This window comes from Sphingobium lactosutens (assembly GCF_013393185.1).
Classification (GTDB): Bacteria; Pseudomonadota; Alphaproteobacteria; order Sphingomonadales; family Sphingomonadaceae; genus Sphingobium; species Sphingobium lactosutens_A.
Window position 1 is genome coordinate 1 of record NZ_QJQX01000078.1, and the last position, 56319, is coordinate 56319.

General features: G+C 60.3%; 60 protein-coding genes (1 of these 60 only partly in view). 30 read left to right on the forward strand and 30 right to left on the reverse strand.

The window, feature by feature from the left end:
• The 5 genes from DM806_RS21925 to DM806_RS21945 all read right to left on the reverse strand — a co-directional run.
• On the reverse strand, nt 1-1633 hold a 1633-nt coding region (locus DM806_RS21925; protein ID WP_179045395.1), incomplete at its 3' end, for an electron transfer flavoprotein-ubiquinone oxidoreductase.
• Nucleotides 1634-1940: 307 nt separating this feature from the next.
• The gene (locus DM806_RS21930; RefSeq protein WP_218647609.1) at nt 1941-2696 is read right to left on the reverse strand and encodes a ThuA domain-containing protein; all 756 of its coding nucleotides are present in this window, start codon (nt 2694-2696) and stop codon (nt 1941-1943) included.
• Between the two features lie 171 nt (nt 2697-2867).
• On the reverse strand, nt 2868-4304 hold the full coding sequence (locus tag DM806_RS21935; RefSeq protein ID WP_179045286.1) for an aromatic ring-hydroxylating oxygenase subunit alpha: 1437 nt from the start codon (nt 4302-4304) through the stop codon (nt 2868-2870).
• Between the two features lie 24 nt (nt 4305-4328).
• Complete coding sequence (locus DM806_RS21940; RefSeq protein WP_179045287.1) at nt 4329-5078, reverse strand: SDR family NAD(P)-dependent oxidoreductase; 750 nt, start codon at nt 5076-5078, stop codon at nt 4329-4331.
• A gap of 37 nt (nt 5079-5115) precedes the next feature.
• A complete protein-coding gene (locus DM806_RS21945) occupies nt 5116-5922 on the reverse strand; it encodes an enoyl-CoA hydratase/isomerase family protein (RefSeq protein WP_179045288.1) in 807 nt (268 codons plus the stop codon).
• 199 nt (nt 5923-6121) lie between these two features.
• Here DM806_RS21945 and DM806_RS21950 point away from each other — a divergent pair, with 199 nt between their 5' ends.
• The 5 genes from DM806_RS21950 to DM806_RS21970 all read left to right on the forward strand — a co-directional run bounded on the left by DM806_RS21950 (nt 6122) and on the right by DM806_RS21970 (nt 11203).
• Nucleotides 6122-6865, forward strand: coding sequence for an SDR family NAD(P)-dependent oxidoreductase (locus DM806_RS21950; RefSeq protein ID WP_179045289.1), 744 nt, complete (start codon nt 6122-6124; stop codon nt 6863-6865).
• A gap of 16 nt (nt 6866-6881) precedes the next feature.
• Entirely contained in the window at nt 6882-7952 is a 1071-nt protein-coding gene (locus DM806_RS21955) for a phosphotransferase family protein (RefSeq protein WP_179045290.1), read from the forward strand.
• A gap of 128 nt (nt 7953-8080) precedes the next feature.
• Nucleotides 8081-8488: an AMP-binding protein gene (locus tag DM806_RS21960; protein ID WP_179045291.1), complete on the forward strand. Its 408-nt coding sequence runs from the start codon at nt 8081-8083 to the stop codon at nt 8486-8488.
• Complete coding sequence (locus tag DM806_RS21965; RefSeq protein ID WP_179045292.1) at nt 8488-9642, forward strand: AMP-binding protein; 1155 nt, start codon at nt 8488-8490, stop codon at nt 9640-9642. The genes DM806_RS21960 and DM806_RS21965 overlap by 1 nt, the downstream gene beginning before the upstream one ends.
• On the forward strand, nt 9626-11203 hold the full coding sequence (locus DM806_RS21970; protein ID WP_179045293.1) for a long-chain-fatty-acid--CoA ligase: 1578 nt from the start codon (nt 9626-9628) through the stop codon (nt 11201-11203). Before DM806_RS21965 ends, DM806_RS21970 begins: the two co-directional genes overlap by 17 nt.
• 45 nt (nt 11204-11248) lie before the next feature.
• Here the strand turns inward: DM806_RS21970 and DM806_RS21975 are convergent, their stop codons facing one another.
• A complete protein-coding gene (locus DM806_RS21975; RefSeq protein WP_179045294.1) occupies nt 11249-12037 on the reverse strand; it encodes an SDR family NAD(P)-dependent oxidoreductase in 789 nt (262 codons plus the stop codon).
• A gap of 102 nt (nt 12038-12139) precedes the next feature.
• Between DM806_RS21975 and DM806_RS21980 the strand changes: the two genes are divergently transcribed.
• Together DM806_RS21980 and DM806_RS21985 are read left to right on the forward strand one after the other, a co-directional pair.
• Entirely contained in the window at nt 12140-12934 is a 795-nt protein-coding gene (locus tag DM806_RS21980) for an SDR family oxidoreductase (RefSeq protein WP_179045295.1), read from the forward strand.
• A 101-nt stretch (nt 12935-13035) separates the two neighbouring features.
• Entirely contained in the window at nt 13036-13548 is a 513-nt protein-coding gene (locus DM806_RS21985; protein WP_179045296.1) for a MarR family winged helix-turn-helix transcriptional regulator, read from the forward strand.
• Between the two features lie 141 nt (nt 13549-13689).
• Here the strand turns inward: DM806_RS21985 and DM806_RS21990 are convergent, their stop codons facing one another.
• A complete protein-coding gene (locus DM806_RS21990) occupies nt 13690-14226 on the reverse strand; it encodes a VOC family protein (protein WP_218647610.1) in 537 nt (178 codons plus the stop codon).
• A 117-nt stretch (nt 14227-14343) separates the two neighbouring features.
• Here DM806_RS21990 and DM806_RS21995 point away from each other — a divergent pair, with 117 nt between their 5' ends.
• Nucleotides 14344-15600, forward strand: coding sequence for an MFS transporter (locus DM806_RS21995; protein WP_179045297.1), 1257 nt, complete (start codon nt 14344-14346; stop codon nt 15598-15600).
• Here the strand turns inward: DM806_RS21995 and DM806_RS22000 are convergent.
• Nucleotides 15572-16021 (reverse strand): nuclear transport factor 2 family protein, encoded by a 450-nt coding sequence (locus DM806_RS22000; RefSeq protein WP_179045298.1) that lies wholly within the window; start codon nt 16019-16021, stop codon nt 15572-15574. The genes DM806_RS21995 and DM806_RS22000 overlap by 29 nt on opposite strands.
• Nucleotides 16022-16110: 89 nt before the next feature.
• On the opposite strand from DM806_RS22000, the gene DM806_RS22005 reads away from it, so the two are divergent.
• From DM806_RS22005 to DM806_RS22025, 5 genes are all read left to right on the forward strand, one after another.
• A complete protein-coding gene (locus DM806_RS22005) occupies nt 16111-17343 on the forward strand; it encodes a cytochrome P450 (protein ID WP_179045299.1) in 1233 nt (410 codons plus the stop codon).
• Between the two features lie 45 nt (nt 17344-17388).
• Nucleotides 17389-18186 (forward strand): enoyl-CoA hydratase-related protein, encoded by a 798-nt coding sequence (locus DM806_RS22010; RefSeq protein WP_179045300.1) that lies wholly within the window; start codon nt 17389-17391, stop codon nt 18184-18186.
• Nucleotides 18187-18287: 101 nt separating this feature from the next.
• Nucleotides 18288-18890 (forward strand): nuclear transport factor 2 family protein, encoded by a 603-nt coding sequence (locus DM806_RS22015; protein ID WP_179045301.1) that lies wholly within the window; start codon nt 18288-18290, stop codon nt 18888-18890.
• Nucleotides 18891-18917: 27 nt separating this feature from the next.
• Nucleotides 18918-20351 carry an FAD-dependent oxidoreductase gene (locus tag DM806_RS22020; RefSeq protein WP_179045302.1) on the forward strand — a complete coding sequence of 478 codons (1434 nt, stop codon included), beginning with the start codon at nt 18918-18920 and terminating at the stop codon, nt 20349-20351.
• A gap of 4 nt (nt 20352-20355) precedes the next feature.
• The gene (locus DM806_RS22025) at nt 20356-20889 is read left to right on the forward strand and encodes a nuclear transport factor 2 family protein (protein ID WP_179045303.1); all 534 of its coding nucleotides are present in this window, start codon (nt 20356-20358) and stop codon (nt 20887-20889) included.
• A gap of 60 nt (nt 20890-20949) precedes the next feature.
• On the opposite strand, the gene DM806_RS22030 is transcribed toward DM806_RS22025, so the two are convergent.
• Nucleotides 20950-21849, reverse strand: a complete 900-nt coding sequence (locus DM806_RS22030; RefSeq protein ID WP_179045304.1) for an acyl-CoA thioesterase — start codon at nt 21847-21849, stop codon at nt 20950-20952.
• Nucleotides 21850-21938: 89 nt separating this feature from the next.
• On the opposite strand from DM806_RS22030, the gene DM806_RS22035 reads away from it, so the two are divergent.
• Nucleotides 21939-23141: an acyl-CoA dehydrogenase family protein gene (locus tag DM806_RS22035; RefSeq protein WP_179045305.1), complete on the forward strand. Its 1203-nt coding sequence runs from the start codon at nt 21939-21941 to the stop codon at nt 23139-23141.
• 4 nt (nt 23142-23145) lie between these two features.
• Complete coding sequence (locus DM806_RS22040; protein ID WP_179045306.1) at nt 23146-24246, forward strand: acyl-CoA dehydrogenase family protein; 1101 nt, start codon at nt 23146-23148, stop codon at nt 24244-24246.
• Between the two features lie 61 nt (nt 24247-24307).
• Here DM806_RS22040 and DM806_RS22045 read toward each other — a convergent pair whose 3' ends face one another.
• Nucleotides 24308-25075: an SDR family NAD(P)-dependent oxidoreductase gene (locus tag DM806_RS22045; RefSeq protein ID WP_179045307.1), complete on the reverse strand. Its 768-nt coding sequence runs from the start codon at nt 25073-25075 to the stop codon at nt 24308-24310.
• 175 nt (nt 25076-25250) lie between these two features.
• Here DM806_RS22045 and DM806_RS22050 point away from each other — a divergent pair, with 175 nt between their 5' ends.
• Nucleotides 25251-26405, forward strand: a complete 1155-nt coding sequence (locus DM806_RS22050) for an aminoglycoside phosphotransferase family protein (RefSeq protein WP_179045308.1) — start codon at nt 25251-25253, stop codon at nt 26403-26405.
• 62 nt (nt 26406-26467) lie between these two features.
• Here DM806_RS22050 and DM806_RS22055 read toward each other — a convergent pair whose 3' ends face one another.
• Together DM806_RS22055 and DM806_RS22060 are read right to left on the reverse strand one after the other, a co-directional pair.
• Nucleotides 26468-27709 carry a cytochrome P450 gene (locus DM806_RS22055; RefSeq protein WP_179045309.1) on the reverse strand — a complete coding sequence of 414 codons (1242 nt, stop codon included), beginning with the start codon at nt 27707-27709 and terminating at the stop codon, nt 26468-26470.
• A 15-nt stretch (nt 27710-27724) separates the two neighbouring features.
• Nucleotides 27725-28411: a TetR/AcrR family transcriptional regulator gene (locus DM806_RS22060; protein ID WP_179045310.1), complete on the reverse strand. Its 687-nt coding sequence runs from the start codon at nt 28409-28411 to the stop codon at nt 27725-27727.
• A 249-nt stretch (nt 28412-28660) separates the two neighbouring features.
• Here DM806_RS22060 and DM806_RS22065 point away from each other — a divergent pair, with 249 nt between their 5' ends.
• The 5 genes from DM806_RS22065 to DM806_RS22085 all read left to right on the forward strand — a co-directional run bounded on the left by DM806_RS22065 (nt 28661) and on the right by DM806_RS22085 (nt 32631).
• Nucleotides 28661-28891: a biotin/lipoyl-containing protein gene (locus DM806_RS22065; protein WP_179045311.1), complete on the forward strand. Its 231-nt coding sequence runs from the start codon at nt 28661-28663 to the stop codon at nt 28889-28891.
• 68 nt (nt 28892-28959) lie between these two features.
• Complete coding sequence (locus DM806_RS22070; RefSeq protein WP_179045312.1) at nt 28960-29892, forward strand: 3-keto-5-aminohexanoate cleavage protein; 933 nt, start codon at nt 28960-28962, stop codon at nt 29890-29892.
• Complete coding sequence (locus DM806_RS22075; protein ID WP_179045313.1) at nt 29879-31492, forward strand: class I adenylate-forming enzyme family protein; 1614 nt, start codon at nt 29879-29881, stop codon at nt 31490-31492. The genes DM806_RS22070 and DM806_RS22075 overlap by 14 nt, the downstream gene beginning before the upstream one ends.
• A 22-nt stretch (nt 31493-31514) precedes the next feature.
• Nucleotides 31515-31826: an NIPSNAP family protein gene (locus DM806_RS22080; RefSeq protein WP_179045314.1), complete on the forward strand. Its 312-nt coding sequence runs from the start codon at nt 31515-31517 to the stop codon at nt 31824-31826.
• Nucleotides 31827-31845: 19 nt separating this feature from the next.
• Complete coding sequence (locus DM806_RS22085; protein WP_179045315.1) at nt 31846-32631, forward strand: glucose 1-dehydrogenase; 786 nt, start codon at nt 31846-31848, stop codon at nt 32629-32631.
• 89 nt (nt 32632-32720) lie between these two features.
• Here DM806_RS22085 and DM806_RS22090 read toward each other — a convergent pair whose 3' ends face one another.
• Genes DM806_RS22090 through DM806_RS22100 form a run of 3 tightly spaced genes read right to left on the reverse strand, consistent with a single transcriptional unit; the run spans nt 32721 to nt 35043 of the window.
• Complete coding sequence (locus DM806_RS22090) at nt 32721-33503, reverse strand: tyrosine-protein phosphatase (protein ID WP_179045316.1); 783 nt, start codon at nt 33501-33503, stop codon at nt 32721-32723.
• A 44-nt stretch (nt 33504-33547) separates the two neighbouring features.
• The gene (locus tag DM806_RS22095; protein WP_179045317.1) at nt 33548-34183 is read right to left on the reverse strand and encodes a flavodoxin family protein; all 636 of its coding nucleotides are present in this window, start codon (nt 34181-34183) and stop codon (nt 33548-33550) included.
• A 29-nt stretch (nt 34184-34212) separates the two neighbouring features.
• Nucleotides 34213-35043 (reverse strand): MaoC/PaaZ C-terminal domain-containing protein, encoded by an 831-nt coding sequence (locus DM806_RS22100; RefSeq protein ID WP_218647611.1) that lies wholly within the window; start codon nt 35041-35043, stop codon nt 34213-34215.
• A gap of 248 nt (nt 35044-35291) precedes the next feature.
• Between DM806_RS22100 and DM806_RS22105 the strand changes: the two genes are divergently transcribed.
• Together DM806_RS22105 and DM806_RS22110 are read left to right on the forward strand one after the other, a co-directional pair.
• Entirely contained in the window at nt 35292-36698 is a 1407-nt protein-coding gene (locus DM806_RS22105) for an aromatic ring-hydroxylating oxygenase subunit alpha (protein WP_179045319.1), read from the forward strand.
• Between the two features lie 162 nt (nt 36699-36860).
• Nucleotides 36861-37889, forward strand: a complete 1029-nt coding sequence (locus tag DM806_RS22110; protein ID WP_179045320.1) for an NADP-dependent oxidoreductase — start codon at nt 36861-36863, stop codon at nt 37887-37889.
• 70 nt (nt 37890-37959) lie between these two features.
• Here DM806_RS22110 and DM806_RS22115 read toward each other — a convergent pair whose 3' ends face one another.
• The 5 genes from DM806_RS22115 to DM806_RS22135 all read right to left on the reverse strand — a co-directional run bounded on the left by DM806_RS22115 (nt 37960) and on the right by DM806_RS22135 (nt 41814).
• Nucleotides 37960-38262, reverse strand: a complete 303-nt coding sequence (locus DM806_RS22115; RefSeq protein WP_179045321.1) for a YciI family protein — start codon at nt 38260-38262, stop codon at nt 37960-37962.
• 40 nt (nt 38263-38302) lie between these two features.
• Nucleotides 38303-38920 (reverse strand): MarR family winged helix-turn-helix transcriptional regulator, encoded by a 618-nt coding sequence (locus tag DM806_RS22120; RefSeq protein WP_179045322.1) that lies wholly within the window; start codon nt 38918-38920, stop codon nt 38303-38305.
• Between the two features lie 122 nt (nt 38921-39042).
• Nucleotides 39043-39837 (reverse strand): hypothetical protein, encoded by a 795-nt coding sequence (locus DM806_RS22125; RefSeq protein WP_179045323.1) that lies wholly within the window; start codon nt 39835-39837, stop codon nt 39043-39045.
• Between the two features lie 43 nt (nt 39838-39880).
• Nucleotides 39881-40831, reverse strand: a complete 951-nt coding sequence (locus tag DM806_RS22130) for an SDR family NAD(P)-dependent oxidoreductase (RefSeq protein ID WP_179045324.1) — start codon at nt 40829-40831, stop codon at nt 39881-39883.
• A 128-nt stretch (nt 40832-40959) separates the two neighbouring features.
• Nucleotides 40960-41814, reverse strand: coding sequence for a sugar phosphate isomerase/epimerase family protein (locus DM806_RS22135; RefSeq protein ID WP_179045325.1), 855 nt, complete (start codon nt 41812-41814; stop codon nt 40960-40962).
• 203 nt (nt 41815-42017) lie between these two features.
• Between DM806_RS22135 and DM806_RS22140 the strand changes: the two genes are divergently transcribed.
• From DM806_RS22140 to DM806_RS22170, 7 genes are read left to right on the forward strand one after another with little or no spacing between them, the layout of a single operon-like run.
• A complete protein-coding gene (locus DM806_RS22140; RefSeq protein ID WP_179045326.1) occupies nt 42018-42377 on the forward strand; it encodes a nuclear transport factor 2 family protein in 360 nt (119 codons plus the stop codon).
• A gap of 31 nt (nt 42378-42408) precedes the next feature.
• On the forward strand, nt 42409-43164 hold the full coding sequence (locus tag DM806_RS22145) for an SDR family NAD(P)-dependent oxidoreductase (RefSeq protein WP_179045327.1): 756 nt from the start codon (nt 42409-42411) through the stop codon (nt 43162-43164).
• Nucleotides 43165-43178: 14 nt separating this feature from the next.
• Entirely contained in the window at nt 43179-43688 is a 510-nt protein-coding gene (locus tag DM806_RS22150; RefSeq protein WP_372859705.1) for a VOC family protein, read from the forward strand.
• Between the two features lie 46 nt (nt 43689-43734).
• The gene (locus tag DM806_RS22155; protein ID WP_256869433.1) at nt 43735-44523 is read left to right on the forward strand and encodes an SDR family oxidoreductase; all 789 of its coding nucleotides are present in this window, start codon (nt 43735-43737) and stop codon (nt 44521-44523) included.
• A 9-nt stretch (nt 44524-44532) separates the two neighbouring features.
• The gene (locus DM806_RS22160) at nt 44533-45618 is read left to right on the forward strand and encodes a phosphotransferase (RefSeq protein WP_179045330.1); all 1086 of its coding nucleotides are present in this window, start codon (nt 44533-44535) and stop codon (nt 45616-45618) included.
• A 28-nt stretch (nt 45619-45646) separates the two neighbouring features.
• Nucleotides 45647-46159, forward strand: coding sequence for a nuclear transport factor 2 family protein (locus DM806_RS22165; RefSeq protein WP_179045331.1), 513 nt, complete (start codon nt 45647-45649; stop codon nt 46157-46159).
• Nucleotides 46160-46217: 58 nt separating this feature from the next.
• Nucleotides 46218-47474, forward strand: coding sequence for a cytochrome P450 (locus tag DM806_RS22170; protein WP_179045332.1), 1257 nt, complete (start codon nt 46218-46220; stop codon nt 47472-47474).
• A gap of 31 nt (nt 47475-47505) precedes the next feature.
• Here the strand turns inward: DM806_RS22170 and DM806_RS22175 are convergent, their stop codons facing one another.
• The 10 genes from DM806_RS22175 to DM806_RS22220 all read right to left on the reverse strand — a co-directional run.
• Entirely contained in the window at nt 47506-48963 is a 1458-nt protein-coding gene (locus DM806_RS22175; RefSeq protein ID WP_179045333.1) for a molybdopterin dinucleotide binding domain-containing protein, read from the reverse strand.
• Nucleotides 48951-49643 carry a molybdopterin-dependent oxidoreductase gene (locus DM806_RS22180; RefSeq protein WP_179045334.1) on the reverse strand — a complete coding sequence of 231 codons (693 nt, stop codon included), beginning with the start codon at nt 49641-49643 and terminating at the stop codon, nt 48951-48953. Before DM806_RS22180 ends, DM806_RS22175 begins: the two co-directional genes overlap by 13 nt.
• 24 nt (nt 49644-49667) lie before the next feature.
• Nucleotides 49668-50861, reverse strand: coding sequence for an aromatic ring-hydroxylating oxygenase subunit alpha (locus tag DM806_RS22185; RefSeq protein ID WP_179045335.1), 1194 nt, complete (start codon nt 50859-50861; stop codon nt 49668-49670).
• Nucleotides 50862-50955: 94 nt separating this feature from the next.
• On the reverse strand, nt 50956-51426 hold the full coding sequence (locus DM806_RS22190) for a nuclear transport factor 2 family protein (protein WP_179045336.1): 471 nt from the start codon (nt 51424-51426) through the stop codon (nt 50956-50958).
• 28 nt (nt 51427-51454) lie between these two features.
• A complete protein-coding gene (locus DM806_RS22195) occupies nt 51455-52588 on the reverse strand; it encodes a hypothetical protein (protein ID WP_179045337.1) in 1134 nt (377 codons plus the stop codon).
• 42 nt (nt 52589-52630) lie between these two features.
• A complete protein-coding gene (locus DM806_RS22200; RefSeq protein ID WP_179045338.1) occupies nt 52631-53104 on the reverse strand; it encodes a hypothetical protein in 474 nt (157 codons plus the stop codon).
• Nucleotides 53104-54159, reverse strand: a complete 1056-nt coding sequence (locus tag DM806_RS22205) for a phosphotransferase family protein (RefSeq protein ID WP_179045339.1) — start codon at nt 54157-54159, stop codon at nt 53104-53106. Before DM806_RS22205 ends, DM806_RS22200 begins: the two co-directional genes overlap by 1 nt.
• Before the next feature lie 91 nt (nt 54160-54250).
• Nucleotides 54251-55381: a TonB-dependent receptor gene (locus DM806_RS22210; RefSeq protein WP_179045340.1), complete on the reverse strand. Its 1131-nt coding sequence runs from the start codon at nt 55379-55381 to the stop codon at nt 54251-54253.
• Nucleotides 55382-55442: 61 nt separating this feature from the next.
• Nucleotides 55443-55898: a nuclear transport factor 2 family protein gene (locus tag DM806_RS22215; protein WP_179045341.1), complete on the reverse strand. Its 456-nt coding sequence runs from the start codon at nt 55896-55898 to the stop codon at nt 55443-55445.
• Between the two features lie 27 nt (nt 55899-55925).
• Nucleotides 55926-56319: the 3' portion of an SDR family NAD(P)-dependent oxidoreductase gene (locus tag DM806_RS22220; protein WP_179045342.1), read on the reverse strand. It continues 581 nt past the right edge of the window; only the last 394 of its 975 coding nucleotides appear in the window; the start codon falls outside the window, past its right edge — the gene reads right to left on this strand; it ends in the stop codon at nt 55926-55928.

Sequence of the window (56319 nt, forward strand, 5' to 3'; positions counted from 1 at the left end):
ACATATTGGGATAATTTGGTCCTCCGCCGCCTTCGGGAACGACCCAGTTGATATTCTGGGTGGGATCCTTGATGTCGCACGTCTTGCAATGGACGCAATTCTGCGCGTTGATCTGGAACTTGGGATCGCCCTCTTCCTGACCGACCACTTCATAGACGCCCGCTGGACAGTAGCGCTGCGCCGGCTCGTCATAAAGGGGCAGATTGTAGCTGATCGGAACCGATGGGTCTTTCAGCTGGAGATGGACCGGCTGGTCCTCCTCATGATTGGTGTTGGAGAGGAACACCGACGACAGCCGATCGAAGCTGATCACATTGTCCGGCTTGGGATAGGCGATCTTGCTGGCGTGGTCCTTGGTCCACAGCTTCTCGCAATCGGGCTTGTGCTTCATCGTGAAGGGCAGGCCGATTTTCAGCGTGCGCATCCACATGTCGATGCCCGCCAGCAGCGTGCCGATCGTGTTGCCGAACTTGGCCAGCAGCGGCTCGGCATTCTTCACCAGTTGCAGCTCGTCAGCGATCCAGCTGGAGCGCAGGGTCGCGTCATAGTCGTCGAGCGCATCGCCAGAGCGGTCGGCCTGCACTGCGGCGAACGCTGCCTCGGCCGCCAGCATGCCCGACTTCATCGCGGTATGCGTGCCCTTGATCCGGGGCACGTTCACGAAGCCCGCCGAACAGCCGATCAGCGCGCCGCCGGGGAAGGCCAGTTTCGGGATCGACTGCCAGCCGCCCTCGTTGATCGCGCGTGCGCCATAGGAAACGCGGCGCCCGCCCTCGAGGAATTTGCGGATTTCCGGATGCTGCTTCCATCGCTGGAACTCCTCGAACGGATAGAGATGCGGATTGCGATAGCCCAGCCCCACGACGAAGCCCAGCGCCACCTGGCCATTGGCCTGGTGATAGAGGAAGCCCCCCCCGTAAGCATCGGTCAGCGGCCAGCCCTGCGAGTGAATGACCAGGCCCGGCTTGTGCTTGGCCGGATCGATGTCCCACAATTCCTTCATGCCCAGGCCATAAACCTGCGGCTCGCTGTCCGCGTCGAGCGCGAACTGGCGTTTCAATATCTTGGTCAGGTGGCCGCGCGCCCCTTCGGCGAAGAAGGTGTATTTGGCGTGCAGTTCGAGGCCCGGCTGATAGTCGGGCTTGCGATTGCCCTCGCGGTCGATGCCCATGTCGCCGGTGGCCACGCCCTTCACGCTGCCATCCTCATGGTAGAGGATCTCCGCCGCGGCAAAGCCGGGGAAGATCTCCACGCCCAGCCCCTCGGCCTGCTCGGCCAGCCAGCGGCAGAGGTTACCCAGCGATCCGGTATAGGCGCCCTTGTTGTGCATCCAGCCCGGCGTCAGGAGATGCGGCATCGCGATCTTGCCGGTCTTGGTCAGCATCCAGTGCTGATTGTCGGTGACGGGGGTTTCGGCCAGCGAACAGCCCATGTCGCGCCACTGCGGGATCAGCTCATCCAGCGCCTTGGGATCGATCACTGCGCCCGACAGGATATGGGCGCCGATCTCCGACCCCTTTTCCAGCACGCACACCGCCAGTTCCTGACCCGCATCATTGGCCAACTGCTTGCACCGGATCGCCGCCGACAGTCCCGCAGGCCCACCACCCACGATCACGATGTCATACGGCATCGAATCCCGCTGATCAGAAAACTCCGCCACATTCACTCCTGTAATGACAAGTCAATCAAGGGCATGACTGCCGGATTGCCCGCCAGCAGCCGCTATTTGACCGCCTTCTCAAACTTTGCCCCATCAAGCAAATGCGAATTTGCTAACCTGCAAAGTCGATTTGCGAAGTGATCATTTGTGATCGTTGCGGTCAGGCATCCGCCAGGCCACCCGCCGCCTTCCCCAAGAGCGCGTAGCCATGCAGGCCGGCAGTTATCCTGCGCCTGCGTACCCCCCATCATTGCAAAGGCTGTTGCTCGCAAATGTCTCAGGCCAGCTCGCTCATAGACCATCGGATACCGCGACGCAGCAGATCGTAATAGACCGGCAGATTCCAAGAACAGCGCTCCGGCACCGGAACATAATCGAGATAGGGCTGCAAGTCATAATGGCCACGGCAATGCCCCAGCGTCAGATACATGATCTCACCCCTTCCATATTTTTTGGAATAGAGAACGGGATGGACCTGCTGCTGCGACCAGTCCGCATTGTCCGGGAAACCCGGCGTCTGCCCTGAAAATCGTGTTTCCAGCAGCACTTCCAGCGTGTTGCTGTGCTGCATCAGATATTGTTCATCGATGGTCTCGAAACTTGCGATCCCGGCCGTCATCGGGCGGACGATATCAGTCACGTCCACGCGGTATTGTCCGATCGGCGGATGGGATTTGAACTGGCTTCCCAGCAGGTCGAAAAATTCCGGCGCAGCCTCACGCGGGCAGCTGCATCCTTCCAAGTCGCCGATCACACGCAGAACCGAATTGGTCCCGTGCAGCGCGAACCAGCGCCCGCCCCGCTCCAGAAAGCTCGCCAACCCGGCAACCTGTTGCGGATCGGGAAGGACATCGCAAGTATAGGTAATGAGGAAGTCCGACGCGCAGATTTCGTCGATCTCGCGATAGTCGCCGCCCACTTTTGTCTGGATCCGGCTGTCCTCGGCAAGGAGCTTCAACAGCTCCAGTCGCGCAAAATCAATGTCGTGAAAACGACCGCCCGCAATCAGATAAGCGCTGATCCTGTTCCGCAAGACTATCCTCTCCTCTTTGATCGGCAACGGCGAAAGGAAATTTTATGGATTTTCTACCCTGCCAAAGGATAAATTGTATACGAAACAAGTCAGGTGGATGTCAATCATCCGCGGCGTTATGCGCATTCGGGCGGCCGACACTGCCAAAAGCCGGCGTCGGCCGATATGTCTTCAACGCCTGTCTTCGAGATAGAGGTCAAGTTCAGCGAGGAACTGCTGGATGCGCCGCTCCTGTTCGGAAAAGACGATGGTTTCATTGAGGCCCCGCGAATGCATGCCCCGTTGCAGCGTCACCATATTGGCGATGTCCTGCTCGACCACTTCGCCACCCTGCGGGTCGTCATGCGTCGTGCGGCGGACCTTCGGCCGCAGCTTGCCCGAAACATCGACATCGTCTTCCACGCCCATATATGCGGGCGGGCGGCGGCCTTCGGCCAGGTGCGCCGACAGCACGAACACATCCTGATAGCCGCGTTCCGGATCGGTGGGATGCGGGCGGAAGCGCTGGAGCAGCACGCCTTCGGGATGCATGTTCATGGTGACGTTGGGGAAGAGCGACGGGTTCCAGTCGTCGGTCAGCTGATTATCGGTGAAGCCGGAATAATCGATGCCGAAGGGGTTTTCCACCTTCCGCTTCGCCTGCTGGATGGCGCGGCGGACATGCCGCGCATCGCCCTTGAAGCCAGCCGCCTTCACCCCCGCTTCCTGCAGGAAAAAGGCCAGCCCCATGTTGATGAAGCGGCTGTCGGGCCATCGCGGACTGACGGCGCCGACTGCAAAGAGGTTGCGGTTATGGCCGTTGGGATAGAAGTCATACTGGACGAAATGATCGTCCACATAAGGTTTGATCTGCGGATGCGTGGCATGCGCATGATAGGTTTCGTTGAAGACCGAATACATGGTCTTCCAGTTCGCTGGCACATCCACGACCAGATGCTTTACGACGAACATATCCTTCAAGTGGTAGGAATCGAGCATCGGCAGCAGATCGCCGTAGAAATCCTCGAACGGCATCGGCTCTTGTGCCATGCTGACGAAGATCAGGCCCGCCCGTTCCTGCACATGTACCGGCGTCAGGTCCAGATTCTGGCATAGCGCCTCCGGCCCGAAGGTATCACGATCGGTAACACGGACATTCTTGCCTTTGAGGTTGTAGCGCCAGCTGTGCATGATGCAGGTGAAGGAGGTGGCGTCCTGCCCAAAATCCTCCTGCACCAGTTCATTGCCTCGATGCTTGCAGACATTGTAAAGCGCGTTCAGCTCATTGTCCTTGTCGCGGACGATGATCAGCGATTGCGGCCCGACATCGAATCTGAACCAGTCGCCGGCATTGGGAATGTCGCTGGAAATGCCCGCTAGCAGCCAGACCTTGCTCCACAGCTTGTCCTCTTCCCGCCCCTTTTCGGCGGGGTCCATGAAACGCTTGGTGGAAACGACGCGATAGCCGGCAATGTTCGGATAAAGCTGGTCCAGCCGGTGAGGCGATCGTGCCTCATAATCGGCCGTCACCTCGCCTGGTTCAAGCGTGAAGCTCTCCGGGTCAACCAGTTGCTGCTTGATCGGCCGGTCGTTGAACCGGATTTCCGCATAGCGAACATTGGTCGCCATCGCGCCTACTCCTTACTGGCGTCCTTAGAATTGGACGCGTTTTGTGAAACCGCCATCGACGACGACGTTGGTGCCTGTCACGTAGCTGGCCGCAGGGCTGGCCAGGAAGGCGACAACCTTCGCCACCTCGTCAGGGTTGCCCATCCGGCCCATCGGGATTTGCGAGACGATGCCGTTATACAGGTCAGGCATCAGCGCCTTAGCGCCTTCCCAATTGCCGCCCGGATAGGTGATCGGGCCGGGCGAGACCATGTTGACGCGGATGCCCTTGGGCGCCCAGGCCTGGCTCAGCTGCTTGCCATAGGTGATGACTGCCGCCTTGATCGCGTTGAATGCCTGCGGCACCAGAAAGGTCTCGAACGCCGCGGTACTCGACATCAGGATCACCGAACCCGCCTTCGACTTCTCCAACCAGGGTTCCAGCGTTTCGCAGCCGTCGACTGCGCCCAGCATGTCGAGTCGGTAGCTTTCGTCCCAGTCCATCGAACCCTGCGCGCCCGACGAACTGATCGAGTGGATGAAGATGTCGCAACCGCCCAGTTCCTCGGCCAGGCCCGACAGCATTTCCTTATACCCGTCGCGATCCTCAAGCACGAACTCGCGGGCGACGATCTTGCCGCCCAGTTCCTCCTTCATGTCCTCCAGCGCGTCGCCATTGCGCGAGAACAGGCCCAGTTCCGCCCCTTCCGCCGCCAGCAGCGTCGCGATTTCGCGACTGATGCCCCGGGTCGCGCCACCCAGGATCACCTTCAGTCCAGACAGCTCCAAATCCATAATCGTCCCTCCTGGTGAGAGCCGCCGACCAACGCGGTCAGCCCTTGCTCCAATATACCTTATCCATGCTGTCACGGGCATCGAAACGTGCCTGGATCGCCTTCATGCGCGCAACGCTATCCGGGTTGGCGAACAGCGTTTGGCTGATCGCCTGGTCGTTAGCGATGCCGTCAGTCTGGTTGAGGTCCTCGGCCTCGCCCAGCATCTGCTTCATCCCCGCCACAGACTGCGGAGGCAGGCTGGCAATCTCGCTAGCAAGGGTCAACGCCTCTTCCAGTGCCTTGCCCTTCGCGACGACGCGATTGACCCCGCCCAGTTCATAGAGCCGCTGCGCCTTCAGCGGGCGACCGGTCAGCACGACCTCCGCCGTCACCGTCCGGCCGATCAGGCGCATCAGGCGCGATGTGCCGCCGATGCCAGTGCCCGCGCCGATGATGACTTCGGGCTGGCTGAAACGCGCCTGTTCCTCGGCCACGCGCAGGTCACACGCCCAGCCCAGCTCGCATCCGCCGCCCGACGTATCGCCGTTGATCGCGGCGATCGTCACCGCCTTGCCGCGATTGAGGATCTGCAGGCAGCGGAACCAGCCCGCCGGGTCGCCCGAGGCCGGCTTGCCTTCGACCAACTGCACGATATCGTCCAGATAGGCATGTTCCAGCCAATGCCCCTCGACCGACGACGCCAGCACGATGATCCGCGCCCCGTCCCCGATCGCGCCTTCCAGCGCGTCGGCCAGCGCCGACACCGTCGCGCAGGTCGTGGTGTGATTGGACGCGCCGCCGTCGCCGACCGTAACCAGCGCGACCCCCGTTTCGGGCCACGCGACTGATATGTTGGATACCATGCGACAGTCTCTCCACCTACGGGTCCAACTCGAGCCGGACTTCATCGATTCATCGCGCCACAGGCTAGTCATCGAGCGTTCGCTGTCAAGATGGTATGTTAGCACATTATTATTCCCTCTGCCCGTCAGAACGGATTTGACAAATACTAATGTACCGTAATAATTGCCGCCAAGAGGGTCGCCAGCCTTGGGAGAAGTCATGACCAGCCTGTTCGACCTCAACGGAAAGATCGCGCTTGTGACCGGCGGCAGCCGGGGCATGGGGCGCGCCATCGCCCTGGGGCTGGCCGACCATGGCGCCGATGTCGTCATCGTCAGCCGCAAACTCGAAAATTGCGAGACCGTCGCCCGCGAGGTCGAGCAACGGGGACGGCATGCGCTCGCTCTGTCCGGCCATATGGGGCGATGGGATGAGATAGAGGCGGTGGTGGACAGCGCCTATGCACATTTCGGCCGGCTGGACATATTGGTGAACAATGCCGGCATGTCGCCCGCCACCGCGTCTTCGCTCGAAACCCCCGAAAAGCTGGTCGACGCCGTTCTGGCTTTGAACTTCAAGGGACCGATGCGGATGAGCGCGCTGGTGGGGACGCGCATGGCCGCCGGCGACGGCGGCTGCATCATCAATATCAGCAGCGCCGGGTCCATTCGCCCTACGCCGGAAATCGTGCCCTATGCCGGCGCGAAAGCGGCGCTTAACGCCATGACGGTCGCGCACGCGCAGGAATATGCGCCCAAGGTACGCGTGAATGCGGTGCTGCCGGGCTCCTTCCGCACCGATGTTGCGAAACATTGGCCCGCCGACAAGGAAGCCACCACGCCCGCCGTGCTCAGGCGCTTTGGCGAGCCGGACGAGATCGTCACCACCATCCTCTATCTTTGCAGCGACCATAGCGGTTTCACGACCGGATCGATGATCCGGGTCGATGGCGGTCGTCCATAAATCAGGAAAGCATGACATGACGGGACGCCAGGAACAGTTTAGCGGCGAAGAAGCGCCGCCTGCCCATCTTCAGCTGGACCTAGACCGGCTCGCCACATGGCTCTCCTCCCGGCTGCCCGGCATGGATCGCGGCCTGTCGGCCACCAAGTTTAAGGGGGGCCAGTCCAATCCCACCTATCGGCTGAGCGGCCCCGCCGGCTCCTATGTGCTGCGCCGCAAGCCGCCGGGCAAGCTGGTGGCGTCCGCGCACCAGATCGATCGCGAATATCGCATCCTATCCGCGCTCGCCTCGACCGGCCTGCCCATTCCCCGCCCCTTCCTCTATTGCGAGGATGAAGCAGTCATCGGTTCAGAATTCTACATCGTCGAACATGTGGCGGGCCGCGTTTTCTGGGAAGCAGATATGGAAGGCGTGCCCCCGACGGACCGCGCGACCGTCTATGACGACATGAACCGTGTGCTCGCCGCCCTGCACCAGTTGGACCCGCAGGCTATCGGCCTTGGCGATCTTGCCCGCACCGGCGACTATGCCGCGCGCAACCTCGCCCGCTGGTCGAAAATCTACGCGCAATCAGCGCTGGAACCCATCGCGGACATGGACTGGCTGATGGAGGCGCTGCCCCGCCATCTGCCCGCCCATGAGCAGACCAGCTTCATCCATGGCGACTATGGTCTTTATAACCTCATCCTCCATCCCACGCAGCCGCGTGTCATGGCGGTGCTGGACTGGGAAATGGCGACGCTGGGCGATCCGCTGATCGATCTGGCCCATCATCTGCGGGCCTGGTGGGACCTGCCCGATTCCGGCCTTGCCGCCACCAGCCTGGTCGGCCTTGACCTGCCCGCGCTCGGCATCCCTTCGATGGAAGACTATCTCGCCCGCTATTGTGAGCGCCGCGCCATGGCCGTGCCCGACATGCGCTGGCATCTTGCCTATGCGCAGTTCCGCTATGCCGCGATGGTACAGGGCATATTGAAGCGCGCAGCCGACGGCACCGCCTCTTCCCGCGTTATGGTACACAGCCAAGACCGCGTGGTCCGCATCGCCGCCATGGCGCGCCGGTCGCTGGAGACGCTGGCGGGGTGATCCGCGCGGCTCCATTGCGGGGCAGGGACAAAGACGATATGCCTGCATATGATGCGGCAGCATAATCACCCTTCCCATAAGACAGTCATCAGGCGAGCAAAGGCGGCCGCTCCTGCCCTCGATCGCCTATGCTGATCCAGACGCCCGAGGCCGACTGGCTCGGCTGGCATGCCGCCCGGCAACCGGATAAGGCCGCCCTGCATGTCGTCGGCAGGGAAAGCGTCAGCTATGCGGCGCTGGACGATCGCGCGTCTCGCCTCGCCTGCTGGTTGCGCGGGCTGGGATTGCAGGAAGGCGACACCATCGGCCTGCTGCTCGACAATGACGCCCGCACCGTGGAGCTTTGGTGGGCGGCGCGGCGTGCGGGGCTTTACTTCGTGCCGCTTGGCACCCGGCTGAAACCGACCGAGATCGTCTATATCCTGCGTGACAGTGGCGCACGGGCGCTCGTCGCCGCGCCCGCTTTCGCCGACCTCGCCGCGTCGACGCGTCGACGCGGGCGGAATGCGGGTCCGATGGCCCCGCCCACTGGGTGATGCTGGGCGGCGCTTGCGAAGGCTGGACCGATCTTGACGGGCAGGTCGCCGCCTTGGTCCCCGACCCGATCCAGCCGTCCGTGACCGGGCGGGAGATCATCTATTCCTCGGGCACCACCAGGCGGCCCAAGGGGATCAGGCGTGATCTGGCCCCCGCCGCCCATGCCCGCATCCTTCCGGCCTTCGAGCAGAAATTGCGCGCCGCCTGCGAACTGGACGACCACAGCATCTACCTCTCCGTCGCCCCGCTCTACCACGCCACCGGGCGCTATCTCATGCGCCTGATCGAAAGCGGCGGCACGAACGTCATCCTGCCCCGCTTCGATCCCTCCGCCGCGTTGAAGGCGATCGCAGACTGGCGCGTCACCCATTCGCAATGGGTGCCGACCATGTTCACCCGGCTGCTCGCCCTGCCGCCGGGGGAGCGGACCGCCCATGACCTTTCCAGCCACCGGGTCGCGCTACATGCAGCCGCCCCCTGCCCCGTCGACGTCAAGCGGGCGATGATCGACTGGTGGGGACCGATTTTGAGCGAATATTATGGCGGCTCGGAAAATGCCGGGGTCACTTTCATCACCTCGGCGGAATGGCTGGAGCATCCGGGATCGGTCGGTCACTCCATCACCGGCCCTATCCACATAGTGGACGAGGAGGACGGCGAGACGGAATTGCCCCCCGGCGCAATCGGCCTCATCTATTTTGAAGGCGGCGTCCCCTTCCGCTACATCGGCGACCAGGACGCGCAGGGCGTCGGCGCACAGGGCTATGCGACCTATGGCGATCTGGGCCATGTCGATACGGACGGCTATCTCTTCATCAGCGACCGGCGCAGCGACCTCATCATCCGGGGCGGCGTGAACATCTATCCGCGCGAAGTGGAAATGCTGCTGGAAGCCCATCCCGCCGTCCGCGAAGTGGCCGTGATCGGCCTGCCGGACCCCGAATATGGCCAACGCGTCGCCGCGATCGTCTGCCCCCGCGAAGACAGTTTCGATACAGAAGCATTAAAGACGGAATTGCTGACCTATTGCCGACAAAAGCTCGCCTCGGTGAAATGCCCGTCCTTTGTTGATCTCATTAACGAACTGCCGCGCAACGAAAATGGAAAACTGCTCAAACGCCTCCTCCGGGACCATTATGCACCCCTATCCTGACATCGCCGTCCCGACGCTCCACGCCATAGTGGCGCGCCACGCCCGCCAGACTCCGGACGCCCCCGCCATCCGCTTCAACGGCGAGACTCTCAGCTATCGACAGCTTGACGCTCTTGCCGACCGCGTCGCCCACAGCCTGATCCGCGACGGTGTGAAGGCAAAGCAACATGTCCTCTTCCTCGGGCGCAACAGCGACGCCGTGCCCCTGTTGGCGCTCGGCGCAAACAAGATGGGCGCAATCCCGGTCCCGCTCAACTGGCGCCTCGCCCCGGCGGAGATTGCGCAGATCGTGCGGGATTGCACGCCCCCTCTGCTCTTTGTCGAACCCGGTTTCGAACAGAGCGCTCAGCAGGCCGCCGCTCTCTCCCAAAATCCGGTCCGGATCATATCCGCCCGATCGCTGCGCACCGGCAGGGAATGGCTGGAAGGAGCGCAGGAACCGATCGACCTGTCGAGCGACCCGGAACATATCGCGATACAGGTCTATACCTCCGGCTCGACGGGCCGTCCCAAGGGCGTGATGCTGCCGCATCGCGCCTTGCTGGGCATCAACGTCCTGCGTCCCGCCGTAGAATGGGATCGATGGGGTCCGCAGGATGTGACGCTGGTGCAGGCGCCACTCGGTCATATCGGCGCCTTCGGCATGATGGCGAGGGCCCTGTTCTTCGGTGCGCTGGCGGTCATTCATGAAAGCTTCGACGCGGCGGCGACGCTCGCGGCGATCGAAGGCGACAGGGTCAGCAAGCTGTCCCTCGTTCCGACCGCGGTCAAGATGATCCTCGACCTACCTGAATCAGGTGGCGCGGATTACCGATCGCTCGACACCATCATCTACGGCTCCGCCCCGATCACGCCGAGCCTGTTGCGCCAAGCGGTCGCCACTTTCGGCTGCCGCTTCGCCCAAAGCTACGGGATGAGCGAAACCAGCGGTCCCACCGTGGTACTGCCGCCCGACGATCATAATCCATTGGGTACGCAGCGCATGACCGGCGCGGGCAAGGCGCTGCCAGCCACTGAACTGCTGATTACCGATGAGGACGGGCGCCCGTTGCCGACCGGAGAAACCGGCGAGATCTGGATCAGGTCGGTCGCCAACATGGCCGGCTATTGGAACCTGCCGGATGAGACCGCGCATACGCTGACACCCGAGGGCTGGGTCCGGACCGGCGACGCAGGCTATCTGGATGCCGACGGTTATCTCTATGTCCGGGGGCGGGTGAAGGACATGATCATTTCCGGTGCCGAGAATATCTACCCGGCCGAAGTGGAAAATGTGCTGATCGGCCACCCCGATGTCGCGGACGTGGCCGTCATCGGCCTTCCCCATCCGCATTGGGGTGAGGCGGTGACTGCCGTCATCGTGCCTCGTCCTGGCACCAGTCCCGGTCCCGACAGCATCATTGGCTGGGCGCGCGAACGGATCGCGGGATACAAGCTGCCCAAGGCGATATATTTTATCGATGCGCTACCGCTCTCGGGCACCGGGAAAGTCGACAAGCGCCGCCTACGCGAGGATCGGCTGAATAGCGGGTGGAGCAGAAACACCACTCCACCCACATAACGAAGACTGAGGGACCACCGCAGACCGATGGTCGCCTTCATCGGTTCAGACGATGGAATTTGGGGCGCCGGGCAGGAAAGGCGTGAAGACGCCCAGCGTCTGCCCGCCATCGACAGCCAGTTCTGCGCCGCACATATAGGAGGAATCATCGCTGGCGAGGAACAGGTTCACCTTCGCCACTTCTTCCGGTTCGCCAATGCGCTGGATCGTCTGGCCGACATAATATTTCGACAGTTCCTCGGGCTTTTCATTGGTGACATTGCCCATCACCGTGTTGATGCCGCCTGGGAAAACCGCGTTGACGCGCACGCCCTTATGCCCGAACTCCATGGCAGCCGTCTTCGAAATCCCGCGCAGCGCCCATTTGCTGGCCGAATAGGCGGTAAGACCGTTCATGCCCCACAGCCCCGAGCTGGAGCAGACATTGACGATCGAACCCTTGCCCTTGGCGATCATTCCCGGCACCAGCGTCTTCATGCCCAGCCAGGCGCCCACCAGATTGATGCGGAGCACCCGTTCAAAATCGTCCTTCTTCAGATCCAGCATCGCAGCGGGATGGACGATGCCCGCATTATTCACCAGCACGTCTGCCGCGCCCCAGCGATCGGCGGTCGCTTTCGCCAGCGCTTCCCATTGCGTCTCGTCGGACACGTCGATCTTGTAAAACAGGGCGGATTCGCCGATGCTGGCTGCCACGGCTTGGCCTTCGGCTTCCAACATGTCGGCCAGCACCACCTTGGCGCCCTCCGCGGCGAACAAGCGGGCAGTGGCCTCACCCTGTCCGCGCGCGCCGCCGGTGACTACCGCGACCCGACCTTCTAGCTTCCCAGCCATAAATCCACTCCTTGATTGCACCAATGCAAGACATACCTATAATGGGATGCTGACACACTGTATATATACTAACGATGTATCGAGCGATGGGAGAGGAAGAATATGCGACTGAACGAAAAGGTAGCGCTCATTCTCGGCGCCGCTGGCAAAGACAATATGGGCCAGACCATTGCCCGCCGTCTTGCCGCCGAAGGATGCAAGGTCGTCGTCGGTGGGCGGCATATGGACGAGCTGGAGGCATTGGCCAAGGAACTGGATGGGGCGGCCGCCCAAGTCGATGTCACCTGCAAGGCGGAGGTCGATGCTGCGGCGGACTTGGCGGTATCCCGTTTCGGCAAGCTCGACATTGGCGTCAATGCGACTGGCTGGGGCCTTTTGAAGCCGACGCATGAGACAAGCGAGGCTGACCTCGACAAGATACTGGCGATCCAGTTCAAGGGGCCGTTTTTCTTCATTCAGGCCATGCTGCGCACCATGGGGCGAGGCGGATCGATCATTCAAATTTCGTCGGCAACCGCGACCATCATGTTGGACAATCACGCCGCATATATGGGGACCAAGGCGGGCATCGATCATGTGATCCGTACCGTGGCCAATGAATATGGCGTCCAGGGCATCCGGGCCAATTCCATCTCGCCGGGCCTGACGGAGACGCCGATGGCAGGCTCCACCTTCGACTATCCTGAACTGGTACATGCCTTCGAGCGCGAATATCCGCTCGGCCGGATCGGCACGCGGGAGGATATCGCGGCCGGCGTGGTGTGGCTTGCGTCCGACGAATGTTTCATGACGGGCCAGAATCTCCAGATAAATGGCGGTTTGACGCTACGCCGCAATCCCAGCCTCACCGAATTGGGTGAAATCGCAGCCAAGGCGACGGCGCATCTGACGAGCTGAGTTGAACAAGGCTGCGCTTGACCCGAAGACAAGGTTCGGCAAAGGAAATTGATTAGTTGGCGTTGAAGCCTTGGGGGCTTGACTGAATCGGGAGGAAAATAATGGCATCCACAAATTTGAAAGGCGATCTGGCGAAAGCCTCACTGCCTGAGGTGGATGCACCTTTCCCAAATTTCAAGGAAAGCCTCGCTTATCAGGCGCAACTGTTCGCCAGACTCACGCAGAATGACTATATGGCCCGGATTGCGGAGACGGGCATCGCGCCAGCGCAAGCCTATGTGCTCGGCGAACTGTGGTTCAACGAGCCTCTGTCCCAGGTTGAACTGGCCCGGCGACTGGAAATAGGCAAGGCGACGGTCGGTCAGACACTCACGCGCCTGGAACGGGCAGGCGTCATCGAACGTCGGCGTATCCAATCGGACCGACGGGTCGTGATGGTCCATTTGACAGAAAAGGGCCGGCACCTGCGCGAACCCCTTCGGAGTGCGACGGTCGAACAAGCCGACGCGCTGGAGGAGGCGCTGGGTAAGAAGAGGATGGAAGAGCTGACTGAAACCCTGACGCGGGTAAACCAACTTCTCCTCACCGACTTCAGCCGGCCCTGTCTGGACTGAAATATCTGGACTAAAATTGGTCCCCTTCAAAGATCAGAGGATGCGAATTTCAGGGCCAGGCGGGCGATGCAACTTGTGCATCGTCATACCAGCCTGATTGCATGTTTGAGCACCCTACCAGAACCGGCGAGAGTGGCTAAATCAACTGATCGAAAAATAGCGAATGGGCTCCGTACCATCAAAGCCCTCCGCCGATTTACGCACCAGATCATAAACGCCCAGCAGTTGGGGTGTCGGTTCGTATAATTCAACATAATGGCCAAGCTCAGCGACGCAGTCCATCATGGCAAAGCCGACGCCGGGTGAAACCTCCGCATAGAGACCGACAGCATGACCGGCGGCCTCGAAGCGAGCCATCTCCGCCTTCATATCGTCGACGATCAGGGCGACATGATGCATCCCCTGCCCGCCATCGGGATATATGTCATGAAAGACAGACGGACCCGCATTATTCTGCTGCACGAACTCCACCATGACCTCACCCCATTGGCCATAGGCGGAGGTATGATCCAGCTCGACCGGCTGCCCGCGATAAAGGGACAGCGACAAGGGAATATGCTCGGCGACGTAAAATGGTCCTGATCCAAAGGTCCTTACATGCGCCTTGGCAGCGGCAACCACGTCCGGCACGAAATAGGCAATCTGCCTGATAGGCTTGCCCTCGATCAGGCCCGTCATTTCTCTCTCCTGAAAATTTGACAATCAATGGAATCTGATATCGTATGCTGACATACATATAGGCGCGCGGCAAGAATGGATCGATGCTTTCCATGCCGTGAGGGAGAGGATATCGATTTGACAACGACGGCTGCGGCATCGCCCTCAACGGCGGCTGGTTTCCAGGGATGGCACATGGTCGCCATCACCTTTGTGGTCCTCAACTGCACACTGGGCGTGAACTTCGCAGCCTATGGCGCGATGGTAGAAGCCATTCAGCGAGAGTTCGACACCAGCCGCGCATTCGCCTCGGCAGGGTTGAGCATGGTGACTCTCGCCCTGGGCATGCTGTCCCCCCTGGTTGGCGGGCTGATGCACCGCATCTCCATCAAGTCGATGATGATCACCGGCATCGCCCTGAACGCGCTGGGCTTCGTCGCGCTGACCCAGATCAACAATATCGGCCTGTTGCTCGCAATCTACGTGCTGATGATCGGTCCGGGCGTCGCCCTGTCAGGTCCCGTCCCCTGCACGGCAGTCATTTCCAACTGGTTCAATAGCGGGCGCGGCAAGGCGCTGGGCATCATCAACATGCCCGCAGGCAATACGCTGATGCCGCTTCTAACCGCCCTGTTGCTCAGCCAGTACGGGCTTCAGGGCGCTTTCCTGTCATGCGGACTGATCATAGCCGCCCTTCTGCCGATCATGTGGTTCCTGGTCGATACGCCGGAAAAGATCGGTCAGCGCGCCAAGGGCGCGACGACAGATGCACAGCGCGCCGAAACGGTCCTGTCGGCTGCACAGATATTGCGATCCCCTCCCTTCCTGGTCCTCACCGCCGGCGTGACGCTGTTGAGCTGCGCGGGCCTTGTGATCGTGACGCATATTGTGGCGCTGGCGACCGATCGTGGCATTGACCTGGGATCGGCGTCGCTGCTGCTTTCCGCCTTTGGCCTCGCCGGCATCGTCGGCGCGCCCCTTTTCGGCTGGGTCGCCGACCGGATCGGCGGAGGTCGGACCTTCGCTCTTATCGCGCTGTTGCAAATTCTGCCATGGTTCGGCCTGATGGCCGCAGGGAACAGCCTGCCGTTGCTGCTGGCCAGCGCCTTCACAATCGGCATGTGCAGCAACGCCATCCTGACACTGTTCGGGGCGACCATGGGCAGCTGGCTGGGATCGGCGAATGTCGGTCTGGGCATGGGGCTGTGCTATATGCTGCAAATCCCCTTCATGTTTGGCGCCGGCCCGTTGGCCGGCGCGATGTTCGATCATTTTGGCAGCTATGGACCGACCGTCCTGCTGCATGTTTCGACATTCGTGCTGATTGGGGTTCTGTTCCTCTTTTATCGTCCCCACCCAAGCGGTGTCAGTATGTCTCCACCAGCAGCCGACTGATTCGGAGCGAGGCAATCTTCCACCCCCCTTCGACGCGACGATAATTTTCATGGTAGTGGCCATAGCCATAAAAACGCGCAAATGGGGCACCTGCCGGCATCCGCAATATGTCCGCCAGTGCCCAGATGCCGGTAGCACTGTCTTCCGACAGGATCTCGATTTCGGGCATGTGTCCGTAATGCGCGCTGGTGATCGGACCGATGCCGCTGCTGACATAGTCGACAATGGCGGCGCGTCCGACGATCGGCTCCTGATCCGGTCCGGGATTTTCCTCCAGCGCGCCGCCCACGTCGAATATCGCATCTTCGGTGAAAAGTTCTGAAAATCCTGCCCAATCCTTGGTATCCATCAGGCGGAAATATCGCGCCTTCAGGCGCTTGATTTCCTCGATCGCGAGCAAGGATTTCACCGCGTCAGCCATTCTTCTCTCCATCCTCGATTGATATGTATGCTAGCATTTGATATGCTAGCGACTTAATAAGGGTAGAGCATAGGGAAGTTGGATTGGCAATGAAGACGCAAGAGAATCTGGGTAGCCTGGCTATGCCTGAAATCCAAACCTGCCCCTTCCCTTTCCTCGACCGGCTGCTGGAGGAGACTCCGGTCTACAAGGATCCGCTGACGAACATGTATATCGTCACGCGCTACGAGGATATCGGGCATATCTCGGCCCGTCCCGACATCTATTCCAACAAGACGACCATCGTGGTCGGCCGGCACGATTCGCCCGTCGCGGAGGAAGTAGCGCGCCGCTATGCCGAGCGCGGCTTTCCCGAAATGCACACGCTGGTCACCAATGATCCGCCGGAGCATACGTCTTACCGCGCGCTCGTGGAAAAGGCCTTTACCCCCAGCTATGTCAAGGAACTGGAACCCTATATCGAAAAGTTGGTCGATGAACTGATCGACGGGATGCTGAGCAATGGCAGGGCCAATCTGTTGCCCGAATTCGCGATCAAGGTGCCGATGTACATCATCGCTGACCAGCTGGGTGTGGACAGGGGGGATTATGACCGTTTCAAATTGTGGTCGGATGTCACGGTGGAGCGCAACAACCCTCTGCTCGATCCGGACCGCGAACTGGAAATCACCGATCATCTGATCGACATGCAGAATTATCTCTATGCGCGTGCGGTGGTGTACCGTGGCGCCCCGACCGACAATCTGCTCAGCCGTCTTGTCCATGCCGAAGTCGATGGCGAAAAGCTGAGCAACCCGGCACTGATCGCCGTCGCGCACCAACTGCTGGTCGCAGGGAATGAAACGACAACGACCGGCATCACCACGGCGATGTGGCTGCTGCTGACCAATCCGGAATTGCGCGCCGCGATCGAGGCCGACCCTTCGCGTATCCCCAGCTTTGTCGAGGAAGTGCTGCGGTCCCACTCTCCCGTGCCGCATATGTGGCGCGTGGCGACGCAAGACAGTGAGATCGGCGGTGTCCATATCCCCAAGGGGGCCGTGCTGATGCTCAGCTATCTCGCCGGCAACCGCGATCCGGCGCAATGGTCCTGCCCGGAACAGTTCGAGATCGGGCGCAAGGGCGTGCGCAATCACCTGGCCTTCGGCCGCGGAATCCATTTCTGCATCGGCAACCAGTTGGCGCGGGGCGAGATGCGGATCGCGATCCGGAAATTGCTGGAACGCCTGCCCGACCTGCGCCTCTCGCCCGATCATCCGGCACCGCAGTTCATTCCGCATTTCGCAATCCACGCGCTTGATCATCTGCACGTTGCGTTCTGATCAACAAAGATCGAATATCCGGCGATTGCTCATCAAGGAGCCGACATGAACTTCGACCATTACGAAATGCTGTCCTTTTCACGGGATGGCCGCGTGCTCACCATCACCATGAATCGTCCAGAACTGCTCAATGCGGTGAATCACGCGCTGCACGAGGAAATGGCCCGCGTCTTCTTCGACGCGGCCGACGATACGGAAAGTGACGTCATCGTGCTGACCGGTGCGGGCAAGGCCTTTTCCGCCGGCGGCGATTTCGACTGGTTGGAAAAGCAGGCCAAGGGCGACCGTGTGCCCTTCGTCCACGAAGCCAAGAGCATGCGACGGATCGTCATGGGCCTGCTCGATTGCGCCAAGCCGGTGATCGCGAAGGTCAATGGCGACGCAATGGGCTTTGGGGCGTCTCTCGCCCTTCTGAGCGATATCATCATCGCGGCCGACCATGCCCGTTTCGCCGATCCGCATGTCAAGCTCGGCCTGGTGGCGGGCGACGGCGGCGCGTTGATCTGGCCGCAGCTGATCGGTTTTGCCAAGGCGAAACATTATCTTCTGACCGGTGAGCCGATCGGCGCCGTCGAAGCCGAGCGGTGCAATCTGATCAATTTCGCGGTCCCGGCGGAAGAACTGGACGCCTTCGTCGACAAATATACCGCCAAGCTGGCCCGCGGCGCGCAGACCGCCATCCGCTACACAAAGTCGATCACGAACATTCCCCTGCGCCAGCTTTTCAGTTCAGTCTTTGAAGCGGGCGTCGCCTATGAAGGGCTGGCCACCTACACCACCGATTTTGGAGAGGCTGTTCATTCGGTGTTGGAAAAGCGACGGCCTGAATTCACCGGCAAATAAGGGTGCAATGACATTTCATGGCTTTTCAGCGTCAACTCCGTATGCAACCATATCATATGCTGGCGGCCCGATTGACGGAGTCGTTGATGAGAGGATGACAGATGGACGACAGTCTGGAAGCGCGTTTGCGCCTGGCGCTGGACCGGCAGGAAATCGAGCATGTGCTCAAACTCTATTGCCGCGCCATTGATCGTTGCGACCTGGAACTGCTGAAAACCATCTATCATCCTGACGGCACCGACGATCATGGCTCCTTTTCGGGCAACGCCATGGAATTCGCTGAGGTGATCATCCCCTCGCTCCGCGACGGCATTCTCGATGGCATGCACACGGTCACGCATTGCACCATCGATGTCGATGGCGATTTCGCAACGTCAGAATCCTATTATTGGGCCTATCAGCGCGCGCCCGGTGGCGAAGAGGCTGTGACGGCCTTTTTCGGCCAGGACTATTCCGACAAGGCCAGGGCGGATGGCACGATCGGCGGCTATCACGACTATTATTGCGGGGGCCGCTACATCGACCTGTTCGAACGACGCGATGGTCAATGGAAAATTCTGCGCCGCAAGATCACCAACGAATGGAACGATATCCGTCCGAGCACGCGCATCACCGATGCGGGCCATGTCGCCCATTATAATCTGCCGGGTCGCCGCGACCGGCAGGACCCCGTCTATCTGAACCGCATTCCCGGCCGCGCCTGAACGCGACCGACGACCAGGAGAGAAGCCATGTCTCGTGATTTCGACGTCATCATCATCGGTTCGGGAGCAGCAGGCATGTCCGCCGCCATCGAAGCGCGGCAGGCCGGCGCCACCGTGATGGTGCTGGAAGCTGACGACCATCTGGGCGGAGCGACCCGCAATTCGACCGGCGTCGTCTACGCGTGCAACACCAGCACGCAGAAGGAAAAAGGTATCAGCGATGATGCCGATGCGGTCTATGATTATATCATGACGCTGAACCAGCATTCGGTGCGGCCCGACCTCATCCGCTATTATGCCGACGAAAGCGGCGGCATGATCGAATGGCTGAAGGACAAGGGTATCGAATTTCCGGCGAATATGCTGGTCCATTCCGACGTGACCGACGTTCAGCGCGGCCATACTTCCAAGACCTTCGGGCTGGGCATCGCCGATGCGCTGATCAACCGCGCCGGTGCGCTGGGCGTCGAAACCGCGCTCGGTACCCGCGTCGACGGTTTCCTGGTCGAAGACGGCAAAATCGTGGGCATCACGGCCGAAGGCACGGAACTGTGCGCGCCCTGCATCATCATCGCCACGGGCGGCTTCGGCAACAGCCCGGAAATGCTGGAAAAATGGTTCCCGACGGCAGCCTATCACGGCGATCGCACCTGGGCTGTACATCGCGACGCCCCCTTCATCCTGGGCGATGGCATCACCCTCGGGCAATCCGTCGATGCACAGATCACAGGCTATGATACCGGCCTGCTCAACCCCACCCCCTGCTTTGACAGCCGCTATGTCGAAGCCTTCCTGCCGCCCTGGGTGATTGCGGTGAACAAGGAGGGCAAGCGCTTCATGGCCGAATGGGAAAGCTATGCAGTCTGCGGCTATCTGATCAGCGAACAGCCAGACAAGCGCTGCTGGGCCATTTTCGACCATCCGACCATGGTCGAAAATGGGGACGATCTGTCCTATGCCGATCCCTATAATAGCGGCCTAGCGACATCGAGCTGGGAAGAACTGACCATCACGCGGGAAGCCGACAAGGGCGTCGCCTTCCGCGCCGACAGCATCGGCGAAGTCGCGCGCATGGCGGGTCTGGACCCTGTAGCGGTCGAGGAGACGGTGCGCCGGTACAATCATGACGTCGAGGTGCATGGCGAGGATCGCCAGTTCCGCAAGGATGGCAACGGCCATAAGCTGACCCCCATCAAGACGGCGCCTTTCTACGCCGTCGAAGTGCGCGCCGCGATCATCGGCTTCACCGCCGCCGGCCTGGACATCAATGCGGACTGCCAGGTTCTCGACACCCGTGGTCGTGTGATCGAAGGTCTTTATGCCGCAGGTGAAGTGCTGGGATGCTTCCACGGCAAGCGCTATGCGGGCGGCGGCACGAGCATCGGCAGCTCGGTTGTGTTCGGGCGTCGCGCGGGCGTTGAGGCGGCGCAACGCGCGCTGAACGAAGCCGTGACTGCCTGAAGCCATGGACATCGACCGGAGCGCGGCGATCGAGGCCCTGCTGGACAAGGAAGCGCTGCGCGACCTTGCGACGCGATATTCACGGGCCATCGACCGTCGCGATCCGGAGCTGTTGCGATCAGTCTATCATGATGACGCCGTCGATGATCATGGCGTCGTTTTCTGCGATAAAGCCACGGTCTTTATCGATCGCCAGCCAGAGGTGATGGCGCAGTTCGAGCTGACCGCGCATTACATCTGCAACAGTTCCTACCGGATCGATCAGGACCGGGCGGACGGCGAACTCTATTTCATCGCCTATCACCGCACATCAGGTACGGATGCGAAGCATATCATCGTATCAGGCCGCTATCTGGACAATTATGAGAAGCGGGCCAGACAGTGGCGGATCAGCCATCGTCGGTTGGTCTGGGATAGTTTCATGACATTGGATGTATCGCCCTGCGATATGGCGCAACTTACCGCGCTCGGCATTGCCGGCAGCGCGGTTGAGGACCGGTCCTATGCTGCACTGCCTCTGATGGGCCGGGGGAAATAAGGCGTCACCATCCAGCCGCAACCGAGCGCGCGAACAGCCCCCTTCTCGATCTCAGTTGGATCAGGCCTCCTCATCCTCGTGCACCTCATATTGCAGCGCTTCCTGCGCAATCGAAGCGACCAGTTCACCGGCCCGGTTGTAGACCAACCCACGCGCCATGTTCACACCATTTTCGGCATTGGGCCCTTCAGTCTCGAACAATAGCCAGTCATCACAACGGACATCGCGATGAAACCATATACAATGATCCAGGCTCGCCACGAAAAGATGCGGGCCGGGTAGCGCGATCGTATGCGGCACCAGGGGTGCTCCAGCGAACATGAAATCGGACAGGAAGGCGAAAATCTGCCGCTGCACCACGGGATCGTCGACGCCTTCGGCCCCCGGCGCCCGCAACCAATAATGGCGTTTCGCTTCCTCTGCTATCTCAAGGAAGCCGGCCTTGCCGGGCAAGCGAACCTCGATCGGATAATGGCCATGGAACAGCGCGCCATATTGTTTCCCGTCGACGGCTCTGAAAGAACTAAATTCGCTCTGTCCAAAGGCGCTTTCTGGATCGAACGGGATGGGACTGGAACGATAATGGCTAAAGCCCTTCACCGGCGTTCGATACGAACATTCCATGGTGAACAGCGCCTGGCCCTTTTGCTTGGCAACCACCCGCCGCGTGGAAAAGCGCCTGCCATCCCGGATACGTTCCACTTCATAATCAATAGCTTCCTTGTCAGTCCCCGCCCGCAAAAAATAGGTATGCAGCGAATGGACGACCCGTTCCGGCGCCGTGCGATCGGCAGCGGCGAGCGCCTGCGCCACGATCTGCCCCCCGAAAAGGGCGCGATAGACATTGCGCTGGTTGTGGCGGTTGCGGAACAGGTCGGGCGCGACTTCATCCAGCGCCAGCAGGGTCGGAATATCCTTGTCCCACTGCGCATTGTAAACCGTCGCATCATATCGCCGCATAAACCTGCCTCCACATCCTTTATCGCACTATAGGAAATATCATAATGATATGCTAGCAAACTAGCATTGAGAAAGATTCGAGAGGACCGATGCAGTCATTCTACAGCGAGGAGGAGAAGGCGTTTCGGGCTGAAGTCCGAGCCTTCGTCGAAACCCATCTGCCCCCGGAGCTGGCGCAGCAGGGGCTTCACGACTATCATCCCCGGCGCGAAGACCAGTCGCGCTGGGTCAGGATTCTCGCGCAAAAAGGCTGGTCGGTGCCGCATTGGCCGACGGCTTATGGCGGGCCGGGATGGAGCGGGGTCCAGCGCTTCATCTTCGAGGATGAAATGCGCCGCGCCCATGCCCCGACCGCGGATCGCATCGGCACCGAGTTGGTCGCGCCGGTCCTCTATACCTTCGCATCGGAAGAGCAGCGGCAGAAATATCTGCCTGCCATCCGAAACGGCGACACTTTCTGGGCGCAGGGCTTTTCCGAGCCGGGTTCGGGTTCGGACCTGTCATCGCTGCGCACCCGCGCCGTGCGCGACGGCGATCATTACGTCGTCAGCGGGCAGAAGACCTGGACCACCGAAGGCCATCATGGCGACATGATTTTCATGCTTGTGCGGACCAACAGCGAAGTGAAGCCGCAGGCGGGTATCTCCGCGCTGCTGATCGACCTCAACAGCCCCGGCATCACGCGTCGCCCGATCTGGACGATCGACGAAGGGCTGACCGTCAACGAATTCTTCTTTGACGAGGTCCGCGTGCCGACTGAAAATCTGGTGGGCGAGGAAGGCGCGGGCTGGTCCTATGCCAAGTTCCTGCTGAATAACGAGCGCACCAACAGCGCCGAAGTACCGCACACCAAGCGCGACATCGCGCAACTGCGCGCAATCGCGCAGATCGAACCGAAAAATGGCCGCCCTCTGATCGAGGATGCCGGCTTCCGTGCTCGGTTGGCGCGGATCGAGATCGACACGATGGCGCTGGAAACGGCGGTCCTGCGGGCCCTGACGGCCGACTCGCATGATGGCGGATCGGTCGCATCACTGGTCAAGGTACGCGGGTCGGAGCTTCGCCAGCGTGTGGCTGATCTGGCCGACGAGGCACTGGGCGATCGCGGCCTTGCGATCTGCCTCAATCCCGAGGGTGAGCATAGGATGTTCGACGATGGCCTGACCTCACCCGTCGCCGATTACGGCATCGGCATCGCCGCCAAGGCGATGTTCCGCCGTGCCACCACCATCTATGGCGGCGCGAACGAGATTCAGCGCACCTTGATCGCCAAGACCGTTTTGGAGCTTTGACGTCGTGGACTTTGCCTACACATCCGAACAGGAATCCCTGCGCGACAGTGTCAAACGCTTTGTCGAACGCGAATTTGATTGGGAAGAACGGTTTCGCATCATCCGTTCCACCGAAGGCGTGGCGGCTGGTCATTGGGCAATTTTCGCCGAACTGGGCTGGCTGGGCGCAGGTCTGTCGGAGGCGGCTGGCGGCTTCGGTGGCGGCGCCATTGAAAATGCGCTGATCGCTGAAGAATTGGGGCGTGGCCTAGTAACCGAGCCGTTCATCGCCCATGTCGTCGCCACCCAATTGCTGGCCGCGATCGGCGGTGACGTGGTGGCGGACCTGATAGCCGGGCTGGTCATGGGCGAAAAACGCATTGTCCCTGCCTTGCAGGAGCCAGTCGGTAGGGGTGACTGGCGGCTGATCGAGACAAAAGCCGAAGGGCATGTCCTGAACGGCGTCAAATCGCTGGTGGAAGGCGGTGCGACCGCGGAACAGCTCATCGTTTCGGCTCAGGATGGCGACTCCACCAGTCTCTACCTCGTCGATCTGCAAACCGCCGGGGTGACGCGGACGATCTACCGCACGCTGGACAATCGCCGGGTCGCCGACGTCCGTCTTGACAATGTGTCCGGCACGCTGCTCGCATCGGGACCGGAAGCGGACGCCGCCATCAACCGCGCAGTCGAGCATGGCATCGTCGCGCTATGCGGAGAAGCCCTGGGCGTGATGGATACGGCCTTGTGGACGACCCGCGACTATCTGAAGGTGCGCAAGCAGTTCGGAACCGCGATCGGGAATTTCCAGGCGTTGCAGCATCGCATGGCCGATATGCTGATCGAGACAGAAATGGCCCGCTCCATCCTCTTCCACCTTCTAGGAGCGATGGCCGACGGTGACGATGATGCGCGCGCCGCGGCCATTTCGGCGGCCAAGACCCAGGCGTCGAGCGGAGGCATTTTCGTGGGTTCCCAGGCGATCCAGCTGCATGGCGGCATCGGCGTGACCGAAGAGCTGAACATCAGCCACCATTATCGGCGGCTCTATGTCATCGCACGACAATTCGGGGATGTGGAACTGCATCTGGCCCGCTTTGCAGAGTCGGTCGATCGCCTGGTCTGAGCATCGACGACGGCGGGTGACAAGTGCGCCCGCCGCCATCGATGCTGAACCTTGCAGTCCCTCAGCCGCGACTGATCGTCTGGCCGCCGTCCACCACCACCGTCTGACCGGTCACATGGCGGGCGCCATCGGACGCCATGAAGGCGATAACGGCGGCGACATCTTCCGGATCGGCGATACGACGGAGGGGGGTGCCGCCCAGGATTGTGTCCATGAAACCGGGCCGTCCCTGCAAGGCCCGGATCATATCGGTTGCGGTCGTGCCGGGCGCAACGCCGTTGACACGAACGCCCTGCTCTCCCCACTCGACCGCCAGTTGCCGAACCATCTGCTCGAGTGCGGCTTTCGACACGCCATAGGCTCCGCTACCGATCATGCCGACGCGCGCATTGACCGATGACACACACACCATAGCGCCGCCACCTCGCCCGGCAATGTGCGGCAGCGCGTGACGGGCCAGACGGCGAGGGCCTCCGACATTGGTATCCATGACCGTGGTCCAACTGTCTTCGGCAACCTCGGTCAGGGGATCGAAGACGGGATTGATCCCGGCATTCGCGATCGCCATGTCGATGCCTCCAAAGGCACTGACCGCTTCATCAACCAGACGCGCAACGTCCGCATCGTTCGCGGCATGCCCCGGCACCGCGATACAATCGAGTCCTTCCGCTTCGAACCGCTGCTGCACCGCCTTGCAGGCCTCCGCCTTCCGGGATGAGAGCGCCACCCGCGCTCCACGCCGCGCCAGATATTCGACGGTGGCAAGGCCGATGCCGCGCGTGCCACCCGTGATGACGGCCACTTTTCCCAGAAAACGCTTATCTTCCATTGCCACTCCTCTCGATGATCCGCATATCCCGCCGGTGTGGAGACGCGAGCCGGCAGGATTAAATCGGCGGTTTGCGAATTCTGCGACAGCCCATTATAGTTCGCATTGATATTGTTCGCTAGAATATTAATATGGCACTTGACCGGTCCCGCAAAGGCATCAAGAAAGATACGATATGACGTCGGACAAAATCGACCGCATCAAGGCTGCCTTTGAACGCGATCAGCGGGAAGACCGCCCCGCAGTCAAGCCGGGTGACATTCCCTGGCGCTATGAGGCGATCACACCGGAATGGATGACCCATATCCTGTGCAGGGACCATCCGGAGGCAAAGGTCGCCTCCGTCTCGCTGGACAAGCCCGATTCCGGTACATCGAACCGGCGTCGCATTTTCGTGGCGTATAATGAGGCGGGCGAACAGATCGGTCTGCCCAAGTCGGTTTTCTGCAAGGCGACGGTGGACCTGCTCAATCGCATCCTCCTGTCGACCTCCGCGCTGCTCAGCGAAACCACCTTCTACAACCAGATCCGGCCGCAACTCGATATTGAAGCGCCCGAAGCCTATCTGGCGGTCTATGATAATGAATCCTACGCATCGATCGTGATGCTGAAAGATCTGGCCGGAAAGGTCAGCTTCTGTTCGCACCATACGCAGATGACGTTGGAGCGGGCGAAGGACCAGATGGAGGTGCTCGCCAAGCTGCACGGGCGTTTCTATCGGTCGCCGCAACTGGAGGGCGAACTGGGCCATATGTTCCGCTACGACAACCGGTTCGCAGCCCTCGATCGCGATCATGACTTCAAGAGCATGTGCGAAGCTGGACTGCTCGAGGCCGCCGACGTGATACCGCCCCGTTTGTTCGCCCGCGAGGCGGAGGTGTGGCCCGCGACCATCAAGGCTTCGGCCCGCCATGGGGAACTGCCGCTCACCATCACGCACGGCGACGTGCATCTGAAGAACTGGTACATCACCAACGACGGGCGCATGGGCCTGTCCGACTGGCAGGTCACGTCGAAGGGGCATTGGTCGCGCGATGTCGCCTACACCATCTCGACTGCGCTAACCGTCGAGCAGCGCCGTGACTGGGAAGAGCAGTTGCTGCGCCACTATCTTGACGCTTTCGCTGCGGCCGGCGGCGAAACAGTGCGCTTCGAGGAAGCATGGTTCAACTACCGCCAGCAGATGCTGACCACGCTCGCCTGGTGGACGATGACGCTGACCCCGTCAAAGGACGTGCCCGACATGCAGCCGCGCGACATCACCGTCGAGTTCATCCGACGGATCGCAACCGCCATTGACGATCTCGACGTTCTGGACAGCTTGGCCTGATTGCTAAAAAGGCGCGGGCGATGCCGCCCACGCCTTCCGTCTTCCCGACTCAGGGCGAAAGGTCAACGCCTGTCGAACCTCATCCACAACTGGTCGGGACCATGAGCGATATAGCTGGTCATCCAGCTATAGCTGTCGTCACCCCGCGTCGCCCGGAAATTCGTCAGCCGCCGCGTCAAAATCTGGAACGCAAGACGCAGCTCGCCCCGCGCCAGCTGGTTGCCGATGCACAGATGTGGTCCCGCGCCAAAGGCAAGATGGCTAGCGGCATTGGAGCGGTCCAGATCGACCTTCGCCGGTTCCGCATATTGTTTCGGATCGCGGTTCGCCGCGCCGTAACGCACCTCGACAAGCGATCCTGCCGGGATGGTGACGCCCGCTATTTCCACATCCTCGGCCACGCGCCGGAACAGCGCCTGGATGGGTGAAAGCGTGCGCAGCGTTTCTTCCACAAAGGGCTTGGCGCGGGTAGGATCTCGCCGGATTTCGTCAGCCAGCTCGGGCTGTTCGATAAACAGCTTCATCCCCGAAGCGAGCGTCGTGGTCGTTGTCTCATTCCCCGCCACCAGCAACTGGTGGATGATGCTGAGCAGTTCGCGCATCTCCAGCAGGCGACCGTCGGTCTCGGTATTCGCCAGATGGCTGATCAGCGTATCGTTGGGCGTCTCGCGCACATGTTCGATTTCCGCCGCCAGATAGCGTTGCATCTCCGTCAGGATTTCCGCAATCTCGACCTCTCGCTGGCTCGTGAGGACAGGGCTGACCGACTCCACTGAAACGTCCGACCATAATTTGAAGCGGTCCATATGCTCGCGAGGCACGCCAAGCTGCTCGGCGATCACATACATGGGCAGGCGCACGGCGAAGGCCTGGAGAAAATCGATCTCTGGCGCGTCGATGAAAGCATCGATCAGTTCGTTGATGATTTCCTCGATCCGGGGTTCCAGGGCCCCGACGCGCGTCGGGGTGAATACCTTGTCGACCAAGGTGCGATAGACGCGATGATCCGGGGGATCGTTGGACACCAGCGTGTCGATCGGCAACCAGCCCTTTTCCTCGAAGACACGGTTGGCCGTCGGGTCTGAACGAGTCGAATTGAGGCCGGTCCGGTTACGCAGCGCCTTGACGTTGAGCAGCGCCTTGCGAACATCTTCATAGCGGGTCAGGACATAATTGCCCGTCAGCGGATCATGATAGACCGGACGGTCGTCACGCAGTCGATCATAGCTCGAGAACGGACAGCGCTGAACGGCGGGATCGGCGAAGCTTAGCGGTGTATCAGCGGTAACGGAAGATTTGGACATGATGTCTCTCCTCGATCAGGCAAACCCGGAAATACGGCCGACGCGAACGGCCAGCTGAGCGGAAACGGTGTTCTTCAGAAGATTGCGGAATTCACGATCATCCTGCGGCTCGCCGGACATCCGGTCGAACAATCGCCGTGCCGCAACCGTGCTGACGACGGCACCGGTCAGGGCGACAAACAGATAGTCGGCGTCGACACCGCCCTGTGGGCCGGCATATCCGACAATCAAAGGCCGCAGCCTGTCGTGGATCGGCTTGACCAGCCGTTCGTAGCTATAGTCCGACCGGTCATTTTCCAGGACGACTTCGCGCAGGATGAAAGCCGACAAAGCCGGCGTGTCACAAAGCATATCGACGATCTGGCCCACCGCCTGATCCAGACGCTCACCGACGTTCGAGCCAATCGTCGCATCCACCGGCTGGCTTTCCAGGGCAGCGAGCATCTGAAGCGATAAATGATCGATCGCCGCCTGCCACAACAGCAGCTTCGAACCGAAATGATGAACGATCATGGCTGCGTCAACGCCCACATGGGACGCGATCTGCCTTACTCCCACAGCATCATAGCCATGCGTGGCAAACTGCTCGATGGCGGCGGACAGCAGCAGTTCGGGCACCGGAACGCGCGCTCCATCTGCCCCTGCCTTGGGCCGACCACGCCCCCGGCGGGTGGGTGCAGTATTGACGCTCGAAATCGACATGGCACGACTCATCTTGATCAATTTTTATATTCATCATGCGTTGAATAATGTCAAACCGGTTTTGGCTATGCGCTCCATTTTGAGGATCGCACGGGATCGGCAGGAAATAGAACAGCGCGACAAGCACCCTTCTCCTCAGATAAAGAAAATCTGCGCAATTTGCTGGACGAAACCGGTACGCTAGATTACTTCATAGCCCGCATGTTTACGATTGGCGGACGTTCGCCGATCTCAAAGGAAGGATTGAATATGGCAACGGAAATCATCCTGCCCAAACTTGGTTTTTCGATGAACGAAGGCACGCTGGCCGAATGGCTGGTCGCCGATGGTGGCGAAGTCAAGGCAGGTGAACCCCTGTTCGCGCTGGAGAGCGACAAGTCGACTCAGGAAGTCGAAGCGCCCGTGTCGGGCATGCTGAAGATCTTGAAGCAGCCGGGCGAAGTATATGAGGTCGGCACCATATTGGGCGAAATCTCCTGATCTGATTGGTCGAGCCCGACAATATTTGAAAATCGAACATGGAGGGGCGTGCAAGGCGCCGGAACGAAATGAAGCGTACAGACAAGGTCATCATCACCTGCGCCGTCACCGGCTCGATCCACACGCCCACCATGTCGCCTTATCTGCCTATCACGCCGGACCAGATCGCGGCGGAGGCCATCGCGGCCGCGGAAGCAGGCGCGGCGATGCTGCACCTGCATGCGCGCAATCCAGAAACGGGCCAGCCCTCGCAGGACCCGGCGCTGTTTGCCCAGTTCCTACCCCGCATCAAGCAGTCAACCGACGCGATCCTGAACATCACCACCGGCGGCGGGCTGGGCATGAGCCTGGACGATCGCCTGGCGCCGACGAAGAAATTCAAGCCGGAAGTCTGTTCGATGAACATGGGCTCGGTGAACTTTAACATCTCCGGCGCGGGCGCGAAGACGAGCGAGTGGAAATTTGAATGGGAAAAGCCCTATCTCGAAATGACCAAGGACTTCATCCTGTCGAACACTTTCGCGCAGATTGAACGGGCCATGACGGAGCTGTCCGAACAGGGCACGCGCTACGAATTTGAATGCTACGATGTCGGCCATCTCTATAATCTGGCACATTTCGTCGATCGCAAGATGGTCAAGGGCCCCTTCTTCATCCAGGGCGTCTTCGGCATTCTGGGCGGCATCGGTCCCGACCCCGAAAATGTCATGCACATGAAGACTACGGCGGACCGGCTGTTTGGCGAGGACTATATTTTCTCCGCGCTCGCTGCCGGCAAACATCAGATGCGGCTGGTGACGCTGTCGGCGCTGCTGGGCGGTTCCGTGCGCGTCGGCCTGGAAGACAGCCTCTATGCAGGCAAGGGTGAGATGGCCACGTCGAACGCCGTGCAGGTGGCAAAGATCCGGCGCGTGCTCGAAGAGCTCAGCCTGACGGTTGCCACTCCGACCGAAGCGCGTGAAATGATGCAGACCAAGGGGGGCGACAATGTCGCTTTCTGACATCGCCCTGCCGGTCGGCGGCATCGCCGACGGCATGGCGTTTGCAGAAGGGCCCGCTCTCGATGAGAGCGGGCTGATCCTGCCTTCCGACTATCCCAATCATTTCGCTGCCATCACTCCCGACAAGCAGGCGCTGGTCTTCGGCTCGTACAGCTGGACCTATGCCCAACTGGATCGCGCATGCGACGCGGCCGTCTCCCTGCTTGCCGAACATGGCGTCAGCGCCGGCGGGCGCGTTGCCTATATGGGCAAGAATAACGATCTGTTCTTCGTCCTGCTGATCGGTGCGATTCGCGCTGGCGCGGTGATGGTCCCGGTCAACTGGCGCAACACCGCACCTGAAACGCGCTATGTCCTGGAAGATAGCGCGGTCAGCCTGATCGTCGCGGACAGCGAGTTTTCCGGCATCATCAAGGAAGCCGATAGCCGTGGGTTGCCCCTGCTGCTGGCCGATGCAGACGGGCCGCAAGGTCTGCGGTCGCGAATCGCCGCCGCCGCACCTGCCCCCCGCATTCCACTTGATCCATGCGCGCCTTGCCTTCAGCTCTACACCAGCGGAACCACAGGCCGCCCAAAGGGCGTGGTCACGTCGCAATATGCGCTGGGCATCGCCCGCTATATTGAAAATGTGTCGGGTTTCTTCGCGGACTGGGGCGATGATGAAGCGCTCCTGTCCCCGCTCCCCTCCTTCCATATTGGCGGCATGTCATGGGTCTGCACTGCGCTGGTTCGGGGCGGGACAGCGCATGTCATCGCCGACACCAATCCTGCGGTCATTCTCGACAACTGCCTTGAACATCGCATCACCCGGACGTTCATCGTACCAACGCTGGTTCGGGCACTGATCGGTGAGATGGATGCACGCGGCGTCCGCGCGCCCTCGCTGCGAGGGATTCATTATGGCGCCGCTTCAATGGACCCGGCGCTGCTTGAAAGGTCGGTGGACCGGCTTGGATGCCGTTTCCTGCAATATTATGGCATGACCGAAGTCACCGGCACCATGTCGATCCTGGGTCCTGACCAACATGACGCCAGCAATCCCCATCTGCTGCGCTCTGTCGGCCGGCCGTTGCCTGGGTTCAGCATCGCGATCCGCGGTCCCAATGCTGAACTTTTGCCGATCGACGCGCCCGGAGAGATCTGGGTCAAGGGTCCCGGCATCCTGATCGAATATTGGAACAAGCCCGAAGCCACGGCGGAAGCGCTGATCGACGGCTGGTATCGTTCCGGAGATGGCGGCCGGCTCGACAAGGACGGCTATCTGTTCCTGACAGATCGTATCAAGGACATGATCGTGTCTGGAGGGGAAAACGTCTATCCTGCGGAGGTCGAGGCGGTCCTGCGCGACCATCCGGCGATCCTGGACTGCGCCGTGTTCGGCCTGCCCCATCCCAAATGGGGCGAGGGCGTGACAGCCGCGCTCGAATTACGGTCAGGCCATGAAGTCAACCTGGAAGAAGTCATCGCTTTCGCCCGCAAGTCATTGGCGGCGTACAAGATTCCTCGACGCATCGAAGTGGGGATCACGCTGCCCCGCACCGCATCGGGCAAGGTGCAACGCGCCGCCATTCGCAAATATTTTCTGGAGCAGGCGGAATAAGCGCCACGTCAGGAGGGATGCCATGTATCTGGTGGCACGGCTGGAATTATCCTATTCTGGGGTGATCGACTTCATGTCCGTCGCTCCCAAGGTCAGGGAGAAGATGGAGGCGCACGGTTGCAAGATGCTGCATGCGATGATCCAGCAGGTCGAGCGGCTGAACACCGTCATCCACATCTGGGAGGTGCCTGACGCCAATAGCTATTTCACGGCTGTAGAAGCGCTGAAGGCGGACCCGGACTTCCCGGAAATCCTCGCCCTTCTCGCGCGATCCGTGGTCAATGAGACCCTGACGCTCGCCACGGATGCGCCCTACGCGCCCGTGCGCTCCTGATCGCCGGAAGGAAGAATCCATGGGTAGATTGAACGATAAGGTTGCCATCGTCACTGGCGGCGCACGCGGTCTGGGCGGCGCCGCTGTGGATGCGTTGTGCGCCGAAGGAGCTTCGGTTGTTATTGCAGATGTGATCGACGCGGCGGGCCAGGAACGAGCCGCCCGGCTGACAGCCGAAGGTCACAAGGCACATTATGTCCATCTGGACGTCCGCGACAGCGCACAATGGGCGGCCATTGTGGAAGATACGTTGGCGCGCTGGGGTCGATTGGACTGCCTCGTCAACAATGCCGGCATCAATATCCCGATCGATATCGAGGAAGCGACGCTCGAACAGTTCCAGTCGATCCTCGACGTCAATCTGCTGGGCGCGTTCCTGGGGATCAAGGTCGTGCTACCCGCCATGCGGAAAAATGATGGCGGCTCCATCATCAACGTCTCGTCAAATTCGACCGCTATGGTCCTGCCCACCACCTCGCTCTATGGCGCAAGCAAGGCGGCGCTGGCCAATCTGACCAAGACCACCGCGGTTCATTGCGGACTGCGCGGGGACCATATCCGGTGCAATTCGATCCATCCGGGCATGCATCTGACTGAAATGATCGATAATCCGGAAGTGCAGGCGTTGCCGCAGGTCCGGGCGCTCAAAAGCGCCATTCCCATGGGCCGGATGGGGCTGCCCGCCGAATTTGGCAAGGTCGTTACGTTTCTCGCGTCCGAGGATTCCAGCTACATGACGGCGGCAGAACTTTTCACCGACGGGGGATTGACCGTCGTGTCCTTCGCAGACCCTTCGCGGGGCTGAGAGAGAACCCGCCCGCCACCGACAGCATTCGATCCCGGCCTGGATCGTAATCGCCGACGCCGCCTCAACCAGGCGACCTCAGCGGTTGTTCAGATGAGCAGACGTGTCCGGATCGCCGCCACCCCATCATCATCAAGGGCTAGCTCTTCCCGAATGAAGCCTTCGGCTGATCCGTGCCGGGCTTCGATCGTATCGAACATGGCGCCCAGATAGGCCGGATCGGCGCGCATCATCGGCTCCCAGATTTCGCGCGCGACACCCGACAGGTTGCTAGCGATCGGATCCTTCGTCACCAATTCGCAGCCACGCGAGAAAAACTGGTCGGTCTGTGTGTAGTCCGCCAGCACCTGATCGCGCGACACGCCCAACAGATCCAGCAGCAGGGCAGCCGCAACGCCTGTGCGATCCTTGCCAGCCGCACAATGGAAGACCAGCGGAAGCGAGCCATAGGCAATCCGCTGGAACAGTTCTCGATAGGAAGGCGCCTGTTCATAGGCGAGATCATGATAGGCTTCTATCATCAACTGCCGCGACTTTTCAGGCGTAGCGCCCGGATGCCGCATGGCCTCCGTCAGGTCGCCCGCGCTCATCTGATGGTCGCGCGACCAGATTTCATAGGTCGCCGCCTCGGGCAATCGCGACGGCCGGCGCGACCGTTCCCTGGACGAACGAAAATCGCAGATCACTTGCAGACCCAGCGTGTCCAGCACGGCATGGTCGCGATCCGACAGTTCGGACATCGTGCCTGACCGATAGACAAGGCCGGTGGCGACCGTTCTGCCGTCACGCGCCCGATACCCGCCTATGTCACGGAAATTATGCCCACCCTCAAGGGGGACGACGCGATTATATTCATGCGCTGCACTGGTCATTTGCTCTCGTCCGTCAATCTTTTCATAGGGGCGCCGATGTCAACTCAATGACGGTCGACCTTCGCCAGCATTTCATTGGTGAAGGCGGGAAGGCGCGCCACGGCTTCGTCCGACAGGCCATAACGCGGCAAGGGAAAGCCCAGGAACCGCTTCCGCCCGCCATCATCGCGATACAGATAGGTCACTGTCTGGATCAGGCTCCCGATCTGCCCGCCGGGATGCATGAAGGGCTCACCCCCCAGAAAATGTCCGCCGGCAGCTTCCGCCAATGCGCGGACGATCGACAAATTCTTCTCCCACAACCGGCGGCAAACCACATAAACGGCAAAGGGCGTGCCAGCCAGCAATGCCTGCGCCTCGGCGCTTTCCAGAAAGGAGCGCACGGGGACTGAAGGGTTATCACCCCACGTGTTCGTGAACAGCAACACGGCGTCATATTTCTGCGCGACGGCGGCGGCCGGTTCATAGGCGACGGGGACGACCATCCCTTTTTGAGCGCCCTGCGTCCATTTCTTCGACGCGGCGACATTCATAGGACGGGCGAGGGCATCAGCCGGATCACTCATGCTGATCCGGCACGACGTTACGTCCCACCCTGCGGCGCGCGCCGCAACCTCGGCCAGTTCGGCGCCCTTCCGGGCCTGACCGGTCATTGAATAATAGAGGATGAGGCAATGCATCTACACGCTTCTTTCCTGGATAGAGGGTGTCAGGCCACCGTCGCCGAACAGCGATCGAGCACCACCACATCACGCTCAACAGCAACGGCACGGAAGCGCAAATTGCCATTGCCTTCTTCGAAGAACTCGACGCGGATCGTTTCGCCCGGCATCACCGGCTTGCTGAACCGCACGAACATCGACTTGAAGCGCGCCACCTCATTGTCGCAATAGGCCGACAGGATGGCGCGATTGGCCAGGCCTTTGCTGCACAGGCCATGCAGGATCGGCATTTCAAAGCCGGCCTTGCGTGCGATCGCGGGGTCGGCATGCAGCGGATTCCAGTCGCCGCTCAGGCGGTAGATCAACGCCTGGCGAGGCAGGGTCGGGATCTCCACAACCCGGTCGGGCGCGCGATCGGGAACAGGCTCGGCCGGCGGCATGGTATCGCCGAAACCGCCCTCGCCGCCATTGCCACGCAGGAACAAAGTGGAGCGCACCGTCGCCAGATGATCACCATTGGCGTCGTTATAAAGGTCTTTTTCCTGATGCAGCAGTGCACCGCGCCCCTCGCCCTTGTCCTCAATGCCCGCGACTCGATATTGGCCGCGAATGGCGCCCGTGGCAGGCAACGGCTTGTGCACGACCAGATTCTGTTCCGCGTGTAGAATCTTGACCCAGTCGATACCGAATTCGGGCCTTTGCGCCCAGAAACCAGGATGGCACAGCACATTGGCATAGGCCGGAACGCACCGCAGATGCTTTTCGTAAACGAACGGCAGTTCCCCTTCGTTTAGCGGGTCCGAGCCATAGCCCAGACCCAGCGCGAACAGAATTGTGTCGCGCTTGTCATATGGCTGCACGATCGGCTCAATCGCCATATTCCTGATCTTTTCGATATCCATAGTTTTCAACCCCTCAGCGCCGCGCGCCCTTCAAAGCCATCCGAAACGCCATTTAGTTCGTAATCGCATCATATGCTAGCAATCATAATGAGCGGGCACCAGCGTTATAATACTATGCTAGCATACGATATTGACACTGGAGCCCGGAACGCTATGATCCTTGCTATAGAAATTCGGACGCCATGGCGCCGATGGACCGATCATAATGTTGTGGAGAAGGAAGCATGGGGAACCAAACAAAGGTTGCGCCCGATTATCGCCAGAGTGCCGCCCCCCTCTTCCAGCAGGTCATCGCCGATGATCCCGTGCCTGCGCCCGCCGTGCTGCGCGAATATTCCGAGCTGGACGTCCCGGTAGCGCACGTACCCCGCGACCGTTATCGCAGCCCCGCTTTCGCCGCGCTGGAGGGTGAGCGGATGTGGCCGCGCGTCTGGCAGATGGCCTGCCGCGAAGAGCAGATCCCCGAAGTTGGCGATTGCCTCGTGTACGACAGCCCCGGCGCCTCCTTCGTCATCGTGCGGTCCGAACCGGATCAGATTCGCGCATATTTTAACAGCTGCCTGCACCGGGGCATGAAGCTGTGTTCGGAGAATACCAGCGTCCGCAAGCTGGCCTGCCCCTTCCACGGCTTCACCTGGAATCTTGATGGCACGCTGGCCCATGTTCCTTCCCGCTGGGATTTCCCCGAGTTGCAGGAAGAGAAGATGAACTTGCCCGAGGCACGGGTGGAGTGCTGGGACGGCTTCGTCTTCATCAACCGTGACCCGGATGCGCCGTCGTTGATGGACTATCTGGGCCACCTGCCGGCGCATTTTGCCGACTGGCCCTTTTCGGACATGTATCTGGCGACGGTCATCCGCAAAAATATGGATGCCAACTGGAAGACCTGCATCGAGGGCTTCGTCGAGTCCTTCCACCTGGCCGGCATCCACGCTCAGGCACTGCCCTTTGGCGGCGATGCCAGCACCCAATATGATGTCTGGGCCGACGACCCGCATGTCAGCCGGTTCCTGGAACCCACCGGCGTCATGAGCGATCAACTCCCCAAGGCGCTTTCGGAGCAGGAAATTCTGGATTCTGCCCTGGCTCTGGTGTTCGGCGGGGGCGAAGCACCCCGTCTGGACGAAGGCGTGAAGGCCCGGCACTTCATGGCGGCAGGCATGCGCGCGGCGATGAGCGAAGCGCATGGGCGTGACTATTCGCACGTCTCCGATTCCGAAGCGGCGGACGCCGTTCAATATTCACTGTTCCCGAACATCATTCTGTTCCGGTCGCTTGGCTATCCCTATGCTTATCGCTTCTTGCCCGAACGCGGCAATCCCAACCGGTCCACCTTTGAATTCATGATCTTCAAGCCCAAACCGGACAATGTTGACTTCCTTCCGGAAGTGGAGGTTGTCGATCTAGGAAATGACGGTTCTTTCGCGGCGGCCGGCGTTCTCCCGCCCTGGCATGGGGAAATCTACGACCAGGACGTGACCGGCCTTCGTATGTGTCAGGACGGCATCCGCAACGGCGGCGACGCCGACATCATCTATTCGGCCTATCAAGAAGTCCGCATCCGACACATGCAGCAGACGTTGAGCCGATATGTGAGCGACGACCCCAAGGACGCGCCAGGACGACGGTGATCGCCATCGAACAAGACAGACACAGAGGGTTCTTGCCTTCTCAGGCAGTTCGCAAATGCAGGTCGCGGCCAAGCAACGCTCCCCATTTACCTCCGGCGGTTGACGCCGGGCAAAGGCCGCACTAGCGATTCTCAACCCTCTGACATATTGCCGGGGCATTTCATGACCACCCACATTCCGCCCTTTTCGACACCCGAAAAGAACCGCCAGATCGTGCTGGCCAAACGTCCTGAAGGCACACCGCGAACGAGTGATTTTGAGCGCAAGGAGGTTGCGCGCGAAGCGCCCGGCCCGGGTCAATTGCTGGTGCGCACTCTCTATCTATCCGCGGACCCGGTCCAGCGCGGATGGGCCAGCAACCCCGCATTGACCCCGATCGGCGCACCGATGCGCGCCCTGGCGATCGGCATTGTAATCGAAAGCCACGAGTCGACCATCGCTCAGGGCGATATCGTCTACGGTTTCCTAGGCTGGCAGGATTATGCCATCGTGACACGCGTTGACTTACTTTCCCATATCCCCACGCCCCGTGCGCCACTGCCGGCCTATGCAGGCGTTCTGGGCATGCCCGGCGTCACAGCCTGGCTGGCGCTGCATGACATTGCGCCACCATCGGAGGGCAAAGCCATATTGGTATCGACCGCGGCCGGAACCGTCGGCAGCGTCGTCGGGCAGATTGCCCGACAGGCAGGCGCTCATGTCGTCGGGCTGACCGGAAGCGACGACAAGATCACACGCTGCGTCAGCCGCTATGGCTATGACGCTGCCTTCAACTACAAGACCGGTGATCTGGCGGCGACATTGGCGGCGGCGCGACCCGAGGGGTTCGACATTTATTTCGACAATACTGGGGGCTGGATTCTGGACACCGCCATCCGCGCCATGGCGAAAAACGGACGTATCATTCAATGCGGTACAGCCGCGACGTCCAGCTGGAACCCGCCGCCGACAGGGCTGCGAAATGAGCGCGAAATCTTGATGCGCACGCTTAGCTGGACGGGATTTGTGATCTTCGATCATGTCGCCCGCTTTGGCGATGCCATTGACCGAATGACCGATCTGCTGCTGGCCGGCAAACTCGTCCATGATGAAGATGTAGAAAACGGGATCGACAAGATCACGAACGTTCTTGAAGAATTGTTCGCGGGTTCCAATAGCAGCAAGAAATTAATCTACATCGGCGAAGACTGATGGGGAGCGCGGGGACCACAGGCCTGGCTAAATGGGAGCGACGCCCTGTCGTCGCTCCCTCCAATCAAGGTCAATCCTGCCGCCAGCTGCCCAAGGCAGGGCGGACCGGCTGAATGATCGGTCTTTCCGCGAAGATGCCCTCCGTCATGAACGGATCGGCCGCAAGCAACGCGCGAACCGCCTCTTCATCCCTTGCTTCTAGCAGAAAAGAACTGCCGACGGGTGACGCATCGGAGCCGTCGTCACTGAGCATGGCACCAGCAACCTTCAATATGTCGCCTTGGGCGAGCCAATAATCCAAATGGCGCTGCCGATGCTCCAACCGCTTCTCCAACATATCAGGTCGATCGACAGCAAATATTATGAAATACATTTAGGGCTCCATCTCATAGCAGCTTCTTTCCCAAATCCCTTCAGATATTATTGTTCATTACGGCGCTTATGCCTGAAAGACTAGATACCTTTGCCCCATTCACGCCAATATTTTCCGCAAGAACTTCTTTCAGGTTCTTTTTCACTACAGAAAGCACTTTTTCAGCGCTTTCAACCTCCTGATCGGTCAGTCCCGATAGTATCCGTTGATTGACGTCGGAAGACACCTTCACCATCAGTTGGATGACCTCGAACCCTCGTTCCGTGATGAAGACCCGCTTGGCCCGACGATCCGATGCATCGGCTCTGCGCTCGACATGACCGGACGCTTCCAGTCGATCCACAAGACCGCCGACCGTAACCTTGCCGACCTCCATCAATCGGGCAAGGTCGACCTGCATCATTCCGTTATTGCCCCCGCGCGACAAGGCGCTGAGCACCGACCATTGCGATCGGGTAATGCCATAAGGCCGCATGATGAGATCCATGACGGTCCGGCGGATACGAGATACATCATGTACCAGATAGCCAAAGGCGAACTGTTGCGCCACAGGCTCCTCTCCTAAATCTTCCACCTTGCCGGTGGCTTCTTCCCTGTTTTTCATCGGATCTTCTTCTAGATAAGCGACAAGATATGCCGCACCATTTTTATGACTCATCACTCGATAAGATGCACGTATAAAATGCTAATGCGTACTGTATATTAATATATTATCAGATACCGGATAATAAGGTTTCGCATCCAACCTCCCGTTCCGGCTAGCACTGCGGCTGCAACGGCCTATAGCATCCCCGCAATCTCTTCGGCCGACAGGAATTGACCGGCATAAACCTGACGGGCACGTCTTTCCTCTGCCGCCGCTTCGGCAGTCGGGTCGATCACGTCTTCCGACCGCAATCTGGGAATCCGGGCCTGCCAGCACCCTGCTTCTACCTCCTCCGCGCGACTGATCAGATCCAGAGCCGCGCCCGTCCAAGCCTGCACGGCTACGGAACGATCAGGTATACCGTAAATTGCAACCAGGGGGAAAGAAAACGGCGTCGGCAGTGACTGTTCCTCATGATAGCTGAACAGACCAACGCTGCCAACGCCGGGCAGTTTCAAGGCGTCCGGCGCATGATGGTGCTCGAACCACTGACTGAAACCGACCTCATCCCCTTTTTTGGGGCGGATGAGCGCGGTGATCACATCTTCGCCTCGCCGGAATCCCTTTTCCCGGGTCCATCCATGCGAAAGGAAAACCGGGCGATAGAAATAATCGCGCAACCCGTCGAAAGACGCGTCGCGGATTACCTCCATGGAAGCCGTCCCCACGCGTTCCTTGTGTCCAAGAACTGACTTGGCCGCGCTTTCCCACTCATATATGGTATGCGCGAAGTAACCGGGGTCGACGGTCCGGCCATCCACGATCGGTTGTTGCGGAGTGATGATGAAGCGCTGTGTTGCTATCGCCCCATCAAGACGCATCGCGTCACGGATATGAATATTGGTGTACCAGTCGTCATAGCTGTCCTGACGTCCTTCCACCGCATTCTGATAGACGATCAAAATGCTTTCGAATGTTCCGCCACTCATCGCATCATACCTCCGCCTCGAAAACTGTCCCTTCCAACCGGGCCTATGGTTTTAATCGCGAAACCTTCCGCCCCTGGAACATGTTGGTGAGATCGCCTACGAGATACGCCCGCGCCCCTTCATCCAACATATCCAGCGTCCAGCCGCCGGGCTGATGGCAGGACCGCTCCAGATCCGGTTCAGGATACAGGCCGATCGATCCGCCCCCCGCGAAAAAGGTTCGCCCATTTACATTGGCGGCGGCATCAGTGCACAGCCAGGCGACGCAGACGCCCACCTGTTCGGGCAGCGGGATGTTGGTCGTCGTCCCGACCCAGACATTGCCATTGGCGGGTATGCCCAGTTCCTCCTGGGAATAGCGGACCGTTTCCATAACCGCGGGCGTGCCCAGACGAGTCGTGCCCAGCGGGCGCACGGCATTACAGCGCAAGCCGAATTGCCCCACATCCCGCGCCACCGATCGCGTGAAGCCGACCACGCCTTCCTTTGCTGCCGAATAGTTTGACATGCCCCAATGACCCAGACCCGACTGCGATGCCGTGTTGATGATCACGCCGCCGCCCTGTTTGATCATCAGTGGCGCGGCATGACGAATGGTGGTGAAATGCCCTTTCAGATGCACCGCGATGACAGCGTCCCAGTCCGCTTCGGACATTTCATAAATCGGGGAGGGACGCGCTATTCCGGCATTGTTGACGAGAATGTCGACGCGGCCGAAACCATCCATCGCTGCCTCCACCAGATTGCGCCCGCCAGCCATGCTGGAGATATCATCGCCGTTGGCGATCGCCTCCCCGCCCATGGCCTTAATCTCCTCAACCACGGATTGCGCGACATTCTCATGGTCGCCCTCGCCGGTCGGGCTGGCGCCCAGATCGTTCACGATCAGGCACGCGCCGGCTTCCGCCAGTGCCAATGCTTCTGCCCGTCCCAAGCCACGTCCGCCACCGGTGACGATCGCAACCTTGCCCTCCAGGCGCCTGCTTTTCTCCATTATCACTTTCCTTTATTGTTTGAATTGATTGCCGCGCGAACTTTACCAAGCTCGGTCTCATATTTGCTGCGGTCGATGTCGGTCATTTAGTCTGGGCGAGCAGGCCACGCAGCCCACCCGCCGCCGCATCATTGGGTGGCCGTTTCGCGCAAGCTGCTCTGGCGGCGTTCGTCATGCTGGCGAAGCACCGACCGCGCGCTGTCATACAGCAATCGCGCACGCGCGCGTATATTCATCCCCTGACCGCGCAGGCGATCCATTGGCACCTCCAGCGAAAGGCAGCGATCGATCGGAATATGATCGAGCGCATCGAGCAGCGGAAATTCGCCCTGCCCTGGTGCCGTCCGGTTGAACACCGCTTCCTCAAAGGCGCGATCGGGATCCATCGAAAGCGGGCCGTCGCACAGTTGCACATAGCCGATCGCTCCCGCGGGTAGTCGCGCCAGGTCCACCGCTCCCGATCCGTTGCGGATCATGTGCAGCATATCCAGCGCCAGCGATCCATTGGCATGAGCCGCAGCGTCGATGATCTGCATCGCCTGAGACAATGTCTTGATGGAAGTAAAGGTCATGAACTCCAAGCCTGCCGAGATATTCAATCTCGCCGTGATCTCGCAGAACCGATGAAAATTTTCGGTGCTCCGCCCGAAATCCTCATCCGCGATCAGCGCTGTTGCGCGCCGCGCCCCGAGTTCAGCAGCCAACTCCAGCGCCGGAATGAAGCTCTCCACCGGTGTATCGGGGGTCAGGAAGAAAATTTCGGCATTGTAGATCTTGACGCCGGTCGACCGCAACGCCGCTTTGACTGCCGCCGCATTCTGACGCGACACCAGTGGAAAGCTGACCGATTCGTCGGTCGTATCCTGAAAGAAGGTGCAGATATTCTCGAATCCGGCATGGGCGGCAGCCTCGATCAAGCCCACTGGATCCGTTTCCTGCGCAGACAGATGGTGGAAGGACAGCTCTCTTGCCGCAGAATTCATGTGTTCTCTCCTTCGTGCGAGAGGGGAGGCACGCGCGCGCTGGTTGGCATGGGGAACGCCCCAAACCATTTCGCGTCTTTTTCCTAACCCCGCTATGTCGTATACGATATGGGTTGACTCGGGCTTCGTCAACGATAGTCTTGCATACCATCTGCGGATTGATCAGCAGTCGGGCCAAACGAGAAGCCCGGCAGGAGAGCGAAATGAGCGAGCAGACGACAGCCATTGTGCGCCGGCATCTGGATGCATGGCAGAAGGGAGACGTCGATGCGCTGCTCGCCGACTATGCCGAGGACGCCGTCATGATGACGCGCGACACAGGCGTCGTGACGGGCAAGCCCCAGATCAGGGCGCTATTCGATCATGTTTTCGCGGAGATATTCCGGCCGGAGGATACCCGCCTTGAAGTGACGGCAGAACTGGTCTCCGGCAACCATGCCCTAGTCCATTGGAAAGCGGCGACAACCACCTTCCGCACCATTGGCGCGTTCGATGCCTTTACTATCAGCGACGGCAAGATCGTCGCACAATTTGCGGGAATGTCAGCGACACCGAACGAATGAATGGCAGGCTGAAGTAAAAAAGGAGAAGCAGATGGATCTTAAACTCAAGGGCAAAAAGGTCATCGTCACCGGCGGCAGTCGCGGCATCGGCCGAGCCATATTGGAGCAATTCGCAGAAGAAGGCGCCGATCTCGCCTTTTTCTCCCGCAATGCCGAACAGGTCGCCGAAGCCAGCGCGACACTGACCGCCAAGGGCGCCAAAGTGTTCGGCGAAGTCCATGACATCAACGATCTCGAAGCCTATGGTGCCTGGCTGGCCAATGCAGCCGAAAAGCTCGGTGGCGTCGACATTTTCGTCCATAATGTCAGTTCGTCGGGTAGCGATGGTGCCAACTGGGATCTGGCGTTCAAGCTGGACGTGATGGCCGGCGTGGCGGGCTGCAACATATTGGAGCCCTATCTCGAAAAGTCGGACAGCGCCGCTGTCGTGCTGATCTCCTCTACCGCCGCGGTCGAAACCTTTATCGCGCCCAATGCCTTCAACGCCATGAAGGGGGCGCTACTGACCTATGGCAAGCAACTGTCGCAGGCCTGGGGGGCCAAGGGCATCCGCGTCAACGTCGTGACGCCCGGCCCGGTCGTCTTCCCAACCGGCAACTGGACCAAGGTGAAGGAAGCCTATCCCGACATGTATGAGGGCACGGAAAAGCAGATCGTGCTGGGCCGTCTCGGCAGGCCGGAAGAGGTGGCGAGCGCCGTCGCCTTCCTCGCAAGCCCGGTTTCATCCTTCACTACCGGCACCAACCTGGTCGTGGATGGCGGCTTCACCAAGCGCGTCCAATTCTGATGACAGGAAAGCCCGTGCCCAGCGGCTTTTTCCAGTCCGCATGGGTGGTCGAGGATATCGACCGCGCCATGCATAATTGGGTCAGCGCGGGCGTGGGGCCGTTCCATGTCGTCCGACGGGCGCAGGTGCAGGATCTGCGCTATCGTGGAGAGCCTGCGCAAGTCGATTTTTCGGTCGCCATCGCCCAATCCGGGCCGATGCAGATCGAACTCATCCAGCAGCATGACGACCACCCTTCCCACTATCGCGATGTCTATGCGCCGGGTGAAGAGGGCTTCCACCATGTCTGCCGCTATACGGCAGATTTCGACGCCGACCTTGCGGACCATGCCGCGCGCGGCGGCATCGCGGCTGTGACAGGCCGGTCGGGCGACATGCGCTTTGCCTTTCTCGACACGCGCGCCACGCTCGGCTGCATGACGGAGATTATCGAGGACAGCGCCACCATGCGCGGCTTTTTCGACCTGATAGCGCGGTCGGCGATCGATTGGGACGGGATCGACCCGATCAGGGAAGCCAATTGAAAAACCGATCAAGCCCGCAACGCCGGGCAGGGTAATGGAGAGAAACATGGACCTGGGGCTCAAGGATAAGGCGATCATCGTGCTCGGTGCGGCGACGCCCAACAATATGGCGCAATGCATAGCGCGCGCCTTCGCGCAGGAAGGCGCCAGGGTGATGGTGGCGGGGCGGAAACAGGAACCGCTACAGCAGCTGTCCGAGGAGATTGGCGGTGCATGGCATCTGTGCGACATCACGTCAAAGGCGGATGTGGAGGAGCTGGTTGACGCCACGCTCGAAAAGTTCGGGCGGCTGGACGTCGGCATCAACAGCACCGGCAACGGCCTGATGAAGCCCTTCATAGAAACGACGACCGAAGAATTGAAGATGATGTGCGATGTGCAGTTCATCGGTCCCTTCCAATTTTATCAGGCGCTGATCCGGGGCATGACCAATGGCGGGTCGATCATCCAGATCACCTCGGCGACAGCCAAGATCATGCTTGACGATCATTCACCCTATCGCGGGACCAAGGCGGGCGCGGACGAGGTGATACGGTCGATCGCCAATGAATTCGGGTGCAAGGGCATTCGCGCCAACTCGGTTGCGCCGGGCCTGACCGACTCGCCGATGGCGGCGGCGGCCTATGCGGTCCCGGCGATCATCGACCTTTTCAACCGCGAAAGCCCGATGGGGCGTACCGGCAAACCCGAGGATATCGCGGCAGCCTGCCTGTTCGTCGCATCCGATCTTTGCTTCATGACCGGCGAAACCTTCCAGGTGAACGGCGGCATCTCCTTGCGCCGCAACCCGCGCCAGCAGGAGATGATCGAAGTGACAACGGCGGCGGCGGGCTGAGGTAAGACGATGTCGACAGTTCTCAACATACCCCTGCGCTATGATGCGGTGACGCCGGAATGGATGACCGGCGCCCTACGCGGAAAATGGCCGGACGTTATCGTGAAAGACCTCAAACGGGGTCCGATCTTCGGATACAAGCAGAACAAGTTCCGTGTCCAGGTGGACTATGCCGATGGCGACGGTCCGACCCGGAACTTCATCGTCAAAGGCAATTTCCCTGGTCAGGATGATCCATCGACCGGCACGGCCTGGTCCATGGCCAGCGAGCTCCGCTCGATACGAGACGTCGCGCCGCTGGTAGCTGCTCCGTTCGCGCCCGAATGCTATCATATCGACATCAGCGAGCAGGCGTCCGCCATCGTCATGGAGGATATGAGCCCCAAGGGCGCCATATTCTTCGACGCCTTCCATACGCTGACGCTGGGTCAGGCCATGGCGTTCATGGACGCCTTCGCCCGCATGCACGCCAGCGCATGGAACAGTGACATGTTCAAGCCGGGCGGCGCGATGGGGCCGGGCACCTTCGCCGGAGAGAACCGGCAGCTGGTGAATGAAGTCTATCTGCCCAGCCTTCTGGAGGAGGAGAGTTGGCGACAGTTCGTCGAAATGCCCAGAGGCCGTGCAATCCCGCGCATGTTCCAGAAACTGGATCGGGTTCAGACGGCATGGGACGCGCTGTGGAGCCTGCTGCGACAGGCCGACATGACCGTCATCCATGGCGATGAGCATCTGGGCAATCTCTTCGTCGCCGCCGATGGCACGCCCGGCGTTATCGACTGGGTGGCGCGGCCGGAACATTGGCCGATCGGCATCGCCTATTTCATGGTCTGCGCGCTCGACATTGCCGATCGGCGGCAATGGGACCGTGCGCTGATTTCCCACTATGTCAGCCGGCTCGCATTCCATGGCGCGACCCATGTCCCCAACGTCGAGGATGCCTGGTTCCTGTATCGCTGCACCACCTTCTATCCCGTGGTGACGTGGATGAACAACAGCGCGGTCTGGCAACCGGAGGCGGTCAATACAGCAAACACCGTGCGTGCCGCGGTCGCGGCGCTCGATCATGATGCTTATGGCCTGCTTGGCCTCTGAAAATGACCGACAGAGAGGATGCAGAATGATGACCCTGGAAGAAATTTCCGCCCATCTGGAAATAAGGCAGGCGCTGGCAACCTATTCACGCGGCGTCGACCGCTGGGACGTAGATCTGCTGAAACAGGCCTATCATGCAGAATCCATGGACAATCACACGATGTTCAACGGCCCCGGCTGGGAGTTCGCCGAGTTCATCACCGATTTCTGCCGCAAGACCGGCGGTGTTAGCCAGCATCACATCACGAACATCTACATCGAACTGCATGGCGATAGCGCCAATGTCGAAACCTATTATATCGCCTATCATCAGTTGAACGATGAGGAAGCGGGAACGAGTAAGCTGCTGAACACGGGCGGCCGCTATCTCGACCGGTTTGAAAAACGCAACCGCCAATGGAAGATCGCCCAGCGCATCTGCACGATCGACTGGTCGCGTGAAAATCTGCCCGGACAATCCTGGGATGGCGCGCAGGCTTTCCCGGCGATCGGTCCTCGCGGCGTCGATCCCATGTATCCCCTGTTTGAACAGACTGTCTGACTTGCAAGGCCGGGCGAGCATGACGCCCACCTGGCTTTCCTGTGCCCCGGAGGCTTGTATGAATGTGACGGATCTCCCCGCCCGCGACTATGATGAACTGACGACGGGCTGTCCCTTTTCCACCCTGCGCCGTCTGCGGGATGAGGCCCCTCTGCTGCGACTGACCTCGGCCGATCCGAACAAGAATCTCGTCCTGTTCACCGATCCGGCCGACATTCTGGCCATCATCAACGACCCGGAAACCTTTTCCAGCACCGACCATGCGCAATCGCGCCGGTTCGACAGTGACTTCACGCCCAAGACAGCGTGCGTCTATGCCGGGCATCAGACAAACCTGAAACCTGTTCTGGTCTGGAGCGACGGCGTTGATCATCAGCGGGTACGGCGTCTGGTGCACACCGCCTTTTCCGTCCCGCGCGTCAATGCCAAGTCGCCCTATATCCAGGAATTTGTCGATGAGCTTATCAACGATTTCCAGTCTGGCGGGACGCTGGATTTCGTCGAGCGCTACGCCTTCCTCCTCCCCTCCCGCGTGATCACCCGGGAGCTTGGACTGCAACCGGCTGACGTCCCGTTGGTGCAGGACATCACCAACGCCATTTCAGCGGCGATGGATCTGGCCAGTCCGCCCGAAGTCGTCGAAGCCGCCGCCGATGTGGTCGTGCGCCTGCATGACATGCTGCGGCACCGGCTCGACAATATCGATGCGCTTCCCGAGAATTGCCTGCTGCGCGATCTCGTCACCGCCCGGATCGAGGACGCCCCGGCCCTGTCGCGGGATGAACTGCTCTGGCTCAGCACCCTGCTGCTGGCGGCGGGCGGTCACACCAGCGCGGCCATGATCGGCTGGAGCGTCTATCTGCTGGCGGAGCAGCCCGATATTCAGGCGCGGCTGCGCGCTGACCCGTCCCTGATTCCCGCCTTTGTCGAGGAGGCGTTGCGGCTGCATGGCCCCGTCCCCACCACCTATCGCACCGTGACGCGCGACACCCGCATTCGCGACGTTGAGTTGAAGAAGGGAAGCTGGGTCATCGTGCGCTGGGATTCGGTCAATCTGGATGAGCGGAAATTCCCGGAGCCGGAGACGCTGGACCTTGACCGTCCGAACATCCGGCAGCATTCGACCTTCGGCCTGGGCAAGCATTTCTGCATCGGCAATCAGTTGGCCCGGCGGGAAATGACCCTGACCCTGGAAAGCCTGTTGCGGCGCTTTTCCGATATCCGTTTTGCCAAGGATCAGGCCTCGATCGCCGTGATCCCTTCCTTTGACGGACATATGCTGGCGGAACTGCCGCTGACACTCGTGCCCGCCTGATCCTTTCGGCAACCGGAGACGGGTCGCGGGATCAGCCCGCCACCGCCGTTCTCGCGACCGCCGCACGCATGATATGTACGGGAATGGCCGACATCCGCGGCATGGCGTTGACCGTTTCGACATGCTCGACCGAGCTGATCAACGCATTGACGCCGCTCACCAGCTGCTCGCCCGGTAGCCCGCCCCAACTGTGGCTCATCGCAACCACTCCCGGTCGCATCGCGTCATCCGCTTGCGCGATGGCGACGATCTCTCCATGATCGGATCGGATCACGACCTCATCGCCTTCAGCCAGACCCAGGGCGCCCATATCCTGCGGGTTGAGGAAAATCGGTAGGACCGGGTTACGGGATCGGATCGCCTTCAGGTGCATGCCGTTCGTGTTGAACAGATCGCGCACGCGGCGGCTGGTCAGCAGGAAAGGATGATCGCGTTCGCGCAATGCCTGCTCGCCATAGGCGGATAGTTCGCCCGCGACATCGGTCGGCATGACGTCAAATTGAGCATTCTGCTGCTCCGTCACGCTCGGCCTCACCACCCAGTCGCGATGTTCAAACAGGACGCCGCTGGGCTGCTGGACCAGATCATCAAACGACACCCTCGCTCCCTTGAGCCGCAGACCCAGCAGTGCTTCAGCCTTGGGCGGCGTTACCATGTCCAGTTCCTTACCGGCAAAGCAGATGGTCTTGCCCAGCCGTTTGGCGACGGACCAATAGACATACCAATCTTCGGTGAGATCGGAGCCTTTGGGCGGTCCGATGACCGGCGGCGTGAACTGGAGCCAGTTTTCCGGCTGCAACGGATAATTGGGGATCAGCAGCGGCAGGTCGGCCCGCTCATATTGCATGCGCGGCGGCAGGATATAATGCGCGCGCTCGGCCGTGGCGGTCATATAGGGATCGACGACCACCAGCAGTTCCAGCGCGTCCAACGCTTGGGTGAAGCGCGCATTGTCGGGCACCGTAGAGGCAGGATTGGCGCCGTTCACGAACAGCGCGCGGATCTGCCCCTCGCCCGGCGTCATGATCTCTTCGGCCAACGTGCTCGTCAGCTTTTCGCCGCCGAGGCGACCGACGCCCCGGATACGGCTGGGCGGAACCTGCTCCCATGACCGGGTGGCGGGGAAGACCTGTTCGCACACATCCCGTTCAGGCGAGGTCAGATCGACGATCAGCCGGTCCCCTGCCCGGCGCAGCCGCCCGCAGATGACATTGATCACTTCGACCAGATGCTGAGTCAGGTTGGAGAAGGGGGCCATGCACGCGCCGGTCGCCGCATAGGCTCCGCCGCGCCGGTCATCGCGCGCGAACATCTCGGCGATCGCACGCAACTGGCCCTGCATGAGACCGGCCCGCGCCTCGACCCGTTCGGGCGTAAACGGATCGACCGACATCCGCAGCGCGGCCATGCGTTCCGCCCCGACGTAACGGTCGCAGAACTCCCGGTCGTTCCACCCCTCGTCAAGGATGATCCTGATCAGCCCGGCCAATATCCCGCATCTTCCCCCGGCAACGGCTGCGCGAACAGGTCGGCGAAATAGGCCGTTTCGGTCCGCCGCGGATCGATGACGATCAGCTTGAGGCCGCTGGCCTTGGCCGCCTTCAGCCGCCGCACCGGATCGGGGCCCATGACTGGCACGGTGGAATGCGACACGAGCGGGTTGGTGCCGACGAACAGCAATATGTCCGACTGGGTGATATCCTGAAGGCCCGCGCTCCAGACGCCCATGCGTTCAGCGGCCACGACCTTGGCGGATTGATCGATGGACAGGGTGGAATAGAGGCTGCTGCTGCCGATCGCCGCCAGAAAGGCATGGGTCATCGGATAGCCGGTCGAGTTGGGCGTGCCGCCATTGCCGTTGAACAGCGCCACCGCGTCCGCGCCATGGCTGTCGCTGATCCGCCGGACATGCCCGGCAATCTCGTCCAGCGCCTGTTCCAGCGCGATTTCCGCATAGCTGCCGTCGGGCATGCTCTTGAGCGGACGCAGCAGACGGGCTGGCCCGTGATGCGCTTCTTCCGCCTGCAATCCCTTGAAGCAGGCATAGCCCTTCGCCAGAGGCTGTTCCTTGTCGCCCCTTATGCTGACAATCCGATCATCCTCATCGATCGTCAGGACCATGCCGCAATGGGCATTGCAGATGCGGCAGAAAGAATGGGCGGTACGCATCGGGCAGACTTCCCCATTTATGGCTTACAAAGGCATCCCGGCTTCTTCGGCGAGATGGCGGTGCACATTCTGGACGCCGAGTTCATTCCGTCCGATGACGGATCGGAACCCTGCGGGCGCATGTTTCAGATTATTATAGCCGCCAGCGCTGACGCTATAATCCTCCGTTCCGACAACCTTCATGATCAGCTCATGCGCGGCTTCATAATGGTGCCGGTCCTCGTCCGTCGGCGCGCCATCCAGCTTGTACGTGCCGAGGATCGAAAAGCCCTTCCCCACCGTTTCGCCCGGAAAGATGCGGTGCACCGAAACGAAGCTGCCGCCCTGTTCCATCGGCTGTATGTTGATGGCGATATTGGGGAAGATATAATAGGTCGGCGAATAGGGGATCATCGGCCATTCATCTTCCGCCTTCCCCATCGTCGCCTTGTACGCATTGGGGGCGAAGGCGATGCGGTGGTTGCGGCCAAACGCATCATATTTGATCAAGTCGCCCAGATAGAGCGCGCCCACCGTCTTGGAATGCAGAAAGCCGACATGATAGCCCTCGCAATAAGTGTCGAGGGCATATTTCCAGTTGGCGTCGAAATCGAGCCGCCCCTCCGCCACCTTATGCGCATTTTCCAGCGCGAAAAGCGACACGATCGGCGCGAATTCACCCAGCATTGCCTCGACATCGATCCGCTCATCGCCCGCATGGGGCTTGACGAAGATCATGCCGCCCCATTCCCCGACCGGCACGCAGACGAGGTTGCGGCTCTCCATATGCTCCGGGTCAAAAGCGTCCTTGCGCGGCACGCCGATCAGCTTGCCTTGCAGATCGAAGGTCCAGGCATGGAACGGACAGATGAAGCGCGCATGATGGCCGCATTCATTCACCAGCTTTGCGGCGCGGTGCATGCACATGTTGAGGAAGGCGTTGACGGAGCCGTCCTTGGCCCGCACCACCATGATGGAAGGCCCGACCAGATCGAACAGCAACATGTCGCCGGGATTGGGAATATCCTTGGACAAGCCGGCCAGCATCGGCATCTTGCCGAAGATGTTTCGCTTTTCCGCTTCGTCGCGCGCTGCATCGAAATAGAAGTTGGGCGAAATCAGGCTGGAATGTTCGCCAAGGTCGGTGGACCGCGCATTGACGTGCTGCGCCAAGGCCCGGCAGACCTCGACATTTTCGTCATGGGGGGCGTCGATCCGGCTTGCGGCTTCTGCGTCCATGCTGCTCTCCATTGTCAAGCCGATCCGGCAGGCCGGCCATTATCGTCTACGATCATCCCATGCCCTGCCTGTCTGCGCAAGGGCATGGCGGTCCTCATATCACGCCGAGCGCACACATTGCGGCGTGCGTATCCCAATAGAAGGGGCGCCATTCGACGATCCGACCGTCGCGAAAGCGGAACAGCTCTACCGCCTGCCCTTCATAGGTCAGCCCCGTTGCCCGCGCGACGCCGGAAAATTTATGATAGGCGAAGACCAGGTCTCCGGCCGCGCAAAATTCATAGAAGACCACTTCTACGCTGCGCCATGCGGCGAACATGCCTGCCATCCCGGCCAGCGCCGCTTCCTTGCCGCGCATATCACCGCCATAGGGGAGCGAGGCCGCCTCGTGGAAGCTGACGTCGGGATCGAGCGCCTCGGCGAGCACTTCCATCTCCCCCCGTTCGATCCGGCGGTAGATGCCGATCAACAGGTCGCGATTGCGCCGGGCTTCTTCGGTCAGCCCCGCATCCGACGACATGTCCAGCGTTAACTGGAATTGCGCTTGGGCCGACGTGTCGCTCATAATGCCTGTGCCTCCATCCTCTATCTTGTCATTTCAGCCCATATTGACGGCTCGGGCCGACGATCAGCATCGGCCCATGAGCGAAGCCCGGTCGGCCGTTGACCTTCACGCGGGCGATCTGCTCGCGATGCACCGGACGGAGCAGGCGCCCATCGGGCATGCCGACATCCTCGGGATCGCTGAGGTCATATTGATCATATTCCTCCAGCCACTGGCCGCGCCACACGCCCAGTCCCTTTTCATCATTATAACCTGAATCGTAACCGCTGCCCTTGTACGCCCAGGCGCGGCCGATCGCCTCGACCTCGACGGTCCAACTTTGCCCATCCTCCGTGCGCAGTTCCAGGGTTCCGGCCTCATAGACCCGCTTGCCCGGAATCAGCTTATAGTCATGCCTGACGTCGACGATGTTCAGCGGGGGATGATCGCCGGTCAGACTAGTGATCTGCCCGTCCAGATAGGTGCGCTCGCCATTACCGTTTTCCTGCACCTGGAACAGGGCGCAGGTCGTATCGGTCGCCCACCACAGCACGATGATCATGTGGCCGGTATCCATGTCGGAAACGGCTTGCGACGCGGGGTCGAGCTTGCGCCCCGTGAAGGTCTCAAAACCGCCCACACCCGCGCGGACGCCCCAGCTGTGATCGCGCCAGGTGAACCAGTCCTTCACCTCGGTCTTCTCGCCATTGACGCTGATCCAGCCATTCATCTTGCCATGCTGGTCGAAGCGCATATGATCACGCACGATGCGGCCGTCGAACCGGGTGAAGTGCCGCTCTTCCAGATGCGCGGGCGCGATCGCTTCCCACTCCAGATCGTAGGCGCCGGGATAATCGCCCGGTTCCAGCGCGATGCGCAGCCGCTTCATCGGTTCGATCACCTTGTGGGACAGCGGCCCCAGCACCGTCGGCTCGACATCGGGCCAGAGCGATCGGGAATAGCGGTGATTATATTGCCGTTTCGCGCCCTGTTGGATCATCGCGAAGCCGTCCATCACATTATTATTCTTGTAGACGCCAAAGCTGGTCACAAGACCCAGATTGCCGTCGGGCGCATGACATCCGATCACGATGCGGTCGAAAAAGCGGTGATCCGAAATGGTGGTATGCGCCATCACCTCGGTCGATTGATGGAACAGCGTTTCGTCGAGAGCGGTGAGCATGTCTTTATCAAATCCTCTGTATAAAAGGCGCCGGCGGCGCCATCAGATCGGCGGGACGGCCTCGCTGGATTGCACCATGGCATATTCCCGTTCCTGCATGCGGGCGATGCAGGCGTGCACCTGGGACCGCAGTTGCTGACGCCCAGTCTCCGTCCCCAGTGCAGGCACTTCGCGGATCAATCGCGTCATGGCTTCGCGACAGGCCGCATTTTCCGACCGCAACTGGCTGGTGGATATTTCCTGCCGATCTGGGAGGTCGCCGAACAGCGCCAGAACATCGGACTCCAGCGTCAGCCCTTGTTCGGCGGCAGTCAGAAGCAGACCACGCATGTCCATCATGTCTGCGATCAGCAAATCGCGCTCCATTGCGCTCCGGTCTTGCAAATAGGTGAGCACCTGGATGCAGGCACGCAGATTGCCTGCCGCCCATCCACTTTCGACCTGAGGCAGCACATCCTCACGCAGCGCGCGCGTGACGGTGGCGATCAGTTCGCCAATCGGTGCGCTATGGTTCATCAGTCGATCCCCCGATAATAGCTGCTTTCGCGGCCCGACACCTCGGCGAAGGCCTCCACCAGATCGCGGCCGATGCAGCGCCCCACATAGCGGCCGGTAAAGGCCGTGGTCACGAGGCCGAAAGACAGCATATAGGCCTCCTTTCGCCGCCCCTCGGCCCACACGCCGTATAGATAGCAACTCCCCAGCACATGTTGCTTCAGCCAGATGAAAAAATGCGCATAGGCAAGGCGATGCGGCGACACCTCCGCTCCCACGCAGGCGGCATAATGCGCCATCACCTCATGGAAATCGGACAGCGACAGCGTGCCTTGCGAAAAGGCCAGGTCGAGCGCGCCATCGGACAGGCCGGTCAGTTCCCAGTCGCACATGGCCACGATCCTGCCGTCGCGCCACAATTCCTCACCAACGCCATTATTGCCCTTGATGATCGATATGCGCGGCGCATCCTTTGGCACATTTTCGCGCAGCCAGGCGAAAGCCTCCTCGACCATCGGGGACGCATAGGGGCGCTTCTCGCACCAGCGAGCATACCAATAGTCCAGTTCATGCAAGTTCGCTTCCGCCGGAGACGCGGGCGGATCGATAAACTGGTCAAAGCCGAGCGCCTTCCAGTCGGTGCGATGCACCAGAGCCAGCTTTTCCGCGCATTCAAAGGCGACGCGCCGGCGCAGGCGCTTACCCTCTGCATCCTGATCGTACAGGCCCGGAATTGCCGTGCTGCCTTCGACCAGACGCCGAACCATGTGCGGACGCCCTTCGGCAAAATCCTGATTTTCGTCGAACCATAACGGCTCCGGCACGGGAACGTCCGATCGCCACAACCGGCTGTAGACTTCCCACTCGTGCCGGAGCGGAAATGGACAGCCATAGCCCTCATTCGGCGGATCGACCCGCAGCGCGAAACTGTGCGATTCATCCTTGATCAACAGATCAACTAGATAGGTTTCGCGCGACGCACCGGGGAAGGTCTGTCGCATCTTGACCAACTGGACGGGGGTGCCAAGTCGTTGCGCAAGATAGTCCGTTGCGGCCTGTTCATCGATACTGTTCACGTCATCCGTCCTTGACCAAAATCATCTTTCATTGGCTGCAAAGACGCCGTCCGGCGACAATGTGACCACCGGACGGCATCCCTCCCCCCTTTTAGAACTTTGCGCCCACGGTGACTCCATAGCTTGCCGGTGGACTGGCAACCGCCGTCAACGCCAGATTGCTCACCGTTTCGACGCTCGTGCGGTAATATTTGTTGAAGACATTCTCGCCGTAGAGCGAAATGGTGTAGCGGTCCGACGGATCGGTATAGCGCAGGCTGAGATCGACCAATCCATAGGATTTTTCATCCGCAGCCGGTATCTCGATGCCGTAGACCAACTGCCGTCCGGTGTAGCTATAATCCGCGCTGGCGACGACTTTGCCGACACCATTGTCGATCAGCGTCAGGTCCGCCCCGGCGGTGCCCACCCATTTCGGCGCATAGGCGAAGCGGAAATAATTATTGTCCGTAACGACGCCCGTGCCCAGAACGTCCGCGACATAGCCCTTATACTTCGTCTTCAGATAGGCGACCGAGCCTCGCAAGGTCAAGCGGTCAACCGGTACGGCGACCGTTTCGATCTCGAACCCTTTGGTCGTCGCGCCCGGAATATTTTCCGTCAGCAGCAGCGACGCCCCACCCAGCGCCTTGACGCCCAGCGTCCTTTGCAGATTCTCATAGTCATTCCAGAACAGATCGACATTCACGCGGAGCCGCTTGTCGAGCCAGTCGGTCTTCGCACCAATCTGATAGGATTTGACGGTTTCCGGATCATAGGGTGTTGACCCGGCAAAGGTTGTCGGGAAAGGCTGCATGCCGCCGCCCCGATACCCTTCGGCATAGCGAACATAGACCAACTTGTCGTTGTCAAACTTATAGGAACTGCCGAGTTCGAGAGAGAAGTTCCGCCATTTCTTGCGCACATAGATGCGCGAGGGTGCCGACGGAACCGGTAGGCCGACATATTGCTGCGCATAGGAATTGTGTGTCTTCTTGTCCCAGGTCTGGCGACCGCCAAACGAAATACTCCACTTGTCGGTGACATGAACTTCCGCCCGTGCGAAAGCGGCCATGCTGGTCGTGACACCATGCTGGTTCTGATCAATGGAAGCGCCGCCATTCCCCGCACCGCCGAACAGGTCGATCGGCAGTGTATAATCGTGAATGCTGCGGAAATAATAAAGGACCAGCAACCAGTCTATCTTGCCATCCAGATCGGCCGAATCCGCGAACAGTCGCAACGCAATGTTTCGATTTCCACACAATCTTCCACTCCCCCTCAATTAATATATTATAATATTATTATTTTGGCAGACTGAGTTGATGAGCGGTTGTTGTAATTCTCTGCCGCACAACTTGTGTGGAAGAAATCTTCCACTTCCCATCTTCCTTTCGATAGCTGTCATGATAATGACCATCGCCCTGAAGCGTAGCCAGCCCCGAATTATTGGGCTTGTCCAAACTCCAGTAAATCCGGTCCTCGAACGCCCAAATGCCCGTCGCCGTGGTATCGCTCGTGATTTCGATTTCTGGGGCATAGCCGCGATGAATACTGCTCGATCCTTCCAGAAAATCTATTGTCCACGGAATGAACTCGTCGGCGCTGCTGCTGCCATCCAGTTCCGGAAATTCAAACCTCACATCCTGAGTGAAGCATTGGCGCCAGACATCCCAGGATCTGGAATCGATGGCGCGCCAGTAGCGGGCCTTCAACTGACGAATATCTTCAATCGCAGCAAGTTTTTCCACCTTCTCCATCAGAATCTCCCCAGAATTGAAGCCGGATTATGCGGCGATAACGGCCAGTTCCGCGTCCCACCGATCCAGAACTTCATCCGTCCGCAAGGGGAAGCGATTTTCCACTGGAAAGACGAGCGGCGCCATCTGTTCCAATTCCTCCAGCTTCCATGGGCCTTGCGCCTGACAATCACGGAACAGGACGCGTTCTTCGTCCGGCGCCGACAGCATGGCGACCCGGCGCCCTTCGACCGCGAATACATGACCATTGATATAGGACGCCGCATCGGTGCACAGATAAGTGACCCAGGGAGCGATCCCGTCAGGACCGTTCAGCCTGAGCAGATAATCGACTTCCGCCTTAGTCCGGAAGCCGCGGTCGATCCAGCGGTCGATCATCGCCTGGAAGGCCGCTGGATCCCGCGAGTCCCCCATCGCTGTC

Bases quoted from the DNA above. Each gene is read 5' to 3' on its own strand.
- DM806_RS21935 (WP_179045286.1), bottom strand. From the start codon at position 4,304: ATGGCGACCAATGTTCGCTATGCGGAAATCCGGTTCAACGACCGGCCG.
- DM806_RS21940 (WP_179045287.1), bottom strand. From the start codon at position 5,078: ATGGATTTGGAGCTGTCTGGACTGAAGGTGATCCTGGGTGGCGCGACC.
- DM806_RS21945 (WP_179045288.1), bottom strand. From the start codon at position 5,922: ATGGTATCCAACATATCAGTCGCGTGGCCCGAAACGGGGGTCGCGCTG.
- DM806_RS21950 (WP_179045289.1), top strand. From the start codon at position 6,122: ATGACCAGCCTGTTCGACCTCAACGGAAAGATCGCGCTTGTGACCGGC.
- DM806_RS21955 (WP_179045290.1), top strand. From the start codon at position 6,882: ATGACGGGACGCCAGGAACAGTTTAGCGGCGAAGAAGCGCCGCCTGCC.
- DM806_RS21960 (WP_179045291.1), top strand. From the start codon at position 8,081: ATGCTGATCCAGACGCCCGAGGCCGACTGGCTCGGCTGGCATGCCGCC.
- DM806_RS21965 (WP_179045292.1), top strand. From the start codon at position 8,488: ATGCTGGGCGGCGCTTGCGAAGGCTGGACCGATCTTGACGGGCAGGTC.
- DM806_RS21970 (WP_179045293.1), top strand. From the start codon at position 9,626: ATGCACCCCTATCCTGACATCGCCGTCCCGACGCTCCACGCCATAGTG.
- DM806_RS21975 (WP_179045294.1), bottom strand. From the start codon at position 12,037: ATGGCTGGGAAGCTAGAAGGTCGGGTCGCGGTAGTCACCGGCGGCGCG.
- DM806_RS21980 (WP_179045295.1), top strand. From the start codon at position 12,140: ATGCGACTGAACGAAAAGGTAGCGCTCATTCTCGGCGCCGCTGGCAAA.
- DM806_RS21985 (WP_179045296.1), top strand. From the start codon at position 13,036: ATGGCATCCACAAATTTGAAAGGCGATCTGGCGAAAGCCTCACTGCCT.
- DM806_RS21990 (WP_218647610.1), bottom strand. From the start codon at position 14,226: ATGACGGGCCTGATCGAGGGCAAGCCTATCAGGCAGATTGCCTATTTC.
- DM806_RS22000 (WP_179045298.1), bottom strand. From the start codon at position 16,021: ATGGCTGACGCGGTGAAATCCTTGCTCGCGATCGAGGAAATCAAGCGC.
- DM806_RS22005 (WP_179045299.1), top strand. From the start codon at position 16,111: ATGAAGACGCAAGAGAATCTGGGTAGCCTGGCTATGCCTGAAATCCAA.
- DM806_RS22010 (WP_179045300.1), top strand. From the start codon at position 17,389: ATGAACTTCGACCATTACGAAATGCTGTCCTTTTCACGGGATGGCCGC.
- DM806_RS22015 (WP_179045301.1), top strand. From the start codon at position 18,288: ATGGACGACAGTCTGGAAGCGCGTTTGCGCCTGGCGCTGGACCGGCAG.
- DM806_RS22020 (WP_179045302.1), top strand. From the start codon at position 18,918: ATGTCTCGTGATTTCGACGTCATCATCATCGGTTCGGGAGCAGCAGGC.
- DM806_RS22025 (WP_179045303.1), top strand. From the start codon at position 20,356: ATGGACATCGACCGGAGCGCGGCGATCGAGGCCCTGCTGGACAAGGAA.
- DM806_RS22030 (WP_179045304.1), bottom strand. From the start codon at position 21,849: ATGCGGCGATATGATGCGACGGTTTACAATGCGCAGTGGGACAAGGAT.
- DM806_RS22035 (WP_179045305.1), top strand. From the start codon at position 21,939: ATGCAGTCATTCTACAGCGAGGAGGAGAAGGCGTTTCGGGCTGAAGTC.
- DM806_RS22045 (WP_179045307.1), bottom strand. From the start codon at position 25,075: ATGGAAGATAAGCGTTTTCTGGGAAAAGTGGCCGTCATCACGGGTGGC.
- DM806_RS22050 (WP_179045308.1), top strand. From the start codon at position 25,251: ATGACGTCGGACAAAATCGACCGCATCAAGGCTGCCTTTGAACGCGAT.
- DM806_RS22055 (WP_179045309.1), bottom strand. From the start codon at position 27,709: ATGTCCAAATCTTCCGTTACCGCTGATACACCGCTAAGCTTCGCCGAT.
- DM806_RS22060 (WP_179045310.1), bottom strand. From the start codon at position 28,411: ATGTCGATTTCGAGCGTCAATACTGCACCCACCCGCCGGGGGCGTGGT.
- DM806_RS22065 (WP_179045311.1), top strand. From the start codon at position 28,661: ATGGCAACGGAAATCATCCTGCCCAAACTTGGTTTTTCGATGAACGAA.
- DM806_RS22070 (WP_179045312.1), top strand. From the start codon at position 28,960: ATGAAGCGTACAGACAAGGTCATCATCACCTGCGCCGTCACCGGCTCG.
- DM806_RS22075 (WP_179045313.1), top strand. From the start codon at position 29,879: ATGTCGCTTTCTGACATCGCCCTGCCGGTCGGCGGCATCGCCGACGGC.
- DM806_RS22080 (WP_179045314.1), top strand. From the start codon at position 31,515: ATGTATCTGGTGGCACGGCTGGAATTATCCTATTCTGGGGTGATCGAC.
- DM806_RS22085 (WP_179045315.1), top strand. From the start codon at position 31,846: ATGGGTAGATTGAACGATAAGGTTGCCATCGTCACTGGCGGCGCACGC.
- DM806_RS22090 (WP_179045316.1), bottom strand. From the start codon at position 33,503: ATGACCAGTGCAGCGCATGAATATAATCGCGTCGTCCCCCTTGAGGGT.
- DM806_RS22095 (WP_179045317.1), bottom strand. From the start codon at position 34,183: ATGCATTGCCTCATCCTCTATTATTCAATGACCGGTCAGGCCCGGAAG.
- DM806_RS22100 (WP_218647611.1), bottom strand. From the start codon at position 35,043: ATGGCGATTGAGCCGATCGTGCAGCCATATGACAAGCGCGACACAATT.
- DM806_RS22105 (WP_179045319.1), top strand. From the start codon at position 35,292: ATGGGGAACCAAACAAAGGTTGCGCCCGATTATCGCCAGAGTGCCGCC.
- DM806_RS22110 (WP_179045320.1), top strand. From the start codon at position 36,861: ATGACCACCCACATTCCGCCCTTTTCGACACCCGAAAAGAACCGCCAG.
- DM806_RS22115 (WP_179045321.1), bottom strand. From the start codon at position 38,262: ATGTATTTCATAATATTTGCTGTCGATCGACCTGATATGTTGGAGAAG.
- DM806_RS22120 (WP_179045322.1), bottom strand. From the start codon at position 38,920: ATGAGTCATAAAAATGGTGCGGCATATCTTGTCGCTTATCTAGAAGAA.
- DM806_RS22125 (WP_179045323.1), bottom strand. From the start codon at position 39,837: ATGAGTGGCGGAACATTCGAAAGCATTTTGATCGTCTATCAGAATGCG.
- DM806_RS22130 (WP_179045324.1), bottom strand. From the start codon at position 40,831: ATGGAGAAAAGCAGGCGCCTGGAGGGCAAGGTTGCGATCGTCACCGGT.
- DM806_RS22135 (WP_179045325.1), bottom strand. From the start codon at position 41,814: ATGAATTCTGCGGCAAGAGAGCTGTCCTTCCACCATCTGTCTGCGCAG.
- DM806_RS22140 (WP_179045326.1), top strand. From the start codon at position 42,018: ATGAGCGAGCAGACGACAGCCATTGTGCGCCGGCATCTGGATGCATGG.
- DM806_RS22145 (WP_179045327.1), top strand. From the start codon at position 42,409: ATGGATCTTAAACTCAAGGGCAAAAAGGTCATCGTCACCGGCGGCAGT.
- DM806_RS22155 (WP_256869433.1), top strand. From the start codon at position 43,735: ATGGACCTGGGGCTCAAGGATAAGGCGATCATCGTGCTCGGTGCGGCG.
- DM806_RS22160 (WP_179045330.1), top strand. From the start codon at position 44,533: ATGTCGACAGTTCTCAACATACCCCTGCGCTATGATGCGGTGACGCCG.
- DM806_RS22165 (WP_179045331.1), top strand. From the start codon at position 45,647: ATGACCCTGGAAGAAATTTCCGCCCATCTGGAAATAAGGCAGGCGCTG.
- DM806_RS22170 (WP_179045332.1), top strand. From the start codon at position 46,218: ATGAATGTGACGGATCTCCCCGCCCGCGACTATGATGAACTGACGACG.
- DM806_RS22180 (WP_179045334.1), bottom strand. From the start codon at position 49,643: ATGCGTACCGCCCATTCTTTCTGCCGCATCTGCAATGCCCATTGCGGC.
- DM806_RS22185 (WP_179045335.1), bottom strand. From the start codon at position 50,861: ATGGACGCAGAAGCCGCAAGCCGGATCGACGCCCCCCATGACGAAAAT.
- DM806_RS22190 (WP_179045336.1), bottom strand. From the start codon at position 51,426: ATGAGCGACACGTCGGCCCAAGCGCAATTCCAGTTAACGCTGGACATG.
- DM806_RS22195 (WP_179045337.1), bottom strand. From the start codon at position 52,588: ATGCTCACCGCTCTCGACGAAACGCTGTTCCATCAATCGACCGAGGTG.
- DM806_RS22200 (WP_179045338.1), bottom strand. From the start codon at position 53,104: ATGAACCATAGCGCACCGATTGGCGAACTGATCGCCACCGTCACGCGC.
- DM806_RS22215 (WP_179045341.1), bottom strand. From the start codon at position 55,898: ATGGAGAAGGTGGAAAAACTTGCTGCGATTGAAGATATTCGTCAGTTG.